The 55,008-nt window shown below is 42.3% G+C and carries 27 protein-coding genes and 3 pseudogenes; 24 read left to right on the top strand and 6 right to left on the bottom strand.

All coding sequences use genetic code 11. From position 1 onward, the window contains the following. Window positions 1-709: pseudogene (locus tag HWQ58_RS22170) on the bottom strand (ISH3 family transposase); the annotation flags it as partial. 448 nt (window positions 710-1,157) lie between these two features. Between HWQ58_RS22170 and HWQ58_RS22165 the strand changes: the two are divergent. From HWQ58_RS22165 to HWQ58_RS22105, 13 genes and pseudogenes are all read left to right on the top strand, one after another. Further along, window positions 1,158-1,358, top strand: coding sequence for a hypothetical protein (locus HWQ58_RS22165; RefSeq protein WP_366838418.1), 201 nt, complete (start codon window positions 1,158-1,160; stop codon window positions 1,356-1,358). A 167-nt stretch (window positions 1,359-1,525) separates the two neighbouring features. Then, the gene (locus HWQ58_RS22160; protein WP_292867179.1) at window positions 1,526-5,521 is read left to right on the top strand and encodes an AMP-binding protein; all 3,996 of its coding nucleotides are present in this window, start codon (window positions 1,526-1,528) and stop codon (window positions 5,519-5,521) included. A gap of 53 nt (window positions 5,522-5,574) precedes the next feature. Beyond that, on the top strand, window positions 5,575-19,605 hold the full coding sequence (locus tag HWQ58_RS22155; protein WP_292867177.1) for a non-ribosomal peptide synthetase/type I polyketide synthase: 14,031 nt from the start codon (window positions 5,575-5,577) through the stop codon (window positions 19,603-19,605). A gap of 2 nt (window positions 19,606-19,607) precedes the next feature. Beyond that, window positions 19,608-27,173, top strand: coding sequence for a non-ribosomal peptide synthetase (locus tag HWQ58_RS22150; RefSeq protein WP_292867175.1), 7,566 nt, complete (start codon window positions 19,608-19,610; stop codon window positions 27,171-27,173). A 10-nt stretch (window positions 27,174-27,183) separates the two neighbouring features. Beyond that, window positions 27,184-28,884, top strand: a complete 1,701-nt coding sequence (locus HWQ58_RS22145) for a carbamoyltransferase C-terminal domain-containing protein (protein ID WP_292867173.1) — start codon at window positions 27,184-27,186, stop codon at window positions 28,882-28,884. A 10-nt stretch (window positions 28,885-28,894) separates the two neighbouring features. Then, entirely contained in the window at window positions 28,895-29,749 is an 855-nt protein-coding gene (locus HWQ58_RS22140) for a methyltransferase (RefSeq protein WP_292867172.1), read from the top strand. A gap of 129 nt (window positions 29,750-29,878) precedes the next feature. Then, window positions 29,879-31,888: an ATP-binding cassette domain-containing protein gene (locus HWQ58_RS22135; RefSeq protein ID WP_292867171.1), complete on the top strand. Its 2,010-nt coding sequence runs from the start codon at window positions 29,879-29,881 to the stop codon at window positions 31,886-31,888. A gap of 63 nt (window positions 31,889-31,951) precedes the next feature. Then, a complete protein-coding gene (locus tag HWQ58_RS22130) occupies window positions 31,952-34,114 on the top strand; it encodes a patatin-like phospholipase family protein (RefSeq protein WP_292867170.1) in 2,163 nt (720 codons plus the stop codon). A gap of 91 nt (window positions 34,115-34,205) precedes the next feature. Beyond that, window positions 34,206-34,601 (top strand): hypothetical protein, encoded by a 396-nt coding sequence (locus tag HWQ58_RS22125; protein ID WP_292867168.1) that lies wholly within the window; start codon window positions 34,206-34,208, stop codon window positions 34,599-34,601. A 223-nt stretch (window positions 34,602-34,824) separates the two neighbouring features. After that, window positions 34,825-36,498 carry a GUN4 domain-containing protein gene (locus HWQ58_RS22120; protein ID WP_366838414.1) on the top strand — a complete coding sequence of 558 codons (1,674 nt, stop codon included), beginning with the start codon at window positions 34,825-34,827 and terminating at the stop codon, window positions 36,496-36,498. Window positions 36,499-36,627: 129 nt separating this feature from the next. Next, a complete protein-coding gene (locus tag HWQ58_RS22115; protein ID WP_292867166.1) occupies window positions 36,628-37,053 on the top strand; it encodes a hypothetical protein in 426 nt (141 codons plus the stop codon). Window positions 37,054-37,170: 117 nt separating this feature from the next. Next, window positions 37,171-37,458: pseudogene (locus HWQ58_RS22110) on the top strand (transposase); the annotation flags it as partial. A gap of 116 nt (window positions 37,459-37,574) precedes the next feature. Next, a pseudogene (locus HWQ58_RS22105) lies at window positions 37,575-38,927 on the top strand (Tn3 family transposase); the annotation flags it as partial. Window positions 38,928-39,107: 180 nt separating this feature from the next. On the opposite strand, the gene ltrA reads toward HWQ58_RS22105, so the two are convergent. From ltrA to HWQ58_RS22090, 3 genes are all read right to left on the bottom strand, one after another. Then, on the bottom strand, window positions 39,108-40,781 hold the full coding sequence (gene ltrA, locus HWQ58_RS22100; protein WP_292867164.1) for a group II intron reverse transcriptase/maturase: 1,674 nt from the start codon (window positions 40,779-40,781) through the stop codon (window positions 39,108-39,110). A gap of 656 nt (window positions 40,782-41,437) precedes the next feature. Then, complete coding sequence (locus HWQ58_RS22095) at window positions 41,438-41,860, bottom strand: hypothetical protein (RefSeq protein WP_292867162.1); 423 nt, start codon at window positions 41,858-41,860, stop codon at window positions 41,438-41,440. A gap of 119 nt (window positions 41,861-41,979) precedes the next feature. After that, entirely contained in the window at window positions 41,980-43,635 is a 1,656-nt protein-coding gene (locus tag HWQ58_RS22090; RefSeq protein ID WP_292867160.1) for an IS1182 family transposase, read from the bottom strand. Between the two features lie 221 nt (window positions 43,636-43,856). On the opposite strand from HWQ58_RS22090, the gene HWQ58_RS22085 reads away from it, so the two are divergent. The 3 genes from HWQ58_RS22085 (at window position 43,857) to HWQ58_RS22075 (ending at window position 45,436) form a co-directional block, all read left to right on the top strand. Further along, window positions 43,857-44,072: a hypothetical protein gene (locus tag HWQ58_RS22085; protein ID WP_292867158.1), complete on the top strand. Its 216-nt coding sequence runs from the start codon at window positions 43,857-43,859 to the stop codon at window positions 44,070-44,072. Between the two features lie 284 nt (window positions 44,073-44,356). After that, a complete protein-coding gene (locus tag HWQ58_RS22080) occupies window positions 44,357-44,812 on the top strand; it encodes a hypothetical protein (protein ID WP_292867156.1) in 456 nt (151 codons plus the stop codon). Window positions 44,813-44,830: 18 nt separating this feature from the next. Next, window positions 44,831-45,436: an MT-A70 family methyltransferase gene (locus HWQ58_RS22075; protein ID WP_292867154.1), complete on the top strand. Its 606-nt coding sequence runs from the start codon at window positions 44,831-44,833 to the stop codon at window positions 45,434-45,436. 125 nt (window positions 45,437-45,561) lie between these two features. Here HWQ58_RS22075 and HWQ58_RS22070 read toward each other — a convergent pair whose 3' ends face one another. Next, window positions 45,562-45,840 (bottom strand): hypothetical protein, encoded by a 279-nt coding sequence (locus HWQ58_RS22070; RefSeq protein ID WP_366838410.1) that lies wholly within the window; start codon window positions 45,838-45,840, stop codon window positions 45,562-45,564. Between the two features lie 40 nt (window positions 45,841-45,880). Between HWQ58_RS22070 and HWQ58_RS22065 the strand changes: the two genes are divergently transcribed. The 7 genes from HWQ58_RS22065 to HWQ58_RS22035 all read left to right on the top strand — a co-directional run bounded on the left by HWQ58_RS22065 (window position 45,881) and on the right by HWQ58_RS22035 (window position 51,167). Next, window positions 45,881-46,687, top strand: a complete 807-nt coding sequence (locus HWQ58_RS22065) for a DUF5131 family protein (protein WP_292867152.1) — start codon at window positions 45,881-45,883, stop codon at window positions 46,685-46,687. A gap of 42 nt (window positions 46,688-46,729) precedes the next feature. Further along, window positions 46,730-47,194, top strand: coding sequence for a hypothetical protein (locus tag HWQ58_RS22060; protein WP_292867150.1), 465 nt, complete (start codon window positions 46,730-46,732; stop codon window positions 47,192-47,194). A gap of 57 nt (window positions 47,195-47,251) precedes the next feature. After that, window positions 47,252-48,112, top strand: a complete 861-nt coding sequence (locus HWQ58_RS22055) for a hypothetical protein (protein WP_292867148.1) — start codon at window positions 47,252-47,254, stop codon at window positions 48,110-48,112. Further along, the gene (gene dnaB / locus HWQ58_RS22050) at window positions 47,997-49,088 is read left to right on the top strand and encodes a replicative DNA helicase (RefSeq protein ID WP_292867146.1); all 1,092 of its coding nucleotides are present in this window, start codon (window positions 47,997-47,999) and stop codon (window positions 49,086-49,088) included. The genes HWQ58_RS22055 and dnaB overlap by 116 nt, the downstream gene beginning before the upstream one ends. 174 nt (window positions 49,089-49,262) lie before the next feature. Next, window positions 49,263-50,405 (top strand): IS4 family transposase, encoded by a 1,143-nt coding sequence (locus tag HWQ58_RS22045; protein WP_292867182.1) that lies wholly within the window; start codon window positions 49,263-49,265, stop codon window positions 50,403-50,405. A 79-nt stretch (window positions 50,406-50,484) separates the two neighbouring features. Continuing rightward, window positions 50,485-50,907: an ASCH domain-containing protein gene (locus HWQ58_RS22040; RefSeq protein ID WP_292867144.1), complete on the top strand. Its 423-nt coding sequence runs from the start codon at window positions 50,485-50,487 to the stop codon at window positions 50,905-50,907. Further along, window positions 50,904-51,167 (top strand): hypothetical protein, encoded by a 264-nt coding sequence (locus tag HWQ58_RS22035; protein WP_292867142.1) that lies wholly within the window; start codon window positions 50,904-50,906, stop codon window positions 51,165-51,167. The genes HWQ58_RS22040 and HWQ58_RS22035 overlap by 4 nt, the downstream gene beginning before the upstream one ends. A 38-nt stretch (window positions 51,168-51,205) precedes the next feature. On the opposite strand, the gene HWQ58_RS22030 is transcribed toward HWQ58_RS22035, so the two are convergent. Beyond that, window positions 51,206-51,673: a zinc ribbon domain-containing protein gene (locus HWQ58_RS22030; protein ID WP_292867140.1), complete on the bottom strand. Its 468-nt coding sequence runs from the start codon at window positions 51,671-51,673 to the stop codon at window positions 51,206-51,208. Between the two features lie 305 nt (window positions 51,674-51,978). On the opposite strand from HWQ58_RS22030, the gene HWQ58_RS22025 reads away from it, so the two are divergent. Next, window positions 51,979-54,987 carry a Tn3 family transposase gene (locus HWQ58_RS22025; protein WP_366838420.1) on the top strand — a complete coding sequence of 1,003 codons (3,009 nt, stop codon included), beginning with the start codon at window positions 51,979-51,981 and terminating at the stop codon, window positions 54,985-54,987. Window positions 54,988-55,008: the final 21 nt, after the last annotated feature.

Below are 55,008 nucleotides of genomic sequence, written 5' to 3'. Positions count from 1 at the left end.
ATGTTAACAAAACTTTGCATCGTGTCCCATATTGCACGTATCCCGGCTGTACCCCATATTTGCCTCGAATAATAGCTGGCATTTCAAATGGGATATCCAAAGCTTGCAACCAACGAATTACTGGGACACAAAAGAACTCCCTATTTAAATACAATCGCTCAATTTTTAACTTGATTGGCTCAATTAACCCTAAAAGATAAGTAATAAGTGCTACTTTTGTATCTTGTTGCCGAACAGCTTTAATAGCTAAAGTGACTCGTTTATTCTTCTTAATTACGTAGAGAGTAGCATAAGCGTAAAAAGAGCAAGTACCACTTTTAGCTTTACTTCTATAAATAAAAGGTGCTTCGGCTGGTGATGGTTCACCATAATATGGAATTAGATTAAAATCGATGGCGATTTTTTGTTGTCCCTGCCGTATCCCATCTGGCAAGCGACTTTGGAGTGCCTTATTTAAATCCTCTTCCAAAGAAGTGATGTCTGAATATTTTTCTAAATGGTAACGGATATCATTACTGGTCGGAACATTTTTTAAGACTTTAGTAGTGTTTTCAATGCTGTCTCTTTGAGTGGCTGCTCGAATTAAAATTTCAAATATATTTTTTTGTTCGCAATTACCTTGAGTTTTAATTGGAACATTTTCTGCTAAACAGTTAACCACTTCTTTTAACGTTTGATTATCGGTTAAAACCGGGGTAGTTGCAGTCATAGCCAAACGAATTAATCCTTTAAGTTAAAAATTTTACTTCTTCACCTCAATACTTTACAAAAATTCCAAGACACAGCGCCAGAAGATTGTTCTGGTGCGGGAGCTACCCTTACCTTTTTCTCCAATTTATTAGTTTTACTTATGTAATATCTCTAAACGAATTTTCCCAAAACCGTATCAAAAATTACAGTTTTTCAGACAATAATCAGGTTTCCAAGTATCCATCACTGAGCGATCGCAGAACTTTTCGGTCTACCTCAGTGATTTTTTTCCACTTGTGAGAAATCCGGGTATTGCATTTTCTTAAGAAAGGTGAGAGTATTTGAAAATGTAGGTAAAGCACGTTAGTTTAAAAAAACTAACGGTCACATCAGGCGGTAGTTCTGCCGCAGTAGCAGCTACCGTTACAGCATTAAGAGGGGCGTTTAGCATTGTCGGAGGTATAGGAGTGCTTGGTCTGATAACAGTTGTGGGAGATGGTGTAGCCGGATATGGAATACAAGCCATTCTCAAAGCTATCTATAAAGAACGTAGTCAAACCGAATCCGTAAGATTTCTCCTTAAAGAAATTAAAAATTTAGCGATTAAAGATAAGCTAAAACTAAAACTGAAAAATGAACTTAGCCCAGAAAAATTTACTAATACCTAAGGAGTAGAGATCCCAAAAACAGTTGAAATCGTTGAAGAATAATTTCAATGGTTTTTTAGAGAAAGTAGTGTATGCAAGCAAAGCAATGTCTTAATCCTATAGATTTCTAAGTAAAAAATCCAATTAATTGTTGTAAGACGGGTGTTTAAAATATAAAATATTGATTTATGACTGTTTGTCTAAGCAATTCCCAGAATCCTCTAGATAGATTTTCAAATTTAGTAGAACTACTACGTTACAGAGCAAAAATTCAATCAGAGCAAAAGGCTTATACCTTTCTGATAGATGGAGAAACTGAAGAAGTCAGCTTGACTTACTCTGAACTAGACCTGCAAGCACGAGCGATCGCCGCTCGTCTTCAGTCTCTAAAAGCTTCTGGAGAACGCGTTCTGCTGTTGTATCCACCAAGTTTAGATTTCATTGCTGCCTTCTTCGGCTGTCTCTATGCCGGTGTTGTAGCGGTTCCAGTTTATCCACCAAAGCGCAACCAAAGTCTATCGAGACTGCGGGCGATCGCATCAGATGCTCAAACGACAATAGCACTGACTGTTAGCTCTACTCTCACCCAGATTCAAAGTCAATTTATCCAAGAGCCAGAGTTTGCCGATATGCCATTGCTGGGTACCGATAGCATCGCTATTGATGAGGCTGCAAACTGGCAACAAGTGCAAATAGATAGGAATACTCTAGCTTTTCTCCAGTACACTTCCGGCTCTACAGGAACGCCCAAGGGTGTAATGATCAGTCATGGCAACCTGCTGCAAAATTCCAAGTATACGCAACAGATATGGGAGTACAACTCACAAAGCGTCATGGTAACGTGGCTGCCTGTTTTCCATGACATGGGACTAATCTACGGAGTTCTCCAACCTCTGTATCAAGGGTTTCCCTGCTACATGATGGCTCCTGTATCTTTTATTCAAAAACCAATACGATGGCTTCAAGCAATTTCGCGCTACAAAGCTACTCATAGTGCCGCTCCTAATTTTGCCTACGAACTTTGCGTCCTCAAGACCACACCTGAACAACGCGCTACCCTCGATTTAAGCAGTTGGCACATAACTTTAAATGGTGCCGAGCCAGTCAGAGCAGACACCATCAAACAATTTACCCGAGCTTTTCAAGCTTGTGGTTTTGAGGACGCAACGTTTTGTCCAGGCTACGGTTTAGCAGAAGCAACTTTAGTAGTAGCTGGAGTGCAAAACCAAAAAGTACCAAGTTTCTACACAGTTCAAGCAGAAGCACTGGCACAAAATCGGGTAATAGAAGGCAAAAGCGAAGAGAAATTACAGACTCTCGTAGGACATGGACAGCCTGGAATTGATACTAAAGTAATTATTGTTCATCCCGAATTATTAACCCAATGTACCCCAGACAAAGTTGGAGAAATTTGGGTTTCTGGTTCTAGCGTTGCTCAAGGATATTGGCAGCGAACTGAAGAAACCAAGAAAACCTTTGGTGCTTATTTAAAAGACACCAAAGAAGGCCCGTTTATGAGAACGGGGGATTTAGGATTCTTGAAAGATGGCGAGTTGTTCATCACTGGGCGACTTAAAGATGTGATTATTATCCGGGGTCAAAACCATTATCCCCAAGATATTGAATGGACAGTGGCACAGAGTCACCCAGCACTGCGACCTAGTTGTAGTGCAGCTTTTATAGTGGAGGTCGAGGGTGAAGAGCGCTTAGTAGTCGTTCAAGAAGTAGAGCGTACTTGGCGGCGGAAGCTAGATGTGGATATAGTAGTCAGAGCTATCCGTAAAGCTGTCTCCTTAGAACACGAGTTGCAGATTTATGCAATAGTCCTACTCGATACAGGGAGCATTCTTAAAACTTCCAGTGGTAAGATTCAGCGCTCTGCTTGCCGAAGTGCCTTTCTAGAAAAAAGCTTGAAGGTGGTAGCCTCTTGGGGTGATTCGTCCAGCCAAACTTTAGACCAGTCTCAAGGTAAAGCAGAATCTCTAGCAAAACCAATTCAAACTCGCCAAAAATCAGATTCGCGCATTCAGAGTACCGATATTACAGTGGCACGAGATTCTAGTAAAGAACGTGCCAGCAATTTGATCGAATGGCTGCGCCATTACGCCAACGAACGAATTAACTCCCAACTCATTGATGAGCGTCGCTGCATCCCACCCTACATTGTGCTTGATTTTGGCAATCATGGTCTTTTGGGTATGCAGGTGCCACTTGAATACGGGGGTATTGGTCTTGGCAACTACGATATCATGCGGGTTATAGAACAACTTGGGGCGATCGACCAAACCCTAGCATCCTTTGTGATTGTTAACAACTTTCTAGGGATTCGTCCCATATTGAACTATGCCTCAAATCCAGTTCGGGATGAACTCCTTCCCATCTTAGCCACAGGTCGCGAACTGGCTGCTTTTGCAATTACAGAACCAGGAGCAGGGTCGAATCCCCAAGCCATCTCAGCCAAAGCAATACCAGATACTAATGGTGGCTGGCTCTTACAAGGCACTAAGATATGGAGCGGTTCAGCAGCATGGGCAAGTGCAATTAATGTTTTTGTGCAACAATTCGATACCAACGGCAAATTTAGAGGAATCAGTGGTTTTGTTGTCCGCCAAGGAATGCGAGGTTTGCGCTCTGGAACCGAAGCCCTGACAATGGGAATGCGGGGCATGGTTCAGAATACTGTACATTTAGACAGCGTAGCTGTTGATTCAGAGCATTTGTTGGGCAATCCAGGGCAAGGAATGAAAGCTGCTCAGGATGCCATGATGTATACCCGATTGTGTCTGGCGGCTATGAGCGTAGGCGGGATGAAGCGCTGTGTCCAGTTGATGCTTCGCTATGCCGATCGCCGTTCAATATCAACGGGTCGCTTGCTAGATAACCCAGTAACACTGATGCAATTGAGCGATCTCACGGCGGCTATTACATCTGTGGAAACCCTAGTTGCCAAGATAAGCAGGTTACTTGACGATGGGAATTTTGTTCCACCGGAAATCTATGCAATTTGCAAGACAACTGGGCCAGAGTTTTTCTGGAAGGCTGCTGATAGTCTCGTTCAGCTACTGGGCGGTCGTGGTTATATCGAGACGAACATCGCACCTCAACTCCTCCGCGATGCTAGAGTAACTCGCATTTTTGAAGGCCCCACCGAAACCCTACAGATGTTTGTTGGCTCCTGTGTTGTCAACAATAGTGCAAGAATACACCAATTTCTAAGCAAGGAACTGGCAGCATCAATAGTTTCTCATCGCTTGAGAGTAGCTGTCGAACACATCCGCGATCGCTACGCCCAAGCTCACGCTCCCTTCTCAGACCAAATCTCTGCAACCCGCTGGGGATATTTGCTGATCGGCGAACTCGCCTCCTTTGCTGTTCTGTGGGCTGTAACTCAACAGGCATTTGAGCAAATGCAATCAGAACCCCTACGCCGGGCTGTTGAGTGGACACAACTTCACTTTCAACAAAAGCTCGAAACAGCCTTACGTGGTATCCCGGCTGAATCCGTCCTATCAGATGCAGATGCCATTAGTGAGATCATACTGGATTATACAGAAGCGATCGGCAATATTGAACAAACCCTCGCAGGCGAAGACTATGAACTAGATGAACTGCTACGGCAAGACCCTTCCATAATCAGTTCCAGCCAAAAATCCAACAACCAAGTAGAAATTTCTACCCCAATTGAAATGCCCAGGACTGTAGAGGTGAACTCTGCTGAGTTTCAACATCTCTATCTCCATACAGGCGAGACGATTCAGAACTGGATAGAAAATTGGCTGGTCAAAAAATTAAAAATTGATGCCAAATTAGTGAACTCTAGTCAATCGTTTGCTGAGTATGGCATGGATTCAGTAATGGTGGTGGAATTATCACAGGAGTTAGAAGACTGGCTAGGACAAGCTCTAGAACTTGAAGCTACAATTGCCTGGAACTTTCCCACAACTGAAGCTTTAGCGCATTATATAGCCAGCCAACTCAGCATATCAAAACAAACTTCTCAAGTAAATTTACAGCAACGTTTCAACAGTGAAATCGAAAGCTCCAAGAACTTAGGACTGAAATCTCCAGAATCTAATGAGCAGATTGCAAAAGCTTCAACGGATTTAGAAACACTCTCTGAAGAAGAGCTAGCTAAATTACTCAGCCAGGAAATAGCAGTAAATAAAAAGAGAAAATCAAATTAATTAAGTTATGAATTTCTCTCAAATTATAAATAATATTACATATTAAGAGTGATATGACTAGTACTTCAAATAATATAAACTATCGACAATTATTAAAAAATGCATATTTAGAACTAACAGATATGCGTTCTAAACTTGATGCTATTGAGCAAGCAAGAACAGAACCAATTGCTATTGTCGGTATGGGGTGCCGCTTTCCGGGAGGTGCAAATAATCCAGAAGCATTTTGGAATCTTTTGTCCGAAGGAAGACATGCAACACAAGAAGTACCAGCAAATCGCTGGGATATTAATTTTTACTATGACCCAGATCCAGATGTACCAGGGAAGATGTACACGCGGTATGGTGGATTTTTAGATGAGGTAGACAAGTTCGATCCTCAGTTTTTCGGAATTTCTCCAAGAGAAGCGACAAGTATAGACCCCCAGCAGCGGCTGCTTCTAGAGGTAACATGGGAGGCATTAGAAAACGCCTCAATTGCAGTAGAGGGTTTGAGAGGAAGCCAAACAGGAGTATTTATTGGAGTTGGCTTTGATGATTATTCACAATTAAGCATAAATTCTGGCGATCCGGGCTGTATTGATGCCTACACACTATTAGGTAACAGCCAAAGTATTGCTGCCGGTCGCTTGTCATACATCTTGGGTCTACAAGGGCCTACCATGCAACTAGATACTACCTGTTCTTCTTCGCTATTGGGAGTTCATCTAGCCTGCTCCAGTCTGCGTTCAAAAGAGTGTAATCTCGCCATAGCGGGTGGAGTGAACTTGATGCTCTCACCGACAACTACAATTGGCTTTTGCAAGTTGAAAGCTTTAGCTGCTGATGGTCGCTGCAAAAGCTTCGATGCTAATGCTGATGGTTACGTGCGGGGAGAAGGATGTGGGATCATAGTGCTGAAGCGTCTTGGTGAAGCGATAAAAGACGGCGATAATATTTTAGCTCTGATTAAAGGTTCGGCGGTCAATCATGATGGTCAGAGCAATGGACTCACAGCTCCCAACGGTTCGGCTCAAGAAGCGGTAATTCGTCAAGCATTGTTCAATGCTGGGGTAGAGCCAACTGAGATCCAATATGTGGAAGCTCATGGAACGGGGACGCCTTTGGGAGACCCCATAGAAGTTTTGGCCTTGGGAAAGGTATTAGCTCAAGGACGTTCAGAGGATGATCGCCTAGCGATTGGTTCGGTAAAAACCAATATTGGTCATTTAGAAGCAGCAGCCGGAATAGCAAGTCTAATGAAAGTTGTGCTTGCTCTCCAGCACAAGTTAGTTCCACCCACTTTACATCTAAAAGAACCAAATCCCTACATTCCTTGGCAAAAACTTCCTATTGAAGTTACAACTGTGCCAACTCCCTGGACTGCAAAACAAAAGCCTCGTTTGGCTGGGGTCAGTTCATTTGGCATGAGTGGGACTAATGTGCATCTAATTTTAGAGGAAGCATCAATAGGAAGTCAAAATTCAAGTTGCGCTTCCAGCGCACCAAAGGTGCGACTCAAAATTCAAGATGCAAATGTTGTTGAGCGTCCTTATCACCTACTCACACTCTCCGCAAAAACTGAGTCCGCTCTGCAAGAACTTGTCAGCCATTATCAAGCTTACTTAAAGTCTCATCCGGAAGCATCCATAGCAGATGTTTGCTTTAGTGCCAATACGGGGCGATCGCATTTTACCCACCGCCTTGCTGTAGTAGCGCGAACAACCCCAGAGTTGGGCGAAAAGTTGAGTGCTGTTGCTACTGGTAACGAAACTGTTGGACTGGTAAGCGGACAAGTGTCTAGAAAACGTCCGAAAATAGCGTTTTTATTCACGGGTCAGGGTTCCCAGTATATCAATATGGGACGCGAACTCTACGACACTCAACCCATTTTCCGCCAAACATTAGATCAGTGCGATGAAATTCTTCGCCCATTACTGAAGCATTCGCTCTTAGAAGTACTATATCCTGCTCAGATAGAGGAGCAGGAAGAGAAGCTGAAGCGGTGGCTTCCTCCGTTAGCGCAGCCCGCCGCAGGCATCCAAACTTCTCCTATCGGAGACGCTACGCGAACGGGGAGCAAGAGAACAGGGGAGAAGTTTTTTGAAAATTCTCCCTCATCTTCCTCATCCACTCTGCCTATTGATCAAACCGCCTATACCCAACCTGCGCTGTTTGCTTTTGAATATGCTCTGTATCAACTGTGGAAATCTTGGGGTATTGAACCAGATGTGGTGATGGGTCATAGCGTTGGCGAATATGTTGCGGCAACTGTAGCAGGGATTTTTAGTCTGGAAGATGGATTGAAACTTATTGCCCATCGGGGACAGTTGATGCAGCAGCTGCCACCGGGAGGCGAGATGATTTCACTGATTGCTTCCGAAGAGCAAGTGCGGCAAATCATAGCACCTTATGAGCGTACAGTGGCGATCGCAGCCATCAATGGGTCGGAAAGTGTAGTGATTTCAGGAGCTAGTGAAGAAATTGGTACTATTTGCCACCAGCTAGAAGCGCTCTTAATCAAGACAAAGCGTTTGCAAGTATCTCATGCCTTCCATTCCCCACTGATGACACCTATGTTGAAGGAGTTTGAGCAAGTAGCCAATCATGTCACCTACAAACAGCCCCAGATTCCATTAGTATCTAATGTCACTGGACGACCAGCTGATGAGCAGATTACCACAGCGCAATACTGGGTGAATCATGTGCTACAAGCAGTGCGGTTTGCTGACAGTATGCAGACATTGCATCAGCAAGGATATAAAGTTTTCTTAGAGATTGGGCCCAAGCCGATTTTGTTGAGTATGGGGTATCAATGTTTGCCAGACAGCGAGGGTCTGTGGCTACCTTCTTTGCGTTCTGGAGTACCGGAATGGCAACAACTGCTCTTTAGTTTGAGTGAGTTATACGTAGCCGGAGTCAAAGTTGATTGGTTAGAGTTTGAACGAGACTATCTGCACGAGAAAGTCGCACTACCGACCTATCCGTTTCAAAGACAGCGCTATTGGATTCAACAAGTAAAACAAACCATGAATGAAAAAGACTTGGCTGTAAATGGCAAAAAATCGACATTCAAAATAGATGCTACTCCCACACCCAGCAGACTAGAAGAAATTTTAGCCAGATTGCAAGCTTTAGTCGGGAATTTACTGCAAGTCTCGCCAGCAGATGTCAACATTCATGCTCCCTTTTTGGAAATGGGTGCAGATTCCATCATTCTCGTCGAAGCCGTGCGCCGGATTGAAAACACTTATGGAATCAAAATTGCAATTGGTCAGTTATTTGAAGAATTGACGACTATTTATACATTAGCTACGTACATAGACCAAAAATTATCCCCACAAAGGGTTGAGCCAGATTCTCTACAACAGCCAGAGCAACCAATCTCTACTCAATCAACCCCTGAATCAAGCCTTCCTAGTACACAGGATTTTGAACACAAAGGAACAGCAGCTCCTGAGACGACCTTAGAACGAATTATGACGCAGCAGCTCCAAGTCATGTCTCAGCAATTAGAGGTCTTGCGCGGCAACGGTTCGTCTGAAAAAAGTTTATTGTCATCCAAGAATGGGCAGCTTCAATCCGCTCAAACTATAACGCCTGCTGTTGATTCGCCCCAGAAAGAGCAACACAACCAAATCACTCAAGCAACACCTTCTGCCACTCCAACCAAGCCGGAGTTAAAGCAACCGTCCCATGAGCCATTTTCACCTCTTTCTTCTTTTCCAGGTGCAGATATTCCAGGAAAGGAACTAAGTCTGCAACAACAGCACCATATAGAAGTACTGAGCGATCGCTATAATAAACGCCATCAAAAATCAAAACAGCTTGCACAAAGCTATCGTCCGGTACTGGCCGATAGCAGAGCTACAGCTGGGTTCCGTCTCTCCATTAAGGAGATGGTCTATCCTATCGCTGGAGAGCGATCGCAAGGTTCTAGATTTTGGGATGTGGACGGGAATGAGTATGTAGATATCACTATGGGATTCGGGGTGCTTCTTTTTGGTCACGATCCACAGTTCGTGACTGAACCTGTTCAAAAGCACTATCAACAAAGTCTTAAAATTGGCCCCCAGTCTAAGTTAGCAGGAGAGGTTGCCCAGTTAATCTGCGAACTGACGGGTATGGAGCGAGTTACTTTCTGTAATTCAGGTACAGAAGCAGTGATGACAGCGCTACGTCTAGCACGCTCGGCGACAGGTCGTACTAAGATTGCTTTATTTGCTGGTTCCTATCATGGTCAGTTTGATGGAATCTTAGCCACAGCACCAGAGGGTAAGATTAAAGCTGTACCTTTAGCTTCAGGAGTATCTCAGAATTTTGTTGAAAATGTTTTAGTACTGGATTATGGAAATCCAAAATCCATTGAGATTTTGCAAGTCCATGCTCAGGAATTAGCTGCTGTATTGGTTGAGCCTGTGCAGAGCCGCCGACCTGATTTGCAGCCCAAAGAATTTTTACAGCAATTGAGGCAATTGACACAAGCATCAGGAACAGCACTGATTTTTGATGAAGTTCTTACAGGTTTTCGCATACATCCAGGTGGGGCGCAGGCATGGTTTGGCATTGAAGCAGATATCGTCACTTATGGAAAAATTATCGGCGGTGGGACTCCAATAGGAGTGGTAGCTGGGAAAGCCACCTACATGAATGGTATTGATGGTGGTTTGTGGAACTATGGAGATGCTTCGTATCCACAAGCAGAAAAGATATTTTTTGCTGGAACCTTTAATAAAAATCACACAGGGATGGTTGCAGCATTAGCAGTGCTTCAGCATCTCAAGAAACAAGGTACTGAACTTCAGCAGCAGTTAAATCAGCGCACATCGCAGTTAGTCCAAACACTTAACTCTTACTTTGAAGAAGAAGATGTACCCATCCGCATTGTGCATTTTGGTTCGCTGTTTCGTTTTACTTTCCCAGGAAATCTAGATTTATTTTTTTATCATTTAATTGACAAAGGTGTTTATATCTGGGAAGGGCGTAACTGTTTTCTTTCTACAGCACATACCGATGCGGATATTAATTATGTTATCCAAGCAGTCAAGGATAGTGTCAAAGAACTGCGAGAAGGTGGTTTTTTACCGTCAGGTTTAAGCGAGTCGCTAAAAACTGATAAAACCACTAATGAAACATTAAGCGATTTGACACCAGCCCTTTCGGATAAAAACCTGACGCCATCCGCCTTATTCTGGGGTCGAGACGAGTGCCGTCTAAGAGATTATATGCCTACCGCCTCAGAGATTGGCGATCGCCTGCTGTCGGAGTTCACTCAAGTAACTTGTCAACAAAATGTAAAATTTTATGGAGAAGCAGTAGCCCAGTTGGAAGCCCTAAGCATCACTTATGTTTTGAGAGCATTCCAGCAAATGGGATGGAAATTTCAACCGGGGCGGCGCTTCTCAACAAAATTTATTGTAAAGCAATTGGGCATCATCGAGCAGCACCAACGGTTGCTGGAGCGCTTACTGGAAATGCTAGCAGAAGAAAAAGTGCTACATCAAGTAAATGACCATTGGGAAGTCACTCAGATAGTAGAGATTCAAAACCCACAAGCACAAGAAATTGCATTTTTGGCTCAATACCCAAAAGTAGAAGCAGAACTGACCTTGCTCCAGCGTTGTGGTCAGAAACTTGCACAAGTTTTACAGGGAGAGTGCCACCCTTTGGAGTTGTTATTCCCAAAGGGTAATTCCACCGCGCTAACCAAACTATATCAGGATTCACCTGGGTCTCAGGTGATGAACACCTTAGTGCAAAAGGCAGTTTCTGAAGTACTGGAGCGTTTCCCACAGGAATGCAGGGTGCGAATTCTAGAAATTGGAGGCGGAACTGGGGGAACAACATCCTATATTCTGCCTCAACTGCTAGACCATCAGACAGAATACGTGTTTACCGATGTCTCCCCTGTATTAATTTCCAAAGCTCAAAAGAAATTTGGCGATTATCCATTTGTACGCTATGAGATTTTAGACATCGAGCAAGATCCCAAAACACAAGCGTCTGATTTTCGTCAGTACGATTTGATCATAGCGGCTAATGTGTTACACGCTACCAAGGATTTGCGTCAGACATTAAAGCATATACACCAGTTGTTAGTTCCTGGTGGGCTGCTAGTACTGTTAGAAGTAACCGTTCGCCAACGCTGGTTGGATTTGACATTCGGGTTGACAGAAGGTTGGTGGAAGTTTGCCGACCTGGATTTGAGACCATCCTCCCCTTTGCTTTCTCCTTACCAATGGCAGGATCTGTTAAAGGAAAGTCAATTTAGAGAAGTTGTGACTATTCCCAATAACCAGGGGAAGGTAGGAATTCGATCCAAACAAACTGTCGTTATAGCGTCGGCTGCATCCGAAGTCCCTCTCACTGAAGCTCAAAAGCAACTCTGGATGTTAGCCCAGTTGGGAGAAGATAGCTCAGTTGCTTATAACGAATCTGTAACGCTGCAATTACGAGGTTCGTTGAACGCAACAGCAATGAGCCAAGCGATACAGAAACTAGTTGACCGCCACGAGGCACTGCGAACAAAAATCAGCCCCAAGGGGGATGTGCAAGAAATCTTACCTACCTTCAAAGTAGATTGTCCTGTATTGGATTTCAGTTGTTTAGAAGGCGATTGCAATGCTCAAGTCGCTGAGTGGCTCGACCAAGAAAGCCGAAAACCCTTTGATTTGAGTAACGGTTCTCTGTTGTGTGTGCATCTCCTCAAATTGGAGCCAGAACTCCATTTACTGGTTTTGACTGCCCATCACATCGTGATTGATGGCTGGTCGATAGGAGTTATTCTCCGAGAATTGGGGGCTTTGTATTCAGCCGAGTCTCAAGGAATGGTTTGCCATCTCAATCCTCCAAAACAATTTCGGGAGTACATAGAGTGGCAAAATAAGCATTGCCAGATGCAGGAGATGAAAGCTCACCAATCTTACTGGTTGGAGAAATTGACCGCACCCCTTGTTTTAGACTTACCCACTGACCGCACTCGCCCACCCATCAAAACCTATCACGTCAGTGGCAAAACCATTAAGCTTGATGCTCAAGTGACCAAAAACCTCAAACTGTTCAGTCAGCAACAAGGTTGCACCCTGCTGATGATCCTACTATCAGTTTACACAACGTTAATTCATCGACTGACAGGACAAGATGATATTATCGTGGGGGTTCCCACATCTGGGCGATCACTCTTGGGGGGTGAGGGGATGGTTGGTTATTGTGCCCATTTCTTACCGATACGTAGTGAGTTGGCAGGTAATCCTACGTTTGTAGAATATCTCAAACAGATGCGAGGTAATTTATTAGAAGCTTACGAACACCAAGATTACTCCTTTGCCCAATTGCTAAATCAACTGAACCTACCAAGGGATACTAGTCGCTCTCCCTTGGTTGACGTGAGCTTTAATTTAGAGCCGCCTATTACTCTGCCACAGATGTCTCAACTGGACGTTAACTTATTGCCTCAAGTTGTTAACTTTAAAGATCAGGATCTCCATTTAAATGTGGCAGAGAGAGCGGGTGAGCTATTACTGGAGTGTAATTATAATACCGACTTATTCGATGCATACACTATTGAGCGATGGCTGAGTCATTTCCAGACTTTGTTGCAAGCAATTGTTACCGAGCCGGAACAACATCTTAGAAAATTACCTCTACTTACTGCTGACCAACGGCATCAGTTATTAGTCGAGTGGAATGATACTCAAGCTGAGTATCCCTTTGATAAATGTATCCATCAGTTGTTTGAGTCACAAGTTAAGCGCACCCCCGATGCAGTGGCGGTGGTATTTGAAAATGTACAGACGCGATATGTCGCGTCTCTAACATACCGCGAGTTGAATGCCAAAGCTAATCAATTGGCGCATTACTTGCAAACTTTGGGTGTGGGAGCAGATGTGCTGGTAGGGTTGTGTGTGGAACGTTCACTGTTAATGGTGGTGGGACTTTTGGGCATTCTTAAGGCGGGTGGTGCTTATGTGCCACTTGACCCAGAGTATCCCCAAGAGCGTTTGAACTTCATGCTTGAAGATGCTCAAGTTCAAGTACTGCTGACTCAACAACATCTTCTTGAACGGCTACCTGAGTATCATGCGCCGCTTCACTTCGGCTTACCTCGGCTCCGCTCGGCACAAGTCGCTCAGTGCAGGGTCTGTTTGGATACTGATTGGCAACTTATCTCCCAGTCGAGCGATCTTGACTTGGTTAATAGTAATACAAGAGAAAACTTAGCCTATGTAATTTACACTTCTGGTTCTACAGGTCAGCCTAAAGGAGTAATGATTCAACATCACTCCTTAGTTAATATTACGCAGACAGCAATTGTTGAATATGGGTTAAGCAATAGCGATCGCTCACTACAGTTTTCCTCTATTAGTTTCGACGTGGCGGCAGCAGAAATCTATCCTTGCCTGAGTTGCGGTGCAACCTTAGTGTTGCGAACCGATGAAATGTTGAGTTCTGTACAGACGTTTATCGAAAAATGCCGGGATTGGAATTTAACAGTATTAGACTTGCCAACAGCATACTGGTATCAGGTAACTAGTGAATTAGCCAATGCCAATTTGCTCCTGCCCGATTGCATCCGGCTAGTAACTATTGGTGGAGAGCCTCTGCTCAAGCAACAATTAAGAATCTGGCAGCAGCATATAGGCGAGTACCCTCAGCTAATAAACGCTTATGGACCTACTGAAACGACTGTAGCAGCAACGCTATGCAAATTGTCGGGTTCAGCCACAACAGAAATTGATGAGCAAAAGATCCCAATTGGACACCCCATTCATAATACTCAAATATATATACTAGACCAATATCTACAACCAGTCCCCATTGGTATAGCAGGAGAACTGCACATTGGTGGTGCGGGTTTGGCACGAGGCTATCTCAATCGTCCAGAATTGACACAAGAAAAATTCATCCCCAACTCCTTTAGCACCGACTCGGATTCGCGGCTTTACAAAACAGGGGATTTAGCACACTATTTACCCGATGGCAACATTGAGTATCTAGGACGCATCGACAATCAAGTAAAAATTCGCGGTTTCCGCATCGAGTTGGGAGAAATCGAAGCAGTACTAAATCAACATAGTGATGTGCAAACATCTTGTGTTATCGCCCGTAAAGACACTCTAGGTGTTCAGCGCTTAGTCGCCTATGTGATACCAAATTTACACTTAACACCCGCAAGTCCCCAACTGCGTCAGTACCTCTCTAGTCAACTGCCACTTTACATGGTGCCAAATGCTTTTGTGGTACTAGAAACTTTGCCACTAACATCCAACGGCAAGGTAGACTACCGCTCCCTTCCAGCACCAGATTTAGCTTCGCAAATGTTAGACAAATTTGTTGCCCCGCACACATCCATTGAAAAAACGGTGGCACAAATTTGGACTGAGGTGCTGAGAATAGAGCAAGTGGGCATTCACAATAATTTCTTTGAACTCGGCGGGCATTCCCTGCTGGCTACACAAGTAATTTCTCGCTTGCAGTCAGCTTTCCAGATTTCGTTGCCATTGCGCTATCTATTTAAATCACCTACGGTTGCCCAGTTAAGCGATGCGATCTTAGCTGAACTTCAAACCGATTCAGGTCTGACGCTTGGGGCGATTGTGCCTGTCCCCAGAGAGAAAGACATACCCCTGTCATGGGCGCAGGAACGCCTGTGGTTTCTCCATCACTTGGAAGGCGAAAGTGGTGCTTACACAATGTCTTGTGCCTTGCGTCTGGTGGGAAATCTAAATGTCAAAGCTTTGGAGGGGGCGCTTCAAGAAATAGTGCGGCGGCATGAAGTTCTGCGTACTCGCTTTGCGATCAAAGATGATAAGCCAGTACAGGCGATCGCCCCTCACATAACCATAACATTGCCAGTGGTGGATCTCCAGAATGTGCCAGATTCTTGGAAACAAGTGGAGCAACAGGCAAAAAAAGAAGCCCGCAAACCATTCGATCTGGCCAATGATTCTGTGCTGCGAGTCATGCTTTGGCGAGTTTCTCAAGACGAATACATATTGCTGTTGGCGATTCATCATATTGCTGCTGATGGTTGGTCAATAGGCGTTTTGAACCGCGAACTGTCTGTCCATTATCGAGCCATTTCCGCGGGTAGTTCTGCTGTATTACCAGAGTTATCTGTGCAGTATGCCGACTTTGCAGTGTGGCAGCGCCAATGGCTGACAAATCAGGTACTGGAACGTCAGTTAAGTTACTGGAAGCAGGAGTTAGCGGGAGCGCCACCACTATTAGAACTACCCACAGACCGCTCCCGCCCAGCTGTACAGACTTTTCGCGGAGGTGTAGAGCGCTTTCAAATAGATGGCAAGCTGACGCAACAACTCAGACAGATCGGCCAGGAGTCAGAAGCCACTCTGTTTATGACGCTGCTAGCAGGTTTTGTCGTCTTACTTTCTCGCTACAGTGGACAAACGGATCTGGTGGTAGGCTCTCCTATTGCCAATCGCAACCGCAAAGAAACAGAACCATTGATTGGATTTTTTGTCAATACTCTAGCCTTGAGGTTCGATTTATCCCAAGAACCGTCCTTTGAAGCCTTACTGGCGCAAGTACGGCAAGTCACCCTCAATGCCTATGAACACCAGGATTTGCCCTTCGAGATATTGGTAGAAGAGTTGCAACCAGAGCGAAAATTGAATCGTAACCCCCTGGTGCAGGTGGCATTTGCACTGCAAAATGCTCCTACCTCCGACTGGGATTTGCCTGGTTTAAGCGTCGAGCAGATGCTTTGGCATCTTGACACGGTTCGGGTTGACCTAGAACTACACTTCTGGGAAACTCTAGAAGGTCTTAATGGCTTTTGCTGTTACAGTAGCGATTTATTTGATGCGGCAATGATCGCTCGCATGATGCAGCATTATCAAACGTTGTTAGCGGCTATTGTTCCTTACCCAGAACAACCAGTCAACCGATTACCCCTACTTACAGCAGCCGAACAGCAGCAATTGTTAGTGGAGTGGAACACGACTCAAACGGATTATCCAACGCAATGTCTGCATCAACTGTTTGAGAGCTTTGTAGAACAAAATCCTGATGCAGTCGCCGTCGTATTTGAGGCGCAACAACTTACCTATGGGCAGTTGAATGCACAGGCCAATCAATTAGCAAATTATTTGCAAAAACAGGGCGTGAAACCAGAAATGTTGGTAGGCATCTGTGTGGAACGTTCTCTGTCCATGATTGTGGGATTGTTGGGAATTCTCAAAGCAGGTGGTGCTTATGTCCCCCTAGATCCAAAATATCCCAGCGATCGCATTGCCTATATGTTGAGTGATGCTCAATTGCAGGTGCTGGTTACTCAGTCTTCGTTAGCGGACAGATTTCCCAAACATCAGGCACAGGTGGTCTATTTGGATGCAGACTGGGGGGTAATTTCTCAGGAGAGTGAAGAGAATCCCGTCAGTGGCGTTCAGTTGGAGAATTTAGCCTATGTAATTTATACATCTGGGTCTACAGGCAAACCTAAAGGGGTTTTAGTCGCTCACCAGGGATTGTGCAACCTAGCTGCTGAGCAAATTCGGCTCTTTGACGTACAGCCAGACAGCCGCATTCTCCAGTTTGCTTCCTTAAGCTTCGATGCCTCAATTTGGGAAATTGCTATGGCTTTTGGTTCGGGAGCAAGGCTAGTTCTGGGAACGTCAGAATCATTACTGCCAGGTGAGAACTTGATGCAATTACTGCATGACCAGTCGATTACTCACATCACCCTTCCACCTTCAGCCTTGGCAGTGTTGCCTGCTGAGAGATTGCCCGCCTTACAGTATATCATCGTAGCGGGAGAAGCCTTGTCAGCCGATTTGGTGGCGCAATGGTCTAGAGGGCGACGCTTGTTCAACGCCTACGGACCTACTGAATCGACTGTCTGTGCGACAGTAGCTTTTTGTAGCGACGGCAGCCAGAAACCACCCATTGGTCGCCCTATTGCTAACACACAGATATACATTTTAGACGACCATTGCCAATCGGTTCCCATAGGTGTTCCGGGCGAACTACACATCGGGGGTATTGGTTTGGCTCGTGGCTACATAAACCGCCCTGAGTTGACTGCTGAGAAATTTATTCGCCATCCCTTCAGTTCAAAGCTTGGCGATCGCGAAGCGTGTGCAAAGCACTCTCGTCTCTACAAAACTGGAGATAAAGCTCGTTACCTGAGTGATGGGAATATCGAGTTTCTCGGTCGGATAGATCATCAGGTAAAGGTTCGCGGTTTTCGCATCGAAACTGGGGAAGTTGAAGCAGTTTTGAGTCAACACCCCTTAGTGCGGGAGAGTGTTGTCGTAGCAAGAGAAGACATCCCTGGCGATCAACGCACTTCGGCTTCGCTCAGTACAAGTCTGGTAGCTTATTTAGTGCCGGATCTCAAAGGCCAAGCATTATCCGAACAGGTTTACCAATGGCAGAACGAGTACGTTTCGGATTGGCAAACGCTCTATGAACAAGCCTATAGTCAGTCTCAAGCATCTACAGATGACTTAACGTTCAATATTGCTGGTTGGAACAGTTCGTACACAAAGCTTGCCATCCCAGCTCAAGAGATGCAGGAGTGGGTGGAGAGTACGGTGGAGCGAATTTTGTCTCTGTTACCGCAGCGAGTCTTAGAAATTGGTTGTGGCACGGGGTTATTGTTATCTCGTGTTGCCCAGCGCTGCCAACAGTATTGGGGAACCGATTACTCCAAAGCAGCTCTACAGTATGTTGAACGGCTCTGTCACTCAGTAGAGGGTTTAGAAAATGTCCGGCTGTTGCACAAAACGGCGGATAACTTTGAAGACATCCCCACAGCAGAATTTGACACTGTAATTTTGAACTCAGTTATACAGTATTTCCCCAGCGTTGAGTATCTGTTGCAAGTTCTAGAAGGAGTCATGGCGACGATTGGCGATCAAGGGACTATTTTCGTGGGCGATGTCCGCAGCTTGCCTCTATTGGAGCCATACCATGCGGCTGTACAGTTGTCCCAAGTCCCTGAATCCAAAAGTGTTGAGCAATGGCAGCAGCAGGTACACCAGAGTATAGACGGGGAAGAAGAATTGCTCATCGATCCGAGTTTTTTCATTGCCCTGCAACAACGTTTTTCCCAGATTACTTGGGTGGAGATTCAGCCGAAACGTGGTCGCTTTCAAAATGAGTTAAGTCAATTTCGCTATGATGTTACCCTCCATGTAAACACTAATGTGCAAACACTTGCACTGAGCAAAGCCGAAGTGACGATAGTTCCTTGGTTAAACTGGCAACTAGACAAGCTCTCATTCACACAAATTCAAAACCAGTTGCTTCAAGAGCAGCCAGAACTGTTGGGAATTAGGCGCGTACCTAATCAACGGGTACAGCAAGCATTACAGATTTGGCAATGGTTGGAACATCCCCCTGGTGTTGAGACAGTCAGCCAATTGCGGCAACTGCTAGCACAACAGTCAGCAGGTGGGATAAATCCGGAAGAGTTTTGGCAGTTGGGGCAGCAACTCAATTACACTGTCCACCTGAGTTGGTGGGAGAGTAGTCAGGATGGTTGCTATGATCTGGTGTTCTGTCGCAATTCAACGCAGACATCTGATAAACTAGGGGCGATGGCTTTTTGGGATCGTGAGACAGTCACCACCAAACCCTGGACTAACTACACTAACAATCCCTTGCAAGGCAAGTTAGTCCGCAAGCTCGTACCGCAAGTACGCGAATTTATCCAACAAAAGCTACCCAATTATATGGTTCCCCAAGCTTTTGTCCTCCTCAATGCCTTGCCCCTGACACCCAATGGCAAGGTTGATCGCCGCTCCCTCCCAACACCTGATACAGCCACCAGAAATCTCTCAACTAGTTTTGTTTTACCTCGAACACCTATTGAAGCTCAACTAACTCAAATCTGGAGTGAAGTTTTGAGACTGGAACGGATTGGAGTCAAGGACAACTTCTTTGAAATAGGTGGGCATTCTCTGCTAGCTACTCAAGTGATATCACGGGTAAATTCAGCTTTTGGACTTAACCTACCCATACAGACGATGTTTGAGTCTCCTACAGTGGCTGGTTTAGCAGCCTACGTAAAAGTCATGGATTGGGCAACACAAAATTTACCAGTTACAGAAGTCAGTGGCGAAATAGTGGAGTTTTGAGCATGGCTAACAGTACCGTTGAATTCCTTTCTCACCTGAGTAGCTTGAATATTAACCTAGAAACCGATGGCGAGCGCTTGCGCTGTCACGCACCTGAAGGGGTGTTAAATCCAATGCTGCGACAGGAAATAGCTGAGCGCAAAACAGAAATTATTTTTTTATTACAACAGGCAAAGCAGGTTAAAGCTTCTAATAATCACTTGCCTATTCAAAGAGTGCCAAAAGACGGCGAACTACCACTATCTTTTGCTCAACAGCAACTCTGGTTTTTGCAACAGTTGTTACCCGACAATCATCTTAGCAATATGCTACTGGTTCTACGGTTAAGCGGGTCGCTCAATATAGCTGCATTGGAGCAGAGTCTCAGTGAACTGATTCGTCGTCACGAAGTCTTAAGAACCACTTTCCCAACGGTAAACGGAAAACCTTTCCAGAGTATTGCTCCTGCCACTACCTTAACTGTGCCAGTCATAGACAGGCAAGGGTTGTCAGCCCAAGAGCAAACTGATCAAATTCAACAAATAGCGGCTGCTGAAGCATCCAAGCCTTTTGATCTGGTTGTCGGGCCTTTATTACAATTCACCCTACTGCAATTGGGTGAGCAAGAATATATCTTCCTGTTGAAGATACATCACATTATCTATGATGGCTGGTCTTCTAACATCTTCGTCCGTGAGTTATCTCAACTGTATGAAGCTTTCACTCAAGGATTACCCTACCCTCTAGCTGAATTACCCATCCAGTATGCTGACTTTGCGGTTTGGCAGAGACAGTGGTTGCAAGGGGATGTACTGCAAACCAAACTAACTTACTGGCAACAAAAACTGGCAAATGCACCAGCTTTATTGTCGTTACCTACAGACCGATCCAGACCTGCTGTACAAACTTTCCACGGTGCAAGTCAAGAGTTTGCACTCTCACAGAAGCTAAGTGTTGCGCTCATACAATTGAGTCAAAAAGAAAGTGTTACCTTGTTTATGACGCTGTTAGCAGCATTCCAAACATTGCTATGGCGTTATAGTGGGCAGGATGATATTTGCATAGGTACACCGATTGCCAATCGCAACCGTGCAGAAACTGAAGGACTGATTGGTTTTTTTGTCAATAGCCTTGTGTTGCATACCTACTTGGGAGATAATCCCAGTTTTAGGCAGTTACTAGCGCAGGTGCGAGAAGTGTGCTTGGGAGCGTATGCTCATCAAGATTTACCTTTTGAAATGTTAGTGGAAGCATTGCAGCCAGAACGGAATCTTAGCCATCATCCCATTTTCCAAGTGTGGTTTAATCTACTTAACTTGGGGGACAATCAATTAGAACTGTCTGGATTATCTGTAGAACCTATATCAATTCCAACAGCAGAAGCTTCCAAGTTTGACTTAAGCCTATATATTACAGAACGAGAACAAGGAATAAAACTGGAATTAGTCTATAATAATGACCTATTTTCTTCAGAACGAATGGTGGAAATGCTGCAACAATTCCATCATTTGCTGAGTCAGATTATTGCTGCTCCTGATAGTGCGATCGCTTCCTATTCTCTTGTGACACCACAAGCCCAACTTCTGCTGCCAAATCCCAGAACAGTTTTGCCAGAATCAGAATACGAATTAGTCACAACAACGTTTACCTCTTGGGTAAATAGCACCCCAGAACAGTCAGCATTGTGTCAAGAATCTCGCACTTGGAACTATTGGGAATTGGGCAAAATAGCTCAAGCTTTAGCACAGGTGATGTTGAGCCACGGAGTCGAGCGGGGAGATGTCGTAGCCGTGTATGGAACACCAAGCTTGGGGCTGATTGCCAGTATGATCGCCGTCCTCTTGAGTGGAGGAGTGTTACTGACCCTCGATCCCCAACTTCCTAGCGATCGCCAACGGCTGATGCTTCAAGAAGCTAAAGCTACTAACATATTGTACGCTGATAGTCAACCCCCAGAAGACCTGGAGATATGGCAGTCTTTAACTATCATCTGTGTAAATCCAGACACAGGATTGACCATAAATTCTCTCAATAAAAGCAGTCACACAATACCCCTGCCGGAAATATCTGCTGATGATCCAGCCTATATTTTCTTTACTTCTGGTACTACTGGCGTTCCTAAAGGAGTGTTGGGGTGTCACAAAGGGATGGCGCATTTTCTCAACTGGCAAAGACAGACCTTTGGAATTGGGCAACAAGACCGCATTGCCCAACTGACTGGGTTATCCTTTGATGTCGTCCTCAGAGATATCTTCTTACCTTTGACCAGTGGTGCAACCTTGTGTTTGCCAGCAGAAGGAGAGAACTTAGAACCGACAAAAATTCTGTGTTACTTGGAACGTGAGCAGATTTCTGTTCTCCACACAGTACCTTCCTTGGCACAATCATGGTTAGTTAATATACCCTCAGAAGTCTCTCTAAGTAATTTACGCTGGTTATTCTTGGCCGGAGAACCTCTCAAAGACACACTTGTACTGCGGTGGCGGGATGCTTTTCCACAAGCAGGTGAAATTGTCAATCTCTATGGGCCGACAGAGACAACTTTAGCAAAGTGTTATTACCAAGTACCTAGCGAACCCATAGTAGGGGTACAGCCAGTGGGATGGCCGATTCCTGAAACTCAAGCACTAGTCTTTAACCAAAATCACCAACAGTGCGGCATTGGTGAACTGGGTGAGATTGTTTTGCGGACACCATTCCACAGTTTGGGCTACATTAACGCAAAAGAAGAAAAGCGTTCTCGATTTGTCAAAAACCCCTTTCAAAATGACGAAGGAGATTTGCTGTACTATACAGGTGATCGCGGACGCTATCATTTAGATGGCTCTCTAGAAATTCTCGGTCGCCAAGATCATCAAGTCAAGATCCGTGGGATACGCATTGAGCTTGGGGAAATTGAGACAGTATTAGCACAACACCCATCTGTAGATCAGACTGTAGTAATTGCCCGTGAAGATGTTCTTACCGATCAATGCTTAGTGGCTTACGTGATCTTGAATCAGAAGTCAGTAGCCACCATTAGTGAGATCCGAGGCTTTCTCTCCACTAAGCTGCCACAGTACATGATACCTTCAAGTTTTGTATTCTTAGATAGTTTGCCACTAACACCCAACGGTAAGATAGACCGCCGTGCCTTGCCTTCCCCCAATTTAGCTCAGGAACTATCAGACAAATATGTCGCTCCACGTAGCCCAATCGAAGAAATACTAGCACTCATTTGGGCTGATGTCCTCAAACTAGAACAAGTAGGCATACATGATAACTTCTTTGAACTTGGTGGAAACTCACTACTAGCAACTCAGTTGCTCTCCCGCATCCGCAACAGTCTCAGAGTAGAAATCCCTTTGCGTAGCGTTTTTGCAGCCGCGACACTAGCCGAATTAGCGCATCTAATTGGGCAGTTACAGCAACAAAACTTAGAACTTTCTGCACCACCTATTTTACCAAGGGCAAAGAATGCACAACTACCACTGTCATTTGCCCAAACTCGGCTGTGGTTTTTAGACCAGTTAGAGCCAAACAGTGCCTTCTATAATATTCCTATGGCTTTGCGACTCGAAGGAACTCTGCAAGTCCCAGCTTTAGAACAAAGCTTACAAGAAATTATTGCTCGCCACGAAGCCTTACGCACCAACTTCATCATAGTTGAAGGACAACCAACTCAAATCGTTCAAACAGAAACGAATTGGACAGTATCAGTAGTTGACTTGAAACATCTGCCAACAACCGAGCAAGAAATCGCAACACAGCAATTAGGGCAACAACAAGCTATTCAACCCTTTGACCTAGCAAATGAAGCATTAGTCAGAGCAAAATTAGTAGTATTGTCCGAGACAGAACATAGATTGTTTGTATGTATGCATCACATTGTCAGTGATGCTTGGTCAATAGGTGTATTTGTCCAGGAACTAGCAGCCCTTTACAATGCTTATTCTCAAGGTCAGCTTTCACCTTTAGCGCCACTGCCGATTCAGTATGCAGATTTCGCCATCTGGCAAAGACACTGGTTGCAAGGCGAGGTACTGCAAACCCAATTGAGTTACTGGCAAAAACAACTAGCTTCAGCACCCGCTTTGTTGTCTCTACCCACAGACCGACCCCGAAAAGCGGTGCAAACCTTCAATGGGGCATATCAAGAGTTTGTACTCTCACAGAAGCTCACTAGTGGGCTGACACAATTGAGTCAGCAACAAGGAGTTACGTTGTTCATGACGCTGTTGGCAGCGTTTGATACATTACTTTTGCGCTATACAGGTACAGAAGACATTTTGGTGGGGACACCAATTGCGAACCGTAATCGCAGTGAAATAGAAAGGTTAATTGGCTTTTTTGTCAATACTTTAGTTTTGCGTACTGATGTCTCAGGCGATCCCAGTTTCTCAGAATTACTGGTGCGAGTTCGGGAAATGGCTCTCTTCGCCTATGGTCATCAGGATTTGCCGTTTGAAATGCTGGTGGAAGCATTGCAGCCAGAACGGAATTTAAGCCATACACCCCTATTTCAGGTAATGTTTGTCTTGCAAAATACTCCCATGTCTGAAGTAGAGCTTGCTGAGTTAAGTTTCAGTCCATTGATAGTAGAAAGGACAACTGCAAAGTTTGATCTTACCTTAGCAATGGCAAACACATCGACCGGACTATTGGGTGTGTGGGAGTACAATACTGATTTGTTTGATCAGCGCACTATCGAGCGGATGAGTGGGCATTTCCAAACATTGCTTGAAGGAATTGTTGCTAACCCCAAAGAGCGGATTTCACAATTGCCTCTGCTGACAGAAGTTGAGCAACAGCAGTTATTAGTTGACTGGAACAATACCCAGTCCAACTATCCCCAGGATAAATGTATTCATCAGTTGTTTGAGGAGCAGTATTTGAGTACTCCCAATGCTGTGGCAGTGGTATATGAAAATCAACATCTTACATACCGCGAATTAAACTGCCGTGCTAACCAGTTGGCGCACTACCTACAAACTCTGGGTGTAAAACCAGATGTACTAGTCGGTATTTGTGTAGAGCGTTCTTTAGAGATGGTAGTGGGACTATTAGGGATTCTCAAAGCGGGTGGAGCTTATGTGCCACTTGATCCAAACTATCCTACTGAACGCTTGAGCTTTATGTTAGAAGATGCTCAAGTGAGAGTGCTGCTGACTCAACAAAAGCTACTTGATAAACTACCCCAACATCAAGCTCACCTCGTCTATTTGGATAATAACGCTCAGGAGTTTGCTCTAGCCAACGAAATTTATCAAGCCAGTGAGGTCAAACCATCAAACCTAGCCTACGTACTTTATACCTCCGGTTCTACAGGTAGACCAAAGGCAGTAGCCATAGAGCATCACAGTCCAGTTGCTTTGGTGAGTTGGGCGCAAGAGGTTTTTACACCCTTAGAACTTTCTGGTGTCTTAGCTTCTACCTCTATCTGTTTTGACCTTTCGGTTTTTGAATTGTTTGTAACTCTGAGCGTGGGAGGAAAAGTCATTTTAGCTGAAAATGCTTTACATTTATCTACTATTACCAGTGCCAACCAAGTTACTCTAATTAATACAGTTCCTTCGGCGATCGCCCAGTTAATTCAAGAGAATAATTTACCTAAGCAAGTATGTACAGTTAATTTAGCTGGTGAACCTCTGCAAAATCAACTTGTGCAGCAAATTTATCAGGACAGTCAAGTCGAGCGTGTATTCAATCTTTATGGCCCCTCAGAAGACACCACTTACTCTACATTTAGCTTGATAGAAAAAGGCACGACTGACTTACCAACCATCGGTCGCCCAATAGCCAACACGCAAATCTACATCCTTGACCAATATTTACAGCCAGTCCCCGTAGGTATACCAGGAGAATTACACATCGGTGGTGCAGGATTAGCACGAGGCTACCTCAATCGACCAGAGTTAACCAAAGAGAAATTCATCCCCAACCCCTTCAGAAGAGGCAGGGGGGCAGCACTTCGGCTTCGCTCAGTGAGCAGGGAGCAGGGGAGCAGAGGAGCAGAAGAGAAATTGCAGCAGTCTTTCCCCTCTGCCCCCTATCCCCTCTGCCCCTCTGCCTCTTCCGATCGCCTTTATAAAACTGGGGATTTAGCACGTTACTTAAATGATGGTAATATTGAGTACTTAGGACGCATTGACAATCAGGTGAAGGTGCGGGGCTTCCGCATTGAGTTGGGAGAAATAGAAGCAGTACTGAGCCAACATGGGCATGTGCAGGCATCTTGTGCGATCGCCCGTGAAGACATGACCGGGGATAAACGCTTAGTCGCTTACGTGGTGCCGCATCCAGAGGTAACACTGACAACCAGCGAATTGCGACAATTCCTGAAAACAAAGCTGCCTCTTTATATGGTGCCAAATACAATAGTCATCCTGGAAGCCCTACCCCTTACCCCTAACGGCAAGATAGACCGCCGCGCAATGCCTGCACCATCCCAAAGCAGTAACTCGGACAGATTTGTTGCACCACGTAACAATTTAGAACTGCAATTAACGCAAATCTGGTCAAAGATTCTCAAGGTTGACAAGGTGGGAGTACAAGATAACTTTTTTGACCTCGGTGGTCATTCTCTTTTAGCTACTTACTTAATGGCTCGAATTAAGCAACAGCTACTTAAAGATGTTCCTTTAGTAACCCTCTTCCAAAACCCAACTATTGAACAGTTAGCGACTATCCTGCAACAAGATTCGGTTTCTTCTTGTTACTCTCCCTTGGTAGCAATTCAGCCAAACGGTTCCAACTTGCCTTTCTTCAGTCTTCCAGGAGCTGGTGGCTATCCTTTCTACTTCTATAACTTAGCCCGTTATCTAGGCCCAGACCAACCGTTATACAGTTTCCAAGCAAACAATTTGGATGGAGGATTGCAGCCAATCACCCAAGTTGAGGATATAGCTGCCCACTACATTCAAGCAATACAGGCTGTTCAGCCCCAAGGACCGTATTTTTTAGGAGGACATTCTTTTGGAGGTAAAGTAGCTTTTGAAATGGCGCAACAGTTGCTTCATCAGGGGCATCTGGTTGCTTTAGTTGTCATTTTTGATACTAAAGCACCGACTTATCAGAAAAATAAAACAGGTGCTGATTGGGATGATACTAAATGGCTGACTGAGTTTGCCAAAGCACTAGAAATTGTATTTGCAAAGAACTTAGATATTTCTTACGAGACTCTCCAACCTTTGGAACCAAAGGAGCAACTAAAATGCGTTCTACAGCGTTTCCAAATGGTTAATATCTTGCCTCCTGACGTCCAAACCACACAGCTTAATAATTTGGTGCAAGTTTTCAAAGCTAACCATCTAGTTGATTATCTGCCACAACAGGTTTATCCAACCCGAATTACTCTGTTGCGCGCCAGCGAGGCTTCCGTTGAGGAGCCTACCAGTCAGTTTCCTTCTGAAATTTTACAGGATACGGCCTGGGGTTGGAGCAAGTTTTCTTGTGAACCTGTGGATATCCATTTTGTCCCAGGCAACCATATTACGATGATGACTCAACCCCACGTCCAGATTTTAGCCGAACAGTTGAGAGCTTGCATTCAGAAGGCACAGGCAACCACAAGTGATTACAAATTAAATTCCTTACAACTACCTACTTAACGAACTACATATGATTGTTTTAGGTATCAACTCGGTTTATCATGAATCAGCAGCATCTTGTATCATTGATGGTCGAATCGTGTCAGCGGTTGAAGAGGAAAGATTTAATCGCAAAAAACACGGCAAAGCTGCACGCATCGATAATCCTCACATTCTCCCAATCCATTCCATCAATTTTTGTCTAAGAGATGCTAATTTGGATATTGAAGATATCGATTTAATTGCATTCTCTTTTGATCCTAAGCTCCGCGAGAAAAGTTTTGAAATTGACCCAATCAGTCTTCCAGGAGATTGGGGAAGCATAGAAGGGGAAAAAACATTCCTTTTAGGGTTGGAACAAGTCAAACTTTCTTTGATTCAAGCTTTGGGCGATCAAGTAGCAGAAAAACTCATTTGGGTTCCCCATCATCTTGCCCATGCGGCCTCTACGTTTTTCCCTTCTGGATTACAAGAAGCAGCAATTTTAGTCATCGATGGCATTGGCGAAAATGCCTCGTCGATCATGGCCTATGGTAATGGGAACAGGCTCGGTGTATTACATGAAATCCAATATCCTCATTCTTTAGGTTTTTTATGGGAAAAACTGGCTCAATTCCTCGGTTTTTCAGAATACGATGCTTGCAAAGTAATGGGACTAGCAGCTTATGGGCAAAGCGAAACCATGCAAGAAGCATTTTCTCAGTTTGCACGCATAACAGATAAAGACTTTACCTTAGAAAAAGAGGTTCTTCGCTTTCGCGTTGACGAATTTAAACTATTAGAAGCAATACTAGGTAAAAGTAGAAAGAAAAATGAGCCGATAGAACAGCATCACAAAGACATTGCAGCTTCTTTACAAACATTTACTGATCGCGCTGTGCTGCAATTAGTCGAAGACCTTTACCGCCTCTGTCCATCAGAGAATTTGTGCTATTCGGGAGGAGTAGCTCTCAACTGCGTTACTAACTGGTTAATTAAAGAAAAGGGGCCGTTCAAAAATATCTTTGTTCCAACGGCTCCCCATGATGCGGGAACCGCAGTTGGCGCGGCTTTGTACGCTTATCATACGCGATGCAATCAACCAAAAGTTCATACTCCGCAACTCACCCCATATACAGGGCCGGAATTTACAACTGAGGAAATCCTGTTAGCAATTGAAGAATCTGGTTTAACTGCTAGACGCTCAATAGATAGTGCGATGGAAGCAGCTGATATGGTTGCGGATGGTAAGGTCGTTGGCTGGTTTCAAGGTCGGATGGAATTTGGCCCTCGCGCTCTCGGTAATCGTTCTTTGTTAGCCGATCCGCGCTATGCTACTACTCGTGAATTGCTCAACCAAAAGGTAAAGCACCGAGAAGATTTTCGACCTTTTGGCCCTAGCGTTTTAGCTGAAAAAGCCGAAAAATGGTTTGAAATTGGTCGTCAGAGTGAAAGTCTAAAGTATATGCTATTTACTTGTCCTGTACGACCTGAAAAAAGAGAAAAAATTCCTGCTGTTGTTCATATTGATGGAACTGCAAGAGTACAACTAGTAGAAAGAGAACTCAACCCCAGTTACCACCGATTGATTGAAAGATTTGAACAGCTCACAGGGGTTCCTGTAATTCTCAATACATCGTTTAATGATAGTGAGCCGATAGTCTGCTCGCCTAAAGATGCCATCTCAACTTTTAAGCGCACGGCGATTGATGCCTTAATCATGCAAGATTTTGTAATAGAACGCAAAAATTGAACCAATACTTATGATAATTGACAAATTAATCAGCTCAAACTTTCGTAATCAGCGCATCAGCGCCATTTCCTCAAAGCTTACAGGAGAATATACAGTTGCTACCGATTTAGTCAGCTACTCTCACCCAGATCAAGTCTTTCCTTTACATCCTGAGCAGCAGTTCTTTCTCGATGAAATTATAGAGTCAAAGATTGCTGAGGCACGGGTGCTGGAAATCGGTCTTGGATCAGGCGTGTTATCTATTGGCGCGCTCAGAGCAGGAGCAGTTTATGTCACTGCTCTGGAAATCAATCCCCGCGCCAAGAACTATGCTGGCTTTAATATTCTTGCTAACGGTCTAGAAGGCAAGATAGAAATTAGGGATGGTGATGTCAGTGACATTTGGAAACCAGTAAATGGCGATCGCTTTGATTATATAATCTCTAATCCGCCTTTCGAGCCTACGCCACAAGGAATGACCCACTATCTGCATTCTGCTGCTGGTATCTGGGGACTGGATTTTGTGGAAGCGATACTTAAAGAACTTGATGATCATCTGACAGCAGCAGGTCATGGGCAGATTGTTACTTTTGCTCCAGGAAATGCCCAAGAACCATTTATGCTGGTCGATATGGCTCAGAAGTACTTAAAGGGGGAGACAAAAATCAAGGTGAATCCGATTTCAATCAAATTTGGTGAGTTTGTAGACAGATTTGTTGAAAACGAACAGGCGACGGTCGAACAAGTAGAAGAAATCAAAAAAATGGCACAAGATAATGATGTTTCCCACTTGTATCTTTGCGTGCTTCATTACAGTAAGGGTGAGCAAACACTTACTGTTACAGATACAACTCTAGCGTATGAAGCTTGGTTAAATCCTTTGTGAAAGTGAATGCAAATATAGTTCCAGGTTCCGAATGTTGAGTGGAGTTCCTCATTCATTACTTATCACTCATTACTCAATAATAAAAAGTAGTGGAGCTAGTTACAAAAAATTTGATCTTATTTCTAAAATATGCCAACCCAAGTTGTTCAAGCTCAACCAATAACAAATACTTCTTCAGGTTTTACTCAATTTTGGGAGAATGTAAAAGCGATAGCTGGCCCTTACTGGTATCCAATCTCACCAGGAGAAAGAGCATTTTCAGACGTAATTCGCGCATGGGGAATGCTCGTTCTGTTAGTCTTATTAATAATCGCACTTGTAGGTGCAACTGTTTTTAATAGCTTCGTTAATCGTTATTTACTCGATATTATTATTGGAGAGAAAGATTTAGATAAATTTATTAAAACCTTAATCCTTTACGGCGTTGCCCTAATTTTAGTAACGCTCTTGGTAGGATTTTCTAAATTTCTCAGAAAACAAATTGCTCTTGATTGGTACCAATGGTTGAATAATCATATTTTATCAAAATATTTAAGTAATCGAGCCTATTATAAAATCAACTTCAAATCTGATATTGATAATCCCGATCAACGTTTATCTCAAGAAATCGAACCGCTTGCCAGCAATGCTCTCAGTTTTTCAGCTACTTACCTAGAAAAAGTGCTGGAAATGATAGCTTTTTTAATAATTCTTTGGTCAATTTCTCAACAAGTTGCAATTATTTTAATTGCTTATACTGTTGTAGGCAATTTAATTGCTATTTACTTAAGTCAAGAATTAATTAAGATTAACCAAGAAGAACTCGAATCGAAAGCCGATTATAATTATTGTCTAACTCATGTTCGCAATCACGCTGAGTCTATAGCTTTTTTTCAAGGAGAAAACCAAGAATTAAATATTATTAGGCGCAAATTTAGCCATTTAGTAAAAGATGCTCAACGTAAGATAAATTGGGAGAGAAATCAAGACCTTTTTAAGAGAGGATATCAGGCCGCTATCCAAATATTTCCATTTATAGTACTTGGACCGTTAGAGCTAAAAGGCGAAATGGAATTTGGAGAAGTTACTCAAGCAGCTATAGCCTGCAACCTATTTGCTAATGCTCTAGCAGAATTAATCAATGAATTTGGGACTTCCGGAAGATTTTCAAGTTACGCTGAACGTTTAGCCGAGTTTTCAAATGCCTTAGAAGCTGTTACCAAACAACCAGAGAATGTTAGTATTATTAAAACAATAGAAGAAAACCATCTCGCTTTTGAGGATGTCACTTTACAAACGCCCAACTATGAACAGGTGATCGTCGAAGACTTGTCACTGTCTGTTCAACTGGGAGAAGGCTTATTGATTGTTGGCCCCAGTGGTCGAGGTAAAAGTTCACTGCTAAGAGCGATCGCTGGTTTGTGGAATGCGGGGACTGGTCGTCTAGTGCGTCCTCCTCTAGAAGAAGTCTTATTCTTACCCCAACGTCCTTATATAATTCTGGGGACTTTGCGCGAACAGTTGCTCTATCCTAATACAAATCGTAAAATGACAGATGCAGAACTCAAAGAAGTTTTGCAACAAGTTAATCTACAAAACTTGCTAAGTCGAGTCGATGGCTTCGATACAGAAGTTCCTTGGGAAAACATATTATCGCTGGGAGAACAACAACGTCTGGCTTTTGCACGACTCTTAGTTACTCGTCCTAGCTTTACTATATTAGATGAAGCAACCAGTGCTTTAGATTTGAAAAATGAAGGAAATTTATATCAGCAGTTACAATCGACAAAAACAACGTTTATCAGTGTTGGGCATAGGGAAAGCCTATTTGATTATCATCAATGGGTTTTAGAACTTTCACAAGATTCCAGTTGGCAACTTATAACGGTACAGGATTATCGAAAGCAAAAAACAAGTATTACTAAACCTGCCACAAACACTCAAATCAAAATCAATAATTCTTATGTAGATAAATCCCAACTTGAATCAGAAAATACCACAAGTGAAGGGTTATCTCATAAAGAAATGAATGCATTAACGTACTATTCCCTTAGCACTATTAGAAGCAAGGCAAGCAAAGGAGAACCTATCACTACTAATGACGGCTTGATCTATCGCTATGACAAAGACCCTAAAGTTTTGAAATGGGTTATAGCTTAACCCTCACTCATGCTTTTTGAAACTGCAAATTACGAATTATTTTTATTTGGAGATAAAAATGTTGTGACAAACATAATAGATACACAAATAGTTTTGACATTTAATGGTCAAGATGATTATATAGATTTTGGCAAAAACGATCTTGGTGGTGTTTTTGCTCAGGGAAGTTCAGCCTTTACGATTTCTGGATGGGTGAACCCTCATCAGCTAACGAATCAAGCCACTACTTATGGGACGCGAAATGTTTTTTTTGCCCATTCTTCAGATCGATATAGTGATAATTTTGAGTTTGGCATCAGTGAATTAGGTAACCTAGATGTATACATTGACGAGAATGTTGAGAAGCTTATCAAAACGTTTGGTAATGGAGAATTAAGTGTCGGACAATGGCACTTTTTTGCCATTATTTTTAATAAAGGTCAACTGAGCATATATCTTGATGAGTATGAGTATTTTGGCTATTTTACAGGTGACTCTTTAAACAAAGCAACTAGTCCTGTGACTCTGGGCGGGACTTTACACAACAACATATATTTCACAGGCCAATTAGCTAACATTAGCGTCTGGAATTACCCTTGTCCCCCAGTGGAAATTCAGAGGCATCGCTATGGGCCTTTAATTGGTAATGAACAAGGATTAGTCGCTTACTGGACATTAAACGAAGGACAAGGGACAAGTGTAAAAGACCAGACTGGGAATGGCCATGATGGAAAATTGCGTGGCAATCCCAGTTGGGATGTAGTAAAACTTCCATTTGGAATTACACAATCATCGAATGATAGCGAGGTACAAGATCGGACAGCAAGTAGTTCCGAAGAAGAAAAGCCTGCGGAAGCTGTGATGCTGGACGAGGAAAGCCAGTTGATTGCTGAGGTTCTCTCCGTTGAAGTAATTGCGATCGCCCAAGCCGACTTGCAGCAAGTACCCGTTGAGATTCCTCCAATTATAGAAACTGTAGCCCTAGCCCCAGTTGTGACTCTAAATCCCAAGGAAAAGAAAGGGACAAAGAGGCAAAGCGAAAAATCTGCCAACATTCAAACTACCCAGCCAAAGGATGAGAAAGCCGAAACAGCCCAAACCACAGAAAGCGAAGTTCCAGCCAATATTCAACAGCAGGAACAACCACAAACATCAACTCAGGAGCGATCGCCAAAAACTATGAATACAAAAGCCAATCCCAAATATAACATCCTTGCTATTGATGGAGGCGGAATTCGAGGCATTATCCCCACAATGATCCTGGCAGAAATTGAAAAGCGGACACAAAAGCCGATTTTTAGTTTGTTCGATCTAATTTCTGGCACTTCTAGCGGAGGAATTCTGGCACTTGGATTAACTAAACCCCGATTAGGTTTAGAGACAACTGATAGCTCACCGGTCGCCCAATATAGCGCTGAGGATCTCCTGCAAATATTTCTGGAGTATGGGGCGGAAATGTTTTACGAGCCATTCTTTGAAAAAGTACTCGGTCAGATAGAGGATATATTCATCCAGCCAAAATATTCTTCTGAAGGGAGAGAGGAAATTTTAAGACAATATTTTGGTGATGCTCCTTTAAAAAATAATCTTAAAGAAGTTTTTGTAACTAGCTACGATATCGAGCAGCGCATTCCGATATTCTTTACAAACAAATTAGAAAAGCAACAAACAGAATCAAAAAAGTTCCGCAAGTTATCTGGAGGTTTTACACTCCTAGATGCAGCATTGGCAACTAGTGCGACTCCGACTTATTTTGCGCCCCATAGCATTCCTACTTCCCATAATACCAACGGCTTTTATACTTTAGTTGATGGCGGATTAGTCGCCAATAATCCAGCTAATTTAGCGATTGTGGAAGCGCAAATTACTAGTAAACGAGAGAAAAAAGAAGCCCTCAATACGGAGGATATATTGGTAGTTTCTTTAGGTACAGGCTCTCTGACGAGCGTTTACCGTTATGACGAAGTTAAAAAGTGGGGACTATTACAATGGGGAAGACCACTATTAAATATTGTGTTTGACGGTGGTAGTGAAGTGGTAGCAGGAGAATTAGAACGGTTGTTTGAACCTATAAGTAAAGAAACCACTAGTTATTACTATCGGTTTCAAACATTCTTAAATGGTGAACTAGAAGAAATAGATAATGCCAAACCGGAAAATACTCGTCAGCTACAAGCTATAGCCCATCGACTTATTGCTGAAACAAACCAGCAAATCGATGAACTATGTAGTCTTTTGTTAGGCTAAATTAGATTTTTGATTGCTGCAAAAAAGGAAATTACTCATCACTTACTGAGTAATTGTTTAACCTAGAAGATAAAGATTGTAGGAAAATACAATGGACGAAATCGTTAAAAAAATCGCTGGTCTAGGTCTTCCTGGCATACTTCTGGTAATTGCAACGGCTGCATCAGGAGGTAGTACCGCCGCCGTCGTCGCCCTGATCACAGGTTTAGGAGGACCGTTAGGCTTCTTAGGAGGTTTAGGCGTACTTGGTCTAATAGCTACTGTGGGGGACGTGATAGCGGGAGCTGGAATTGAAAATATTCTCAAGCTGATCTATACAGAACGGAGCAAAACGGAATCTGTGAGAGTTTTACTCAAAGAAATTAAAGATTTACCGATTACAGATGAGTTAAAACTTAAACTGAAAAATCATCTGAGTCCAGAAGTTATTCCTGAGCCTCAAGGTGTTGAAGTGCCCAAAACAATTGAAATTGTTGAAGAAGAATAATTTCATGGTTACATCCAGTGATATTCTATGTCGAGTGCAATAAATTAAGCGATCGCTTGACTAACTTCGGTCTGAATACGTAGAGGCACACAGCTAGCTGTGCGCCCCTACTCGAAGTTCCCTACCCTGTACCCTTCTGGGGAAGCAAGCTTAGCGTCTTTGCAGGAGAAGGGGTTCGTTGAAATAGGTGAGAAGTTTAGCCGCTACTCTTGTGAGAATCAGTATGATGCTAACTAAAAAGCAAAGACAAATAATTACTTATGAATCTATTTCAATTTATGAAATCACTTATAAATTACCTATTATAAATAATTTAAAATTAAAAAAAGTTAAAAAAAAAATTCAAGAATGTCAAGTATTAATTAAACAAGGTACTAAGTATCATTCTTACTTTTGGGGAATAATTAAACCCAAACAGGAAAATAGTCAAAAAGAAATTTTTGCCAAAACCAAATTATTAATTAAAGATTATACTCAACTAATTGATTGTTTAGAAAATTATAAAGATAGTTATCAAGATTTTTTATCAAAATTTACTGATGATTGGAAATGCTTGTTTACTCAAAAATATCTAGAAATCAAAAACATAAATGTAGATAGAAATAAACTAGAAATCAAAAACCAGAATAATCCTCAACTTACTGAGAAACTAAAATGGGAAAAACAAGAAAATCTCAAATCAGTTTTACTTTTGAGCAATACTAATTTTTTAATGTTAGAAAAAGTAAAATTGCTGACTGAAGGAATTAAAAACTTAGGAGAAGATACCAAAAATCAAAAGCGAACTATTCAGCAAATAGCTAAAAATTTAGAGGGAGATCAAGAATTTTATGAATATCAAATAAAAGCCCAAAAAATTCGTCAAGAAATAGCAAAAATAGCCGAGACAGCAATCAAGTTTGAAAATTATTTACAAGATAATTTTAGTCCATTTCAATCCTTAATAGACGAAGTAGTAAAAGTAGATGCAAACTTTTACGCAACTGTAGGAGAAATTAAGAATTTAGCAAATAGTAATTTAAATTTTCAACCGAATTTATTAAGAATACAAGATACTGATACAATTTCTGAAAATATTCTCAATTTATTAGTAGCAAGCTACGAAAAAAAAGATAGATTAAAAGATGCTTTGGTTGAGTCTAAATTATTAAATGGGCAAGCTAATAACTTTGAGTTAAGTGATGATGGTATAGCTTTAGAACAAACTATTTACTTAATATCTAATTATATCTCTACTCAACTTGTCGCTCAAAGAAAAGTGCTAGGGATATTAGAGACAGATTTTTTATCTATAAATTCTGCACTCTCTATTGAAAAAAGAGAATTAGTAGAACCAACTAATAATGATATTAACTCTGTTAAAGAATTTAAAATTAGTAAAAATATTGATTATAATCAACTGCAAACTCTCCTTGCACAAGACAAGTGGAAAGAAGCTGACATTGAAACGGCTAGATTAATGCTACACGTCATGGGAAAGAATTATTGGAATGAAGTTTATAAGGAAGATATTCTTAACTTTTCTTGTAAAGCTTTTTACAGTATTGACCAACTTTGGCAACAATACAGTCATGGTTATTTCGGCTTCAGTGTACAGCAAAGCATTTGGAACGAAATCGGCGCTCAAGTAGATTATGAAACAGAAAAGAGACTTGGCGATCGCCTGGGTTGGCGAAAAGAGGGAAACTGGTTAAACTACGACCAACTAACTTTTAAATTATCCCCGACGATACCAATGGGACACCTACCAGTCAAATGGTTACATTATGACCAAGATATTTTTGAGCTATCTCCAGATTCATCTGCGGAACCCCTTTCAATGGGAGCATGGCGAGTGGGGTCATGGTTAGTTTGGCAGATGCACTTATTCTTTTCTCGTGCAAAAATTTGTCACTGAACTTTTTCATATCTTAATCACATATTTGTTAATAACTATGAACTGGACTTTAGACTAAAGATGAGCGATCGGTACATTATAGCTAATACTTCTTTCATTGTAGTAATCTAATCAATTTAAAAATTAAACATGAATAACAGTAGGCATTCTGATATAGAAATAGAAATTTTACTTTTAGGAAAATGGCGTTTTAATACTTCTTCGGAAAAAATCACTATTGAATTTAAAGATGATATGACTTATGAGCAAACTAGGATTCAAATACTTCTTTTATCTAAACCTAAAGAACTTATAACAGGTAATAAATTTACTGGAGTATGGTACGTAAGCAAAAAAAAATTATATTTAAATGTTAAAACTATGCCAAAATCTTTTTTTAATTTAAAAGTCCCACTATTTCTTCAGATTCATATTGCAGATATAGTAGCTACTATAGGTTCAATTTTTATAACAGAAAACTATGAAGTTATTAGAATTAATAGTTCTAAATTTATCATAAAAGATAAAGAGCAATCAATTATTGGGACGAAAGTAAATAATACTAGGAAGTACTAAAGAATGGGGTGTGAGTATCAACGGATGCTGTTGGCGAAATATTTCTTTACATTTGAAAACCCTACAAATGCTAAAGCGAGCAGAGGAATAAGGAAAATGGGATGATTTCCTTCCAAAACCTGCCGAATCTGTAATTTCAGACACTTATGTGTCAAGTCAAAAAGTGAAAGTGAGCCAAGAAAATTAAGATTCCGTCTACAAGAAGAACACCAGATCCTTCAAACTATCCGTAAACAGCAGGATACTGATGAGTGGAAAGAACGTTATAACACCCGTGCTGGTGTTGAAGGAACTTTATCACAAGCAATAAATGCTTTCGGTTTACGGCAAGCACGTTACCGCAGTCTACCAAAAGTCCGGTTACAAGGGGTAAAAGTAGCGAAGAGAGAATTTGCCGCCACGTAATGGCTGAAAAGCATATCTAGAAGGCATTTCATAAAAAAAAGCTAATTTACTTACCAAAACTGTTATTGGAGATATCAGTAAATTATTTAAATTCTTGTAACCTTTGATTAACTTCATTAATGTCGAAGGTATCTGGACTAAAGCCTTCTCCTCTGGAAGCACAGCCAGAACCACTCAATATCTTGCAACTTAAACGTGAGATAGAAAGGCGCTGGCCCCTGACCAGTTTGCTGGATATGTTGAAAGAAGCTGACCTGCGGATTGGTTTTACTAATCATTTCAAGAATACGGGTGTGCGTTCTAACCTAGACCGAGAAACCCTACAACGACGATTGTTGTTGTGTTTGTATGGATTGGGTAGTAATACTGGACTTAAGCGTATGTGCGGAGGAATTAACAGTGACTTAGAGTATGATCTGCGTTATGTCAAAAAGCACTACATTCACCGAGAACACTTGCGTAATGCTATCGCAGAAGTTGTAAATGCTACTTTCAATGTTCGTAAGGTAGCAATTTGGGGAGAAGGTACGACAGCGTGTGCTAGTGATTCCAAAAAGTTTGGCTCGTGGGATCAAAATTTGATGACAGAATGGCACATCCGTTACGGAGGTCGGGGAGTGATGATCTATTGGCACGTTGAGAAAAAATCTGCCTGCATCTACTCTCAACTTAAGACATGTTCTTCTTCGGAGGTGGCAGCAATGATTGAGGGTCTCTTACGTCATTGCACTGATATGAAGGTAAAGAAAAACTATGTAGACACCCACGGTCAAAATGAAATTGCCTTTGGCTTCTGCCGTTTACTGGGCTTTGAGTTGATGCCTCGGATCAAGCGCATCGGCTCCCAAAAGTTATATCTACCCAGTGCTGGACAAAAACAAGATTTTCCTAATTTACAACTTGTACTGACTAAAGCGATTGATTGGGAACTGATTCGCCAGCAGTATGACCAGATGATTAAATATACTACTGCTTTACGTTTAGGAACGGCGGAAGCAGACACGATTTTGAAACGTTTTAGCCGTTCTTCTCCTCAACATCCGACACAAAAAGCACTTTCTGAGCTAGGTAGAGCGGTTAAAACTATCTTTCTCTGTCACTACCTCAACTCTGAAGCATTACGGCGTGAGATTAATGAAGGGCTGAATGTGGTGGAAAACTGGAATAGTGCTAATGGTTTTATTTTTTACGGCAAAAACAGTGAAATTGCTACTAACCGCCTGGATGAACAAGAATTATCGGTTTTGTGCCTGCACCTGCTGCAAATCAGCCTTGTTTACATCAATACCCTAATGATTCAAAGGGTTTTGGCAGAAGCCACTTGGATGAAGCAGATGAGAAAAGAAGATTTCCGCGCATTATCACCGTTGATTTGGTTACATGTTAACCCTTACGGCACTTTTCGACTGGATATGAACGAGCGATTACAAATTGATGCTGCTAATGCTTTATTTTTTTCTGAAACCTAATCTGGGTAAGATTTTCAGCCGTCACGTGGCGGCAAATTAGCTCTTCGCTACTTTTACCCCATCTTCAAAAAGAAAATTCCGCACACGGCATCACCGTGGTCGGGTAGCAGGACTATATCGCTATAATCCCGCCCCCTCAGAACCGGACTTGCGCCTTGCAACGCATCCGGCTCAAGCAAGTCATAAACTACAAATTGTTCCAGAATGTATTTGCTGATGGCAGTACAGATGTACAAGTTGTAGGTTGCCGTAATTGTCACCACCACGCTGAGATTTTGGCTTTTTATGATGAAGATGTAACTCCTCATCATTTAATAAAGATTCCCCGCATACAGGACAGACATATTGTTGCCTTTGGGCTATCTTCTGCCTACTTTTAATTAATTCGGATTTAGTTTTAGCTTCTTGCCGTTTAATCCAGTAGTCCCTTAATTTGGGGTCATCGGGTGATGATTTACCTTTAACAAGAATGTGCCTTTCAATCTTGAACCAAGCAAATTTCAACATATAGGCTCCGGTTTGTTTATTACCAAAAACCCATCGGTCAAATGGTCTATCAAGATTTAGATTTCCCCAGTATTTAGCCTTACGCCAGCTATCGGATTTATTTCGATGAGTGCGTTTAGCATACATTTTCTGTTTCTCATATAACCAGTGGTCAAGAGAATTGAAAATTTTTGAGGATACTCCAACTCGCAAGTAATTCGCTTGTCCCCGAATAATCGGATTGAGCTTTTTAATGACTGCATCTGCTGACTTACCTTTACAGTTAAGCCATTCAAAACGCAGTTTACTCCGAATATTTAGCACAGACTTTTTACTAGGTTTGATTAACAGCTTCCATCCAGTTTTAGTAGTTTGGTCTTTGTAGTGCCTAATATTGAAACCCAAAAAGTCAAACCCTTCTGTGAGATGCGATATTTTGGTTTTCTCCTGAGAGAGGGTAAGCCCTCTAGCTTGCATCCAGTTATTCAGGATTTGAAGAACAGTTTTTGTATCTTCAAGTGTTTCACAGAACACCACAAAATCATCGGCGAACCTCACCAAAGCTCTAGATGCACGGAGTTCTCCGTCTTTATTATATTTAACTCCCAAGGCAGATTCCATACCGTGCAAAGCTATATTTGCTAACAACGGACTGACAACAGACCCTTGCGGTGTACCAGCATCTGTTGGATGCCATGAACCTGCTTCCATATATCCTGCTAGTAGCCACTGTTTAATTAATTCACGGGCTGGAAAGCCTGTTAAAAGCTCTAACAGAAAATTATGTGAGATGTTGTCAAAACACCCTTGAATGTCTGCATCTACGACCCATTTCTTCCGTTTATTCGGTCGGGCTAAGTTATAGATACTGGCAATAGCATCATGGGGGCTACGTCCTGGACGAAAGCCGTAACTAGACCTTTCAAAAATTGTTTCCCATTCGGGTTCTAAGGCATTTTTAACCATTGCCTGGATGGCACGGTCTTGTATTACTGGAATTCCTAAAGGTCGTTTCTTCCCATTAGCTTTTGGGATGTAAATTCGTCGTGCTGGTGATGATTTCCAGGGAGAGTAATCAGTTAATTTATCTACTAACTGACCCCTGGCTGTAGCAGTTTTGACTACTACTTTATCTATTCCTGGTGTGTTTCGACCTCTGTTATACTGCGTCACTTTTCTAACGCTAACTAGGCGATTAGAATAGCTGCGTAGCATCAGTTTCTGGAGAGAGCGTACCTTTTTCAGTTTGCCCTCAGTTTTTGCCCTAAAGATTCGCTGTCTCAAATTCCGAACAATCCGATTGGCTTTGCGCCAGTTGACACAATTCCAATTAGTCTGTCCCTTGGTTCGGTTTACAGTTGCCTGCATCTAACTTACACCTCGGTTTGAAATCATTACAACGGATATTGGTTGACTCACCTGCTTCCCGTCAGCACCCTTTCAGGTTGGACATCTGCCCTATCCACCGGGTTATGGATTCCCCTTGCCTTTCGGCTGGTGGCATTCGCTTTTGGAAGCATCCTTGACCCACTGAAGAATTCAGCTTTCCTTACGGATTGCTTACTGGGTAAATCCCAGACTTCATTGGGGTTACTACGTTACGCACGGATGAGATGTAATTGGGTAGGGTGTCCTCTCTACACCGGAGTGTTTGGTGTCCCAGTTCAACTTGCATTGAGGGGTTGAACCTTGACTGAGTAATTTCGGGGTATTCAGTACATTCACTCGTATCACCGTGTCAGCCTTTTCGATGACCTTTTCTTACGATGCCTCAATAAGGATTCATTTACATTCACCCATCCAATCTTTCCTTTGCCCGGTTACATTTTTAGGCTAAATGCTTCCTTGGGCTTTACTTTCCGCTTCACACACCGCCGTTACCAGTGGTGCATGGGAAGGTTAGGAACAGTCTTGGACACCAGACTGGAGGAATCGGTTCCTCGCTCATCTTTTGGAAGCTTTATATATAGGGGCTTCCAGCCCTTCGTGCGCCATCGGATACCGTTGGCGAATTCCCTAAGCAGCTAAACTGAACCGATTAGTTCAGCAATGAAACGATTGAGAACCTTTTGAGCAGTTTTATACTCAGTAGCAAGATTCCCTAACTTCAGTTGGGACAAAATGCGATCGCGTAAAATTTCAAGTTCTGAAGTAAGTGGCAAACCAACAGGCTGTTTTGCGCTTGCGGTATTAGATATCTGATGTAACTCGCTCTGCCGTGTAATACTTGGTTGAGTGGCGGCTAACAAATCTGAGTCTTTCCGTGTAATACAAGGGTGATCGTTATGCCTAACAATGTGTTCTAAATAATCAGCACGGGTTAAGCCTAAGCATTCCGAGGCAATACCAAGAGCCTTCCAAGTATCATCTGTTAATCGCAAAGAACGTACTTCACGATAATCATCATTCTTGAGCGCAAACTTTCCCTGAATATCCCGTTTCAACATAAAAGCGATCGTGTATTACATCGTAAGTTTAGCCTGGAATGACCATGCCTTGCCGTGTATTACACGGTAAGGCAGCCAAGTTTTCTTAACGGTTGAGCAACAAGCAATCACGGGTATGCCTAGCACACAGTAGCGTCTGCCAGCTTTGCAAAGTGTGAGGAGCGAGTTTTAGCTAATGGGATCTCCTCTAACCACCCGAAAACTCGACTTAGATTGATTGCGGCAGCCGTTAAGATATGCTGTAGATGAGTTTTAGCTAGCCCAATATAACGGCAATCGCGCAATTCAAATGCTCGGATTCCCTGAGAGATAGTTCCTTCAATACCTGAGCGCAGTGCATATTGTTTTTGAAATTGCTCAGTTTTTTGTCGAACTCTTGCTTTTTGAAGAGCTTCATACTCAGATTGCACTTGTATGGTTAACCCACGAGGATTGGTTTTTGCATGAGTACATTGGCTCCGAACCGGACAAGCTAAACAATCACGCTGCCGAAACTCAATGTAAATTACGGGTTTGCCATAAGTATTTTTATTATTTTTCCAAAGGTAACTACGCTTACCTTGAGGACAATAGACCGCTTTCTGCTGCCAATCTATCTGAAAGTGAGATAAATCAAATCCTAGTCCGGCCTTTGCTTGCCAGCCAACATTGAGAGCTACTGGCCCCAACAGGTCAATGTTATAGTCTTGCTCTGAGCTAGAAAGCAATTGTGCTGATGTGTATGCTTGGTCAACCAAGTGCTGTTGAGGCAGGAGGTTTTTTTCTCCCAAAGCTTGGTGAATTGAGTGGACAACAGTTATGTCTTGAGTTGTGGCAGCAGTTGTCTCTACATGAGTAATAATGTGTGGTGAATCTTCATCACAACTTTCCGTCAAATGCACTTTGTACCCTGTCCAGTTAGTAGTGCGTTTGGTGCTGTTACGCGCATCTTCGTCATAGGGAGAGCGAATCCGCACAGATCCGGGTGGCCCATCTTTGTCACTGCGTAACTGAATCTTGTCTGTTGGTGCATAGTATTGCTGTAACCAAACTTGACGTAAAACTTCTACTGCTGGCAGTTGTCGCAGTCCGATGGGGGAAGTTTGGGAATAAATGTTATCGAGTAAATGAAAACCATCCGCACCTATGATCTCGGCTAATGCTTCCCTGTCGGCAGGTGTTCTAGGGAGTCGAGAATCTTCCAAGCGTTTGCTATAGCGGTCATACCACTCACCCGGAGCTAGTGACTTCAGCCAAATGGGTGCAACTTCAGCCACAGCATTTAAGGCATACCGCAGCGTTTCCCCTAAATGTTCTAGTCTGCTTAACTCCCTGACTACAGCTAATATATGGGTTGAATCAGTGCGCTGTTTTCCCCTTGCTGACAGTAGTTTGATTTGCTGAAATTTCGACAGCATCAAGTCTAGTATTTGCCGCTCGACTCCACCTGTGATTAATCGGTCGCGGAATTCGCTTAAAACAGTAAAGTCAAAACCTGGATCTGTTAGCTCTAAGGATAAAGCATATTTCCAGTCAATCCGCCCTTGCACTGCTTGCGCTGCTTGTCTATCAGAGAGATTTTCTAAATACTGCATCACCAGGATCATCGCCAACCTCCAAGGTGCTTGCGCTGGCTGACCCCGTTGTGGATACAGTGATGCGAAATCTTCATCCTGATAAAAGACTCCAAGTTCATCACGCAGTCGCATATATAAATTACCTTTTGGAAATGCGGCCTTGGCTACACGTACCGTTTCATCGGGAATAGGAGGAATTTCTTTAGGATGTAAGCACATATACTGCCTCCACAGGTATTTCTTCTAGTTTATTGATAATTGAGGCAGCTAACTTAATTTTTTTCCTTCCGTGTATTACACGGAAAGTCCTAGCTATCTTTTCCGAGTAATACATGGTAGAGCCGCCGTTTTAATGTTAAGTAATATTTCGCCAACGGTATCCGTATCCCGGCTGTACCCCCACTAAAGGCTCCCATTATCGCGGACACCTGGGGACATGGGTGAGAACATTTTACCCACACTTAGGCGATCGCCAAGAGACACGATTGGTTAATGGCGTTCAACAGCCCATCTATGTTTACGCTTGTCACGATCCGGTTGTTGCAGCTGGGTTGACCAAAGCTATAGAAGAATTTTTCGCTCATCCTAGCCCTGGTACAGCGCTAAGGCAAGCAGGTGCTTTCGTTAGCAAAAAGGAACCAGTGCTGACTAAGTGAAAGCGAACGCCCCCACCACAGGAACGTTCGCTAACTAAAGATGGAATTTTTTGCTGAAGCATCGAATATTACCAATAACATTAAAAGCTTCTCTTTTATGCAGTCAAGCAACTAACAGCACTTTGACATTATTTGTTACAAAGAGGACTCCTCTAGCAAATAATACATATCTGAGAAAGTGTCGTCACTTCAAGATTCCTAACAATCAAAATAAAAAGCGATTGCCGCTCAATAAGTAATAATCGCCACACAAAAACACTCATTGCATCTCTAGAGTAACAACAATGAAAGCCATAGTTACAGTAGTTGAAAAAATCACATCGGAAGCTCACATTAATATTCCTGACGGTTTAGTAGTAACAGCAATTAAGCAGCATATAACAGACCTCTATAACAGTGGCGAGATGCTGACTGAGATGAACATTTTCCACGTTGATTTTGAATCTATTAGCGCTCACATTGATTCAAAACCTTATATTACTTGGCATCAAAGCAACCCTTGCGATCACCGTCAGTATTACTTCTGCAAACTGGGAAGATTTCCTTTGACTCTGTTAACTGACATAGGGCAAAACTTAACTCGTACCAAAGTTTACTTTGGGCATCAGAAGCAACTTATTTACATATCAGAAAAAGAGATATCCAAAGAATTGGCAACAGTTGAACTCCAAAATTTCTTAAGTGGATTAGCTGTTGAACTTCAGACTTTAAGCCACATTGAATTTCCAGAACAAGTTTGAAAATAGCAGGAGTCAAACATGAGACTAACGACATTAGAAGGTCAATACCAGTGCATCGTGATTGACCCTCCTTGGTTCTATCGGCTAAGAAATCAGGATAAAACTCACCGAAACCGCATTAACTACAAGCCAATGCACATAGAAGAAATACTGTCATTGCCTGTTCCAGACTTAAGCCATCCTACAGGGTCAGTCCTTTGGCTTTGGTACACAAATAATCACATGGTAGAAGCGGCTCAATGCTTGCAAACATGGGGATTTGAACTCAAGACTATTTTGACTTGGGAAAAAGTCACCAAAGACGGCACTAAAACACATCTAGGTGTTGGTCATTGGCTGCGAAACTCGACCGAACATTGCGCTTTGGCTGTTCGTGGGAATGTCAAAGCTTTCTCTGGACGAACACTCACAAACGAGTCCACCATCCTGCACTCACCCAGGCGTGAGCATTCCCGTAAGCCTGAAAATTTCTACCAACTCGTAGACAAACTGTGTCCAGACATAACAAAGCTGGAGATGTTCGCACGCGAGTCTAGGGACGGCTGGGACTGTTGGGGGGATGAGGCTTTGAAGTTTGATCAGCCTGTTGAGCAGAGTCCGCAAGATATTTCTTTAACTGCCTAACTAAGGAATAATTTAGGCACTAAAAGTCTAGGCTCATCTGGAAAATCCAATACCAAGCTCTTAAATACTAATTTTCTGTGGGAGTGTCGGTTGTTGGCTGATACAAGGAGCGCAATTGTTCTAAGTTACGTTTCTTCTTGGCTTTGAACTTCGACATGGATCAATAGCCAAGACTCTTCACCCCCAATGCGGTAAATTTTCACCAATTTGTCAATTAATCGCTTTCCTAACTCCGCATCACGGACTACTTGCTGTAGCTCCTGATCAAGAAAATCAAAACCTCTACTCCAATCAATTTCACTGTGCGCTTGGGGAAAAAAGAACAACATGAAGTCTTGGAAATACAACTGTAGTATCTGCTTCCAAGGAGAATCGTATTCAGTAAGAGGTGTTTTATTAGCCATTTTCAAATGTATTGTCTAATTTCAAATTTCAGAGGTATTTATGCCAACAAACATAGAATGGACAGACTTAACAGATAATATCATCCGTGCCAAAGAAGGCGGTTGGTGGTGTCAAAAAATCTCAGATGGGTGTAAAAATTGCTATAGCGAAAAACTGAATCAAAATTCTTTCTTTGGTGGAAACAAATTACCCTACTCTGGGCAACCACCAGAACTAACACTCGATACAGAAGCTATTCGGAAATGGGGCTTTCAAAGAAAAAGTAGAAGGCATTTCGTTGCTTCCATGACTGATGTCTTTGGTGAGTGGGTTCCACGTTTTTGGCAACATGAAATGTTAGATGGAATGTTCGTAGCACCAAAGCAGATATTCCAAATCCTCACCAAGCGCCCAGAAATTATGTTGTTATCTATGAATGAATGGCTCTCTAATCATGGGCTAGAGGAATTACCTTCTAATATTTGGGTTGGAACTTCTATAGAGAATCGTCGCACTCTTGAAGAACGTAGTCAACCTCTGTCCCAAATTCCAGCTAGTGTTAGGTTTTGGTCAGTTGAGCCATTACTAAAACATTTGGGCGATATTAGCCAATATTTAAATGATGTTCAGTTAGTCATTATCGGTGGTGAGTCTGGCCCAAATTCTAGACCATGCCACATCGAATGGATTGAGTCTATTGTCAAACAGTGCAGTGAGTCAAAAACCCCTGTGTTTGTCAAGCAGTTGGGGGCGAATGCGTACTATCAGGGACAGCGATTTAAAACCCGCGACAAGAAAGGTGGCGAAATTGAAGAATTTCCCCAGCATCTAAAATTGCGAGAATTTCCTTTACCAGTGCGTAATTAAAGCAAAATCCCAGTACATCATTAGCTTTATAAAGGGAAAGTTATGAGACTAACAGATTTCTTAAAAGACCTCGGAAACCCAGTTGCTTATTACCCAAAGCTAGTTGCTGTTACTGGGGGTGTGTTACCAAACCTTTTTTTATGCCAAATGTATTATTGGTTGGGCAAACAGAAAGATGATCAGGGTTGGATTTACAAAACTCAAATAGAAATTGAACTTGAAACTGGACTCACCAGGAAGGAACAAGAATCGGCCCGAAAATCTCTCAAAGCTAGGGGTTTACTCAAAGAGCAGTTCAAAGGATGTCCCAGACGCTTAGAGTTTTGGTTGGATAAAGACGCTCTTAATCAACGTTGGTCAGCTTTTATGAACAATATTGAGCTACCAATTCAAGAAATTACTTCATCTTGGACTCGAAAAACAAAAAAATCTCAGGATGATGCCGAGCAAAAACCCAGCATAATGCCCAATTTGTCCAATATAGAATGCCCCTCAAGAGCAATATAGAATGCCCCTCAAGAGCAATATATATTGCCCTCTTCATCCAATACAGAATGCTCCAATATGACAAGCTATATTGCCCCAGAAGGACATACTGTAATGCCAGATCGGGGCAATATATCTATATATACAGAGATTACTTCAGAGATTACTTCAGAGATTACACACAATGCGCCCCAAGAAAAGCCACCCGCGCCCCCCACCCAAGAGAGTGTGTGTGAAAAAGAAGAACTTGATTTAACAGCGAAAGAAATTGAACTTGAAGAACCAACTCCAGAAAAACCAACTCCAGAAAAACCAACTCCAGAAGAACCAACCCCAAAACTTTCCACTTTGTTGTTAAAAAATTCCGAGTATAAGCAACAAACCGATAACCCCTCTTGTAGATCAACTATTGCGGCGGGGTCGTTCTATAAAAACGAACAATCGAACAAGCAGAAATTACCAAAATTCCAGTCGATTGAAGACTTGATTGACATGGTTTTAGTAGATCCAAGCATCATGGCAACTGACTCATTGCCTGCTGTGTACAGGACAGAAATCAAAATGCGTAGTTGGCGCTTCCCCTGGCGTACTGCTACCAGGGACAAGATTTACCAAACCTGCGATCGCCGACTGGTGGAGTTGATAGCCAAACACAGGGCTAAGTGGAGTGAGAGTGAATCTTGGCAAGAGAAAATCCCCACAGTTCTCAAGTCAATTGGTAACTTAGAAGGCTCCAAAGCCGGACTAGAAGAATTACTGGGCTATTGGTCACAAGTTTCTGAACCAGAAGCCACATCAGAACTAACAAAACAACAAAAACCAGATGAAAAACAACCCATCGGCTATTTCGCGTACAGTTTCAGCCATCAACATCGACGCTCTGGCAGAATTGGTAATGGAAAAATACCACCGCCGACAATTAATCAAGGCGGCAAATGAGATTCTACATCTCGGCTATGAAACTGAAACTGAATTACCACTGATTCTTGACGCTGCTGAACAAAAAGTTTTCAGTGTCACACAACAGCGCTCTCATGATGACCTGATTCATATTTCTGACTGTTTGGTTGACGCTTACCAAGAAATCGAGTCGCGCCACGCTGGTACATCTAGTCCCGCCATTTCTACTGGATTCTATGATTTGGATGGTTTACTCGGTGGTGGCTTTCGCCCCAAACGCCTGTATATACTCGCTGCTCGTCCATCTGTTGGCAAGTCTGCCCTTGCTGGTAACTTAGCTCTTAATGTCGCTCAATCCCAAAGATTACCTGTAGCTGTTTTCAGTTTGGAAATGAGCCGTGAAGAATATGTGCAGAGATTTCTCAGCAGTGAATCCGGCATTGAGAACAGTTTACTCGAAACAGGGCGGCTCTCTAACAATCAGTGGCAACCCCTGAGTCAGGCGGTAGCACAACTTTCTGAACAAGGGATTTTTATCAATGATAATTCCTGCCCCACAATGAATGAAATTCGTAGCCTTGTCCGAAAAATCTCAGCCACACATGGTGGTGTCGGACTGGTTATTGTAGACTATTTACAGTTGATGGCCGAAGGCACTGATTCAAAAATGAACATGACCCAGAGAGTGGGTCAAATCAGCCGAGGACTGAAAAAATTAGCTAAGGATCTTGATGTTCCAGTCCTAGCCTTGTCTCAGTTAAGCCGAGAAGTCGAACACCGTAATGATAAACGCCCTATATTGAGTGATCTTCGAGACAGTGGGGCGGTGGAACAGGACAGTGATGTTGTAATTATGCTCTACCGTGATGAGGTTCATAATCCCGATTCCCCTGACCGTGGCATTTCCGAGTTAATTGTCCGTAAGCAGAGAAATGGCCCTACTGGTACAGTCAAGCTGCTATTTGATAACCAGTTTACTAAGTTCAAAAACTTAGTACGTCATCGGCAGTTTTAGACATTGGACTACTGGGAATTTTTGAAGTAACCGATGGTTTGGTGAAGGCAGCGATGTCTCCGGCAACGCTTGAGGGGAGACAAAATGGTCTAAAATGCTTATATGACAAAGAGTGTAGCAATTTGTGGTAAAAGAAAAAGAGCATTCATTCGCAACAAGCTCTATTTAATGATAATATTACCAGAATTCTACGAGACAAACCTCAAGCGAGAATTGGGACGTGCAGAATATTTATTACTAAAAATCCTAATAAATTTATTACAATCTATTAAAACTGTTAGCATTGAAGCACTAGCTACTGCTTTACCTATCCCCATATTTTTTGAAAGTAGAAGAAAGAAAGTTCAAAGATTTTTGTCTTTAAATTACATAAATATTGAAGAAATTTGGTTCCCAATTATTAAAAGCTGGTTAGAGATATATTTTTCCTTAAATGAAGTTATTTATTTAGTAATTGACCGGACTAATTGGGGGTGTATTAATCTGTTAATGATTAGTATTGTTTGGGATAAAAGGTCTATCCCAATATACTTTAAGCTATTAGATAAATTGGGTTCAAGCAAATTTGATGAGCAAGAGGCAGTATTCAAAAAAGCATTACCGATTTTCAAGAATTATAAAACTGTAGTGTTAGGAGACCGGGAATTTTGTTCGGTAAAGCTGGCTAACTGGCTGACAGAGCAGAAAGTATATTTCTGTTTACGCTTAAAAAAGGATGCATTTATAGAAATAGAACCGGAAATTTGGCTGCAATTAAGAGATTTAGGTTTAGCGCCTGGTCTTTCCTTCTTTTACCAAGGCATTAAATATACAAAATCCCTTGGGTTTGTTAGCTTTAATCTTGCTGCTAAATGGAAACGTAAACGCTTAGGGGTTGCGCCGGAGGAGGGTTGGTTTATCCTTACCAACTTAGATGATTTAGATTCAGTTATTAGAGCTTATAAACAACGTTTTGATATTGAAGAGATGTTTAGAGATTTTAAGAGCGGTGGTTATAACTTTGAAGATACTAATGTATCAGGACAAAGGCTAATTTACCTAATATTATTAATCTCGCTTGCCTATACAGCTGCAACTATATCTGGTCAAAAAATTAAACGCATGGGTGTTCAAAAATATGTTGGACGAATTAAAGAATCTAAACGGATTGCTCGACGACATAGTAGTTTTTATATTGGTCTTTATGGCGACAATTGGGTCAATTTCATGGAAAATTCTTATGAGTTAGTCACTGAATTATTGAGATTAAGTCCTAATAAGCGTAAGTACTATCAGCAAGGAGAGAGGGCTATGAGGCTTATTCTATCTGCATCCTAGCCCTTTTTGTAGCCCCGCAAGCCGGCAACGTCAAGGACGAACGCTGTATGGCTTCAATAGCTATCGCTCCCAACCAGACATGACCTCAACTATTGGAGTTTTAAAACTTGTGAAAGCGCTATCCGTTCGTCAACCTTGGGCAAGTGCCATCATTCACTCCACTAAAAACATAGAAAACCGAGGCTGGCCTATCAATTATCGCGGTGACATTCTGATTCATGGAGCCAAGACTTGTACCAAGAAAGAGTACCAGCTAGCGAAAGAATTTTGTCAAGGGATGGGGGTAGCCATCCCAGAACTAATCTCTCTACGTCGCGGTCAAGTTATTGGCATTGTCACAATAGTAGATTGCAAGTTTTCACAAGTTGCGTCTGGCTGGGGAATGCCTGAGCAATATCACTGGAAGCTGGAGAATCCACGCGAGATTACACCGATTCCCTACATTGGGCGGTTGGGAATTTTTGAAGTGCCAGACGATTTGGTTATGGAGGTGGTTGCATGACTAAAACAGTCTTAAGTCATACGCTACCTCCGAGGACACTGCAACAACAGAGGGCAATCAAGGAAGATATCATCGCCTTTATCAAAAAAGCGAAAACCAAAAAGCCATTACCAAAATCAGATGTCTGCAACAATTTTGATAACACATATAAAAAACCAATACTTCCAGATGATGCCCTTCAAGCTGTAGTATTTTTTGCGGGTGGCGGCGGGATTGGGGGTAAATATAGCGAAGCTGTCACCAGGGGCAAGATAGGCTGAAAGTATTGTGGAGTCTGGGTTTGAGAAAAAAGAGTTGATTATTGGGTATAAGCTGTTTTGACAGGCGTTTTATAAGCACAGCCACAAATTGGACAAAATCGGTGTCTCAAAGACAACACCAACTCACCGCAATTCGCGCAGTTAGCTCGAATCGGTGTACCGCAGAGATAACAAAACTTGGCTTTGACATGACCCCACATAGGGTCAACCGCAGCGCCAGGATTCCAACATTGGGGACAAAACTTAACCCCTCTAACCTGAGATACTTCCTCGCCCTTGATCAGAGCATCAAAATATTCTTGAGGCACGCCAAGCGCGATCGCTAACCCTTGAAGTGTCCTACGATTAATTTTAAGCGTAAGTCCTCGCTCGATTTTCCCGACAGAGCGTCCATGTATACCAGCAGCATCCGCCAACTCAGACTGAGTTAAATTGAGTTTCTTCCTGACCCGTGACACGTAACTAGCAAGGGATTCATCGCTATTGGGAGTTTTAAAAGTATCCATAAAAAGCTCAGGGCTAACTCCTCAAAAGATATATAATTTATCAATAAAAAACCAAGCGAGAGAATACAGAAACAACCGTGAAATCGGCTGTAACTTTAGCCACTGTCACGACCGAATTTCTAGAGCGTCCTGGTCTAGCACCAAGTACTAGAGAAACCTATGAACTGACCCTCGGACTTTTACTGCAAAAGTATGGAAGTTGGTCAATAGAAATTATCAGTAAGCAAACATTAGTTGAGTATCTAAATAATCTCAGTCATTTAAAATACACAACACACCACAAGCATCAAGCAATATTACAAAGTTTGCTTAACTTTGCAGTAGAACAAGAGTATTGGACGCTACTCCCTCTTGAATTAGCACTACTGAATCAGAAAAATGACGAAAATCGGTTAGGTTTTGCTATATTGCTCAAGTTCTTTGAGATTTATGCCAGATTTCCTGAGAATAATCAAGAAATCTCCAAAAATGTTGTTGATTATGTTGCCAAACTTTTAGATATTTCCCCCCAAAAGTACTCTTACTACGATTGGCAAGGACGCTCCATAAAATATCATCGCGCTCAAATTAGAGAATTCTTTGGATTTCAAGAAACCAAAGTTAGTGATGCTAAAGAGTTAACTAATTGGTTAGCAGAACAAGCACTAATTTATGAGTTAAAATTTGAACAGCTAAAACTTGCAGCAGTAGCGAGACTACGAAATTTAAAACTTGAACCACCGACAGATTCCAGATTAGAGCGTATCATTCGCTCTGCTATCAGGAATTTTGAATCTAAATTCTTTAGGGACATAACTTCCCAATTATCTAACCAATCTAAAAAGTGGATAGATGATTTTTTGAAAGAGAAAGCTTCCGCTCAGGAATTAGATGATACCACACCAGTAAATCATGATAAACAACTGAATAATCCGGGAGATACCCAATTATCTCAACAGTTATATAACACGAACAACTCAGAAATCAACACTGATGTGACCATATTAACATGGGCTGAATTAAAAACAGACCCAGGCAGAATTGGTGTAGAAAGTTTTCAAAAAGAAGTTGCTAAGTTAGAGATTTTTGAGCAATTAGAATTACCAGCAGACTTATTTAAAAAAATCCCTACAAAAGTTCTCCAAGTCTATAAAAGTCGGGTAATTGTTGAACATCCTCGTGACTTACGCCGTCACCCAGAACATATCCGCTACACACTATTTACAGCTTTCTGTTGGCTCAGAAGTCAAGAAGTTATAGATAATTTAGTAGAGTTACTCATCCAGATTGTGCATCGCATAAGTGCCAATGCAGAAAAACGTGTAGATAAAGAACTTATTCAGGATTTGAAACGGGTTCATGGGAAGAATAATTTACTATACCAAATGGCAGAAGCTTCTTTGAAAACACCTGATGGCACAATCAAGGATGTGATTTTTCCTGTGGTGAGTGAGGTGACTCTCAATAATTTAGTGAAAGAGTATAAATCTACAGGGAATGCTTACCGTGAGAAAGTTTATACGGTGATGCGCTCTTCTTATGGTGGATATTATCGCCGAATTTTACCGTTAATTTTAAACAAGCTCTCATTCCGTTCAAATAATGAAGTTCATCGTCCAGTTATTCAAGCGATAGCTTTACTGAAAAAGTATGCTGATAGTAAACAACGTTATTATGATCCAGGAGAAGATATACCCATTGAAGGTGTGTTACGTAGTGGTTGGCAAGAAATTATATTAGAGACGGGAGTAGATGACGAAATCAAAGTTAATCGCATTAATTATGAGTTGAGCGTGCTGCAAGCATTGAGAGAAAAGCTTAGATGCAAGGAAATATGGGTTGTAGGAGCTAATCGTTACAGAAACCCGGAAGAAGATTTACCTGCTGACTTTGAGGCGCAAAGATTAGAATATTTCCAAGCTTTGAAACAACCATCAGATGTAGAAGTCTTTATTGCTAATTTACAGCAATCTTTAGAGCAATCATTAACTTTATTGGATAAGGGAATACCTAAAAATAACTTAGTCACACTTAAAACCACAGGTAAAAGTCGAATTTGTGTTTCTCCTTTGACTCCTCAAAATGAACCTGTTAACTTGACACGGTTAAAAACTGAAATTACTAGACGTTGGCGCATGACTAGCCTCTTAGATATTCTGAAAGAGACTGATTTGCGAGTTAAGTTTAGTCAACACTTTCAGAGTGTATCAACAAGAGAGGTTTTAGGTGACTATACTTTACAAAAACGGTTGCTACTTTGTTTATATGGTTTAGGAACGAATACTGGATTAAAACGTTTGAGTGATGAGATTAAAGGCGATAATTATCAAGATTTACTCCATGTCAAACGTCATTTTATTCAGAAAGAACAATTACGCAATGCTATTGCCTGTGTTGCAAATGCAATTTTTACTGCCAGAATTTCTACTATTTGGGGAGAGGGTACAACCGCCTGCGCTTCTGACTCGAAAAAGTTTGGTGCTTGGGATCAAAACTTAATGACCCAGTGGCACATCCGTTATGGTGGACGAGGTGTGATGATTTATTGGCACGTTGAGAAGAATTCTGTTTGTATTTATTCACAGTTAAAAACTTGTTCTTCTTCTGAGGTGGCAGCCATGATTGAAGGATTATTACGCCACTGTACTGAGATGAAAGTGGAGACAAATTATGTGGATAGTCACGGTCAAAATGAAGTAGCTTTTGCTTTCTGTCATTTATTGGGTTTTCAGTTAATGCCGCGTCTTAAACGTATAAATGTTCAGAAGTTATACCGTCCGTCAACTGGAAATAATGATGCTTATCCAAACTTGCAACCGATTTTAACTCGCGCTATTAATTGGGATTTAATTCGCCAACAATACGACCAAATGGTGAAGTATGCTACTGCTTTGCGTTTGGGTATGGCAGAAACTGAAGCCATCTTAAAGCGTTTTACTAGGGGTAATTTATTACACCCTACTTATCAAGCCTTGGCGGAATTGGGCAAGGCTGTAAAAACTATATTTTTATGTAAATACCTGCATTCGGTTGAACTGCGACAAGAGATAAATGCTGGACTCAACGTGGTGGAGAACTGGAATAGTGCTAACAGTTTTATTTTTTACGGCAAGGGTGGGGAGATTGCTACTAATCGTTTGTCAGACCAAGAATTAGCTGTGTTATCTCTGCATTTACTACAGATATCTTTAGTATATATAAATACTTTAATGATTCAGCAGGTTTTGTCCCAACCACAATGGATGAAGTTGATGAAGTTGGAAGATTTGCGGGCGCTTTCGCCTTTAATTTGGGGTCACGTCCCTAGCTATCTAATTGGTATACAAAGCAGGTAAGCTGAAAACTTGCATCTAGCA

The organism is Nostoc sp. LPT (assembly GCF_017115165.1).
Taxonomy (GTDB): Bacteria; Cyanobacteriota; Cyanobacteriia; order Cyanobacteriales; family Nostocaceae; genus Nostoc.
This window is presented reverse-complemented; position numbering and strand designations above follow the sequence as displayed.

Bases quoted from the DNA above. Each gene is read 5' to 3' on its own strand.
- HWQ58_RS22135 (WP_292867171.1), top strand. From the start codon at position 29,879: ATGCCAACCCAAGTTGTTCAAGCTCAACCAATAACAAATACTTCTTCA.
- HWQ58_RS22080 (WP_292867156.1), top strand. From the start codon at position 44,357: ATGAAAGCCATAGTTACAGTAGTTGAAAAAATCACATCGGAAGCTCAC.
- HWQ58_RS22075 (WP_292867154.1), top strand. From the start codon at position 44,831: ATGAGACTAACGACATTAGAAGGTCAATACCAGTGCATCGTGATTGAC.
- HWQ58_RS22070 (WP_366838410.1), bottom strand. From the start codon at position 45,840: ATGGCTAATAAAACACCTCTTACTGAATACGATTCTCCTTGGAAGCAG.
- HWQ58_RS22155 (WP_292867177.1), top strand. From the start codon at position 5,575: ATGACTAGTACTTCAAATAATATAAACTATCGACAATTATTAAAAAAT.
- HWQ58_RS22125 (WP_292867168.1), top strand. From the start codon at position 34,206: ATGGACGAAATCGTTAAAAAAATCGCTGGTCTAGGTCTTCCTGGCATA.
- HWQ58_RS22140 (WP_292867172.1), top strand. From the start codon at position 28,895: ATGATAATTGACAAATTAATCAGCTCAAACTTTCGTAATCAGCGCATC.
- HWQ58_RS22040 (WP_292867144.1), top strand. From the start codon at position 50,485: ATGACCTCAACTATTGGAGTTTTAAAACTTGTGAAAGCGCTATCCGTT.
- HWQ58_RS22035 (WP_292867142.1), top strand. From the start codon at position 50,904: ATGACTAAAACAGTCTTAAGTCATACGCTACCTCCGAGGACACTGCAA.
- HWQ58_RS22160 (WP_292867179.1), top strand. From the start codon at position 1,526: ATGACTGTTTGTCTAAGCAATTCCCAGAATCCTCTAGATAGATTTTCA.
- HWQ58_RS22090 (WP_292867160.1), bottom strand. From the start codon at position 43,635: ATGTGCTTACATCCTAAAGAAATTCCTCCTATTCCCGATGAAACGGTA.
- HWQ58_RS22060 (WP_292867150.1), top strand. From the start codon at position 46,730: ATGAGACTAACAGATTTCTTAAAAGACCTCGGAAACCCAGTTGCTTAT.
- HWQ58_RS22055 (WP_292867148.1), top strand. From the start codon at position 47,252: ATGACAAGCTATATTGCCCCAGAAGGACATACTGTAATGCCAGATCGG.
- HWQ58_RS22120 (WP_366838414.1), top strand. From the start codon at position 34,825: ATGATGCTAACTAAAAAGCAAAGACAAATAATTACTTATGAATCTATT.
- HWQ58_RS22150 (WP_292867175.1), top strand. From the start codon at position 19,608: ATGGCTAACAGTACCGTTGAATTCCTTTCTCACCTGAGTAGCTTGAAT.
- dnaB (WP_292867146.1), top strand. From the start codon at position 47,997: ATGAAAAACAACCCATCGGCTATTTCGCGTACAGTTTCAGCCATCAAC.
- HWQ58_RS22115 (WP_292867166.1), top strand. From the start codon at position 36,628: ATGAATAACAGTAGGCATTCTGATATAGAAATAGAAATTTTACTTTTA.
- HWQ58_RS22030 (WP_292867140.1), bottom strand. From the start codon at position 51,673: ATGGATACTTTTAAAACTCCCAATAGCGATGAATCCCTTGCTAGTTAC.
- HWQ58_RS22065 (WP_292867152.1), top strand. From the start codon at position 45,881: ATGCCAACAAACATAGAATGGACAGACTTAACAGATAATATCATCCGT.
- HWQ58_RS22145 (WP_292867173.1), top strand. From the start codon at position 27,184: ATGATTGTTTTAGGTATCAACTCGGTTTATCATGAATCAGCAGCATCT.
- ltrA (WP_292867164.1), bottom strand. From the start codon at position 40,781: ATGCAGGCAACTGTAAACCGAACCAAGGGACAGACTAATTGGAATTGT.
- HWQ58_RS22095 (WP_292867162.1), bottom strand. From the start codon at position 41,860: ATGTTGAAACGGGATATTCAGGGAAAGTTTGCGCTCAAGAATGATGAT.